This window comes from Pseudomonas sp. ICMP 8385, from assembly GCF_002699915.1.
Lineage (GTDB): Bacteria > Pseudomonadota > Gammaproteobacteria > Pseudomonadales > Pseudomonadaceae > Aquipseudomonas > Aquipseudomonas gessardii.
The window spans coordinates 57672-115342 of the sequence record NZ_LKBY01000146.1 but is presented as its reverse complement, the minus strand read 5'-3'; the positions used below and the strand labels follow the sequence as shown (position 1 = coordinate 115342).

The window sequence follows — 57671 nt, the reverse complement described above, 5'->3', positions numbered from 1 at the left end:
AGCCATATCAACGCCTGATCATGCGTTTTAATGCAACAATCACCTGCCAAATCAAAACCGCGAAAACCACATAAAATATCAGGCTAATAAACTCCATTCCTGTTCGCAAAAACTGTTTGAACGGAATCACGCTAGAAGCGATTTCATTCAAAACCTCTGTAAATGCAGCAATAAATTCGTTAGCTGGCGGGTATATCTTATAAAGCATATTGCTTTGCTGGCCTTTACACAGGGCATAGAACGATAATGCAAAAACAAAAATCCACATTACCGGCAACAAATAGCTTTGCCCAAAATCGGAGGCCCGATGATTTATGGCATAAATCAATCTATCTGCCGTAAACCGACTGCGTAAAAATTCATGCTTACGACGCTTCATTTCCAATGCAAAGAATTTATTTGCTTCAATGTGTGCCCCATGACTGTCCAAGGCATGTTTTATCATCCTGAAAGTCTCTCTTGGAGTCTCCGCAAAGCTAACAAAAACGCGATGAAAATTCGGCTGCTCAATTGTATTTATTTTTTCAAGGTCCAGTCCTTCGTTAAACCTTGCACCTCTAAAGCTCGCAAACTCCAAAAAAGTCACATAAATGAAACACGCCAATCCAATGCCTATTTCAGGCGTTATGCTGCGCCGCCGAGGACCAGGCAACACACCGAAATGACACTCTTCAAAACCGACAAACGTATCAAATATACTTTTCCTTAATGTAAACCTACGAATGGACGAAGCATAAAAATCAGAGATTTTCTTAAAATTGCAGTTATCAAATATTAGTCGATCTACAGAATTCTGTTTAAATTCAAACTTTCCTTGAAATACACATGACGTCAAGTACGCGTACGCCATTTTTTGACTATTTATATAAAAACCATTCTGAAAAATGCAGTTTTCGACCTTTAGCCTGGAAAGACTTGATGGGTATCTAGGGTCACCATCAACAAAGTAGCCTTGCAGCTCAGCGTTCTCAAACCTCACCCTCCCGAAGAACTTACAATCTGAAAAAAGCGAATGCCGGATGATCAGCCTTTCCTTCCTTTCATCACTACCACAGCTGACATTCCCACGAAAAACACATCTTTGATAAAGACAATCGTCATAGGCCTTATCCTTTCTCAAATTCATATCCAATACATCATAATTGCTAATAAATTCGCAATCAAAAAAGGATACCTTGGGTTTTTTTAACTCAATGCGCCCAACCAGAAATGAGCATTGGGTAAAGCGTAAACGCCCTACACACTCAAGGATAGAGAATATTTTTTCGCCCTCCTCACCCGGAGGAAAGACAATGTAAAACAGATGAAGCTCTTTTTTGCTCAATAGACGCAACACTTCAATACTGGCTTTTACTTTTCCTCGTACATCCAGTGCGAGCGAGTCAGGCTCCAGATTAAAAAAATCTTCAATATATAAAAGCAGCAGCTTGGCAAAATCATTATGCCGAGAGAACTCGGTATTTTTTACCTCAGATAAAACCCTTTCAGAATCAAAAAGATGATACATAATTCAACATCCTGTAACGTTCAAAATAACGCTCCATATTTCAAGTTTAAAAAGGTGCTCATAGCGCACCGGTGCAGGTGCAGTTGAACAGCTTGCTCTATCATTAAGGCAAAATGCTATTAGACCGCCACCACCAACCCCGCTGCAACCCCGCCGCGGCCAGCAGAATCGCCGCAACCCCCAGCCACTGTACCCAGCCCAAGCGATGCCCGTAGGCCATCCAGTCAACCAGGATCGCCGCAATCGGGTAGATAAAGGACAGCGCCCCGGTCAAGGCCGTCGGCAGCTTTTGAATCGCGCCATAGAGCAGCACATACATCAATCCCGTATGCACCACGCCCAGTGTCAACAGCACCGCCCAGGCATCGACGGGCGCCGACAGGCTGTGCCATGACACCAACGGCACCAGCAGCACCGCACCGGTACTTACTTGGATCAGCGCCAGCAGATGGGGCGGCACGGCCTTCAGGCGCTTGATAATCAACGCAGCGACGGCATACAACAAGGCTGCGCCTGATGCCTGCGCCACACCCCATAGGTACTGAGCCCCGCCGGCCTGCTGCTCGCCATGGGCGGTGACAATCGCGAGCATGCCGACGAAGGCCACGCTCAACCAGGCCAGCTTCTGCACGGTGATTTTCTCGCCCAGAAACAGCGCCGCGAGCAGCACCAGCATAAAGGGTTGAACGTTATAGACGGCGGTGCTGATCGCAATCGACGCCTTGGCATAGGAGGCAAACAGCAACAGCCAGTTACCGACGATCGCCACGCCACTCAACATGGCCCAGCCAAGTGTCGAGCCGTTCAACCAAGTGCTACGCAAATACCCTAGCCACCAGCACACTAGCAACAGGGTCAAGGCGCCGATGACGCAACGCCAGAACACCACTTCGATGACCGGCACGCCAGACACCAGTACAAACCAGCCAATGGTGCCGGAGATCAGCATGGCGCCGACCATTTCCCACGACCCGCGACGTATGGATGTGTCCATGATTAAGCTCCTCGAATGAGGCTAAATTATGGCAATCTGCATCAATCCGCCTCCAGCGCCTGAAAAAGGCCGAAGGTGGTTACTGCCTATTCTTTTTAGGCAAAACAGCAGGTTTCCCTAAGGAGCCAAGGATGATTGACATTATCGACCAACAACTGATCGCCGCCCTGATGGACGACTCGCGCTGCTCGCTCAAGACCCTGGCGGGTATTACTGGTCTGTCCTCGCCCAGCGTTGGCGAACGCTTGAGGCGCCTGGAGGAGCGCGGGGTGCTCAAGGGCTATACCGTGGACATCGACCCGAAACACTTTGGCTATTTGCTGCAAGCCATCGTGCGCATCCGCCCCCTGCCCGGCCAATTGCAGGAAGTGGAGCGGCAGATCCAGGCGATCCCGGAGTTTACCGAGTGCGACAAGGTCACCGGCGACGACTGCTTTATCGCACGGCTGCACGTACGCACCATGGACCAGCTGGACACCTTGCTTGACCGTCTCAACGCCTATGCCGAGACCAACACCGCCATCGTCAAGAAAACCCCGCTCAAGCGTCGGTTACCGCCATTGGATGGCGCTTAGATCCGGGGGGCTTCGTTGCCCGAAGTCTCTGCTGATCAAGGCTCACGCCCCGGGGTTGTCCACCTGGATATAAAATGCAAACACCGCCAGCAGCATCCAGAACACCGTGAACAACCACGGTGTGCGCACCGAGAACAGCAATGACTTGCGATAGCCCTTGTGCGACGACTCGGTCTCGCAGAACAGCGGCGATTCATCGTAGGCCAGGCCCATCACCGGCTCACTGCGCAACAATTCGCTCTGCTTGAAGTGCCAGTGATCAATGATGTCGTAGGCCGCCCGGATGCCCGGCCAGGCATTGAGCGAACTGAACACGCCCAGCATCGCCAGCAGCAGTGGCACCACCAGGGTAAACAGCTTGCCCCACTCGGGGTTGAGGTTGCCCATACACGACACAAAGGCGATCACCAAAAACGACTGCGCCGTCAGGTAGGCATCGGTGCGGTTGGCGAGGATGGTGGTTTCGTACTGGATTTCCCGGCGGTAGAAATCCAGCCGGTCCTTGGGTGAGCCGAAGATCTTGGCATTGTGTTCGCTGTGGTCGGTCAGCGCCGACTCCGGGCTTTGCGGGGAGATGATCCTGGGCACAATCGGTGATCCTTACGGTGCGTAATCCCGTTAGAAGAGCCGGTGGTGCGCGAAGTTCAGGCCAATCACCCGCACCGTTATGGCGCCAATACTGCACCGTTCGCGCACCGCACTTGTGCAGGCCGGCCCAGTAACAGGCTGACATACCGTGTAACCCCTATAAACGCGGTTCCGGCACAGCCATTGCTTTACTCCTGTAACCGCCTGCCTGCCCAGGTGAACACAGGAGCAACTGTTACCCCCCGACTCAGAGCCGACTCCAAAAGAAAGTAAGGACCCGGTCCGTTGGCGCCAAAAGCCACGGGCTTATAACAATGCGTTTTCTAAAGCGGCAGTGCCTGTCGCGTTTGCCCAGGCATTGACAAGGTAATTGGAATGGCTCGATCTTTCTTTGATGAAATGCATGACGCACAGGGTGTATGCCGTGCGCACTACCAGGAATTTTCCCGCTGGCTGGCCAACACCCCGCCGGAGCTGCTGGCCCAGCGCCGCCGTGAGGCCGACCTGCTGTTCCATCGCGCCGGGATCACCTTCACCCTGTACGGTGACGAGCAAGACACCGAGCGCCTGATCCCTTTCGATATCATCCCGCGCAGCATCCCCGCCAGTGAGTGGAGCCTGATCGAACGCGGCTGTATCCAGCGGGTCAATGCGCTGAACATGTTCCTCGCCGATATCTACCACGACCAGCGCATTATCAAGGCCGGGATCATTCCCGCCGATCAAGTCCTCGGCAATGAAGGCTATCAGAAGGCCATGGTCGGCCTGGACCTGCACCGCCACATCTACTCCCACATTTCCGGCGTCGACCTGGTGCGCGATGGCGATGGCACCTACTACGTCCTCGAAGACAACCTACGCACACCCAGCGGCGTGAGCTACATGCTCGAAGACCGCAAGATGATGATGCGCCTGTTCCCGGAGGTGTTTGCCAAGCAGCGCATCGCGCCGGTGGATCACTACCCCAACCTGCTGCTCAAGACCCTGAAAAGCGCCAGCCGCCTGGACAACCCCAATGTGGTGGTGCTGACCCCGGGGCGTTTTAACAGCGCGTTTTTCGAGCACGCGTTCCTGGCCCGGGAAATGGGGGTGGAACTGGTCGAAGGGGCCGACCTGTTCGTGCACGACCTCAAGGTGTTCATGCGCACCACCGATGGCCCGAAAGCCGTGGATGTGATCTACCGGCGCATCGACGACGCCTTTCTCGACCCCCAGGCCTTCAACCCCGAATCCATGCTCGGCGTACCGGGCCTGGTGGCCGCCTACTGCGCCGGCAACGTGGTACTGGCCAATGCCATCGGCACCGGCGTGGCCGACGACAAATCCATCTACCCCTATGTGCCGCAGATGATCCGTTTCTACCTGGATGAAGAACCGGTGTTGCAAAACGTGCCGACATTCCAGTGCCGCAAGCCGGACGAACTGTCCCACGTACTGGCGCACTTGCCCGAGCTGGTGGTCAAGGAAACCCAGGGCTCTGGCGGCTACGGCATGCTGGTAGGCCCGGCCGCTTCGGCGGCGCAGATCGAGGACTTCCGCCAACGCATCAAGGCCCGGCCCCATGCCTATATCGCCCAGCCGACCCTGAGCCTGTCCACCTGCCCGACCTTTGTCGAAAACGGCATTGCCCCACGGCATATCGACCTGCGCCCGTTCGTGCTGTCGGGCAAGGAGACGCGCCTGGTGCCGGGTGGCCTGACCCGGGTGGCGCTGCGTGAAGGCTCATTGATCGTCAACTCGTCGCAAGGCGGCGGAACCAAGGACACCTGGGTGGTGGAGGGCTGAGTATGTTGAGTAGAACCGCCGCAGATCTGTATTGGATGTCGCGCTACCTGGAGCGCGCGGAAAACCTGGCGCGCATGCTGGAGGTCAGCTATTCGCTGTCGCTGATGCCACACGCTGGGCGCAGCGATGGCCTGGACGAACTGGCGATGTCGCTGCTCAGCAGTGGCACCCTGGACAGCTATCTGGAGCGCCATCAACAACTGGACGCCGAGCGCATGCTGCACTTCTTTGCCCTCGACGAAGAAAACCCCGCCAGTATCTACAACTGCCTGCGCGCCGCCCGGGGCAATGCCCATGCCGTGCGTGGGCGGATCACCGCCGACATGTGGGAAAACCTCAACGCCACCTGGCTGGAAATGCGCAGCATCGCCGCCGGCGGCCTGGCGCGCCATGGCATCAGCCACTTCTGTGACTGGGTCAAGCAGCGCTCCCACCTGTTCCGTGGCGCCACGTCCGGCACCATCATGCGCAACGATGCCTATCGTTTTATCCGCCTGGGCACCTTTGTCGAGCGTGCCGACAACACCTTGCGCCTGCTGGATGCGCGTTATGAAATGTTTGGTGAAGAGTCCGAAGAAGTCAGCGACCTGTCCGCCCGTGGCTACTACCAGTGGAGCGCCCTGCTGCGGGCCTTGTCGTCATTCGAGGCCTACACCGAGCTGTACCCCAATGCGCTGAATGCACGTTCGGTGTCGGAGCTGCTGCTGTTGCGCAGCGATGTGCCGCGTTCGTTGCATGCGTGTGTCGAGGAGTTGAGCCATATTCTCGCCGACCTGCCGGGCAGCTACGGCCGCACGGCCCAGCGCCTGGCGGCGGAGTTTGAAGCGCGGCTGCGCTACACCGGTATCGACGAGATCCTCGAAGAAGGCCTGCACAGCCGGCTGACCGAGTTTATCGACACCGTGCGCGAACTGGCGCGGGCGATCCACAGCTCGTACCTGGAGGTGGTGTAAGCCCCCGTCTCCCCTGTGGGAGCGGGCAAGGAGCAAATATCTCAGGTCACCGACCACCAGCGCGGCAGCAACGGCCGCACGTTGGGTTCGGCAAAGCGGTCATCGATCAGCATCACCACCCCCTGGTCCTGCTGGGTGCGAATCACCCGGCCGGCCGCCTGCACCACTTTCTGGATCCCGGGATACAGGTAGGTGTAGTCATACCCCGCACCGAAGATCGCGCCCATGCGCAGCTTCATCTGCTCGTTGACCGGATTGAGCTGCGCCAGGCCCAGGGTGGCGATAAAGGCCCCGATCAGGCGCGCGCCGGGCAAATCGATACCCTCGCCGAACGCCCCGCCCAGCACCGCAAACCCCACGCCCTGGCTGTGCTGGGTGAACTGCTCAAGGAAGGCCTGGCGCTCGGCCTCGGTCATGCCCCGTGATTGATGCCAGGTGGGAATCGACGGATGTCGTTCGGCCAGCAGTTGGGCCACTTGCTGCTGGTAATCGAAGCTGCTGAAAAACGCCAGGTAGTTGCCCGGCGCACGCTCAAACTGCTCGGCGATCAACGCGACAATAGGCGCCAGGGACGCCTGGCGATGCACAAAGCGCGTGGAGATGCGGTCGATGATGCGCACCTGCAACTGCGCGGCCTCAAAGGGCGATTCTACGTCGACCCACGCGGTGTCCGCCGGCAGGCCCAGCAGGTCGGCATAGTAGTGCCGGGGGCTCAGGGTCGCGGAAAACAGCACGCTGCTGCGGGCCGCCGTCAAGCGGGGGCGGATAAATTCGGCCGGCACCACATTGCGCAGGCTCAAACGCGAGAAGCGGCGCTTGGCCAGCGGGGCGCGCTGGCTGATATCAAAAATAAACTGTTCGTTGAACAGCTCCGCCACCTTGGCAAACTGCAAGGCCTCGAAGTAAAAGCCTTGCAGCTCGCCCGTAAGTGCCTGCGGGTGATCGTTGAAATACTCGCCCATGGCGCGGGTGCACAGGGCCAGGGCCTGCAACAGCTTGTCCGGTTTGCTGGCATAGGCCTGGTATGCCGTGACCTGCTCCTTGTGCAGCGCATTCCACTCGCGGTTGAGCCGCTGCAACGGCTTTTGCAACGGTTCGGGGGCGGTGTCGCGCAAGGTCTTCAGGGCAAATTGATCAAGGTCAGCGCTGTACATTGCCCGGCCCCGCTCCACCAGGTTATGGGCTTCGTCCACCAGCACCGCGACCCGCCACTGGTTAAGTTGGGCCAGGCCAAACAGCAGCGCGCCAAAGTCGAAGTAATAGTTGTAGTCGGCGACCACCATGTCGCACCAGCGCGCCATTTCCTGGCTCAGGTAATAGGGGCACACCCCATGGGCCAGCGCCACTTCGCGCAGGTTGCGCTGGTCCAGCAGGCGGACCTTGGCCGCCGCTTCGCGCGCAGCCGGCAGGCGATCATAAAAGCCTTTGGCCAATGGGCACGAATCACCGTGACAGGCTTTGTCCAGGTGCTCGCAGGCCTTGTCCCGCGCCACCAGCTCCAGCACGCGCAATGGCAGGTCGGCGCTGGCGTGCAGCACCTGCACCGCATCCAGCGCCAGTTGGCGGCCAGGGGTCTTGGCCGTCAGAAAGTACAGCTTGTCCAACTGCTGCGGCGCCAGGGCCTTGAGCATCGGGAACACCGTGCCAATGGTTTTACCGATCCCCGTGGGCGCCTGCGCCATCAGGCAGCGCCCGGTACTGACGGCCTTGTACACCGATTCGGCGAGGCTGCGCTGGCCCAGGCGAAAGCCCGCGTGGGGAAAGGCCAGGGCCGTGGCGGCGGCATCGCGGGCCTGGCGCTGTTGCGCCTGCTGCTCGGCCCAGCCGAGAAACAACGCACATTGCCGCTTGAAGAACCGCTCCAGCTCATCTGCGGGGCACACCTGGCTGATCACGGTTTCGCGTTCGCTGACAATATCGAAATACACCAGCGCCAGGCCTATTTGCGACAGGCCCAGCTGGCTGCACATCAGCCAGCCGTAGACCTTGGCCTGGGCCCAGTGCAGTTGCCGGTGGTTGGCCGGTTGGGCATCCAGGTCGCCACGGTAGGTCTTGACCTCTTCCAGCACCGTGCGATCCGGGTCATAACCATCGGCACGGCCGCGCACGGTCAGTTGTTGGTAGTGCCCTTCCAGGGCTACTTCGCTCTGGTAGTTCGTGCTGCGGCGGGAGGCCACGGTACGATGGCCGAGCATGCCTTCCTGGGCACTGGGCGACGGCGTAAACCGCAGGTCGAGGTCACCGACCTTGGCCGTGAACTCGCACAAGGCCCGTACGGCGACGGTGTAGCTCAAGCGCCCTGCTCCGCCCAGCGCACATAACAGACGGTGACCGGCATCTGGTGCTCCGCACAGAACGCCAGCCAGCGCAGTTGGTTGTCCTGCAGGCGATCACCGGGGCCTTTGACTTCGATCATGCGGTAGGTTTTTTGCGCCGGCCAGAACTGGATCAGGTCCGGCATCCCGGCACGATTGGCGCGGATATCCAGCAACAGCCGGTCGAACCAGTGCCGCAGGTGCGCGGCGGGCAGGCAATCGAGGGCCTGGTCCAGCAGTGCTTCGCTCAACCCATTCCAGAACACAAAGGGCGACTGGATCCCCCATTTTTCGGCGTAGCGCTGGCGGATCGTGGTTTTGTAGCGCTGGTCGTGCAATTGCTCCAGGCAGGCGGCAAACAACTCGGCACGGCGCTGCGGGAAGTCCTCGCTGTGCAAATCCACCGGCCCGCGCTGGAACGGGTGGAAGAACGAACCGGGCAACGGCGCGAAGATCGCCGGCCAGCACAGCAGCCCGAACAGCGAGTTGATCAGGGTGTTCTCGACGTAGTGCACCGGCCCAGCGTCATCCCCCAGGTGCGCCTGCACGCACAGCTCCACAGCGGTCACGGGCTGTGGGAATGGCAGTTCCAGGTCCAGGCGCTGGATCAGCGGGGGCTTGGCCTTGGGCTGCACCGGCTCGCCCAGCTTGCGCCGCAACCGGGGCAAAACCCGCAACAGGTGCTGCTGCTCGGCCGCGCTTTGCGGGGCGGCCTGGGCCTCCAGGGCCAGGCCCAGCGCCTGGGCGAAATCCTCCTGGCGTTCCAGCACCCGAATCAGCCGTGCGCGAGCGCCGGGGTAGGCGCAATCGCGGTAGATCACCTCGGCCAGGTCCAGTTCGGCAAGCCGTTCACAGTGCAGGCCGACCTGGAGCAGCAGCTTGGCCCGGCGCTTTTCCAGCCAGGGGTTATCGGTGTTCAACGTGGCAATCTGCGCCAGCACCTCCTCCAGCGGTTCACCGGCCTCGAAGGCCTGCTGGCATTGGTGCAGGAACAGCAGGCCATGCACATCGTCACGATGGCGCAGGCCACGGGACTCGGCGCAAAACTCGACCTTCTCGTAGGTGTAGATCCCCAGGTCCGCCAACACAAACTCCGACCAGTCCTGGTGCAGATTGCCGAAGAACATCAGGCGCAGGCGATCACACAGGTCCATTACCGTGAGGCTGTACAGCCGGTCCTCCAGGTGCGGGCACCACTGGGCAAATGTCTGCGGCTCGGTAAATTGGCTCGATAAGCCGGGCAGCCAATCGGATTTCTTGCCCCTGGGCTGCTCGATCCAGGGCTTGAACGCCTGCAGCACCTCGCCTTTTTGCAACTGCCCCCACACCTCGTCCAGCGACAACAGGCCCTGCTCGCTGACCCAACCCTGTTCCAGCAGTGGCCGCACGGCAGCCTCGGCCGCGCCGATCTCGACGTAGTTGAGCTTGCTGGCCCGAAAATGTACGCCCTTGCGCATGACCATGCGCACCAGCAGCGCCTGGGCCGGCTGCGGCACCTGGGCGAACTGCGTCATAAAGCGCTGCTCTTGCGCATCGAGCACATCGGCATAGCGCTGCCCCAGCCAGTCGAGCACTTGCTGGAAGTTATGCAGGTAGTAAAACGGGTCTTCGAGGGGATTGGACATGACAGGCACTTGGATAACTACTGGTTATGCATACAGATTGCCGTTGCCAGGCCCGCGTTGCAATCGCTAATAGATCAGTGGCGCACGCAACTTTTTGCATAAAAATGATCAGATGGGGGTGGATCCGCGTAACATTTGATGCCCCCAGCCGTTGAGCACGGGGTTTTCGCAGAATGAGAGTAAGGGTTATGAACATGAAGAACTGGGGCCTGCCGCTGGCTGTATTGACGTTTCTGGCATTGGCCGGCTGCTCGACGCCGACCGTCGTGACCTTGCAGAACGGTACTCAGTACCTGACCACTGACACGCCGAATGCCAAGACGCCGGATGGTTTCTACGAATTCACCGATATCGCCGGCAAGCGCGTGCGGGTCAAGGCGGCGGATGTCGCGACCGTACGCAAGGAAGATTGAGCGATGACCTGCAGGAGCCGGCCTGGCGGCTCCTGCAGATTATTTCAGGCGATAACCAGCGCCTCCGCCGACAGGCTGCCAAGCCCTACCCCCACCAACGTCACCGAATTATCGCCGAACGTCAGCAGCGTATCGCTGCCCACCGCCTTGGCATGGTCGAGGTAGTTGTACTGCCCGTTCACCCCCGCTACCCCCATGAACACCAGCTTGTCCGTCGACTGGAAGCCCAGGATCCGGTCCTGGCCAAAGTCGCCGTCGAACAGGAAGGTATTGCGCCCGCCGCCCGCTTCCAGCAGATCATTGCCGGCCCCGCCCACCAGGACATCATTGCCTTTGCCGCCGATCAGGTGGTCATTGCCGTCCAGGCCAAACAACCACTGCCCGCCATCGCCGGCCTTGAGCGCATTGGCGCCGGCATCGCCCTTGAGCGACGCGGCGTAGGCCGTCAGGTCGCGGCCCGCCAGCAGGCCCTGGTCGGTCACGCTGTGGGTCACGTCCTTGCTGAACAGCAACAGATAGCTTTCCTTGCTCACTATCGCGCCCATATCGCGAGTCATGCTGATGCCACCTTGGCCGTCGCGGATGTACAGGGTGCCTGCGCCATCGTTGGCCACCTCAACGTTTTTCAGCGACTGCTGCAAGTCCAGGGTATTGAACCCCTTGCCGCCCAGCAGGATGTTGTAGCCACCGCCATCACGGAAGGTATCGTTGCCGGCCCGGCCTTCCAGGTAGTCATTGCCCCGGCCGCCCTGGATCAGGTCATTGCCGTCGCTGCCGATAATAAACGTACTGCCCTTGTGGGCTTCGGCGTTGCGGTTGAGGTCCTGGACCCAGGTAGTGGCGCGAGCCGGGTCGGACAGGTTGGCGACGATGATCGTCGAATCACGGCTGGTCAGGTCATAGAACGACGATTCAAGGATACGGCCCATGCCATCGCCATAGCCCGTGGGTAAATGGGAGATCCACGTCGGCAGGTTGAGGATGGAAAACGGCAGGATGTTCCACAGCGTCGAGGCGTAGTGGTCGTTGAAGCTGACGATATTATCGGCGCTGGAGGCATGGGGTTGGTCGTGCACCCCAAGGGACGACAGGTTGAACGAGGAGCCATCGAGGGCTCGATAAACCGGGTCGTTTTCATAGCCGATGTTCAGCACCTTGTCGCCGCTGCTCTGGGTCGGCGAGGCATAGGCCACGTAGTTGGCGTCCTGGTAGAACCCTGCCCAGGTGGTGTTGCTCAAGTCCGCCATGCTGTTGACTGCCAGGCCACCGAGGCTATGGCCGCTGACCAGCACATCCTGGCCGCTCAGCCCCTGTGCGCTGGCATACGCGGCGACTTTGCCCAGCAGGGTGCCAAACGCTTGGCCCGCGTAGTTTTTTGCATAGTCCGCAGGGCCGAAAGCAGCCAGCAGGTCGTTGACCACATCGCCAATGGAGTCGAGGATCAGATTCTCCCTGGGCCCTGAAGTGCCACGGAAGGCGATGCCGATTTCCTGCAGTTTGCCGGCGTCGTCATATTTACCCAGGACTTCCACCTGGGCACTGGTATAGCCAGCCTTCTCACCAAAAAATGTACCCCGCGCATCGACCTTGCCACCGTAGTCGAGGGTGCTGGCGCTGATGGGGGTCCAGCCGGCCTTTTGCACGGCGTCGAGGGCGGCCTTTTCCGAGTCGGGGTTCCACGGGATGCCGGGAATCACGCCTTGGGCGTCGGTGCTGCCAATCAATGCCTGTACCAGGGTGGCCGGCAAGCCCAGGCCGAAGCCGTTTTGCTGATAACCCACGGCAAAGCCGTTATCCAGGTTGTGGTAGGAATACAACGTGATCGCCATGGCATCGGCGAACAGTGCCTTGGAGTCCTCGGTGGTGAGGTTTTTGTAGTCATAGACACCCATGGTATTGCCTCTCTTTTGTTGGAATTGTCGAGAAAGCCAAAACAGTTGGAATGCTGTTGCTGTGGGAGCGACCCGACAGGCCCGCTCCCACACATTTGGAGCTTCAGCGTTTAAAAGGCCCAGTCGAGGCTCAAGCCCACGCCGTGGATTTTCTCCTTGCTGGCCAGCAGGCCGTTGTAGTCAAAGTTCACCCGCGCGTCCTTGGTCAGCGCCAGGCTGGCCCGTGCGCCCACCAGGGCGGCATCGCGCACCATCGGCGAGCTTTCCACGGCAAACGCGGTGCCGCCCGAGGCAAACGCCAGGTGGCGCTCGGAATCGGTGGCGCTGAGGTTGTGCTGCCAGCCCAGGGTGCCGGAAACGTCCAGGGCTTGATGGTCGGTGAGGTTGAAGGTCTTCAAGGCGCGCACGCCGAGGGTGCTGAGCACCAGGTCGCGGGTGTCATCGCCGCCCTTGAGCGCTGCGGCGTCGCCTTTCTCGCTGAACCCATCGCTGTCCAGGTGCACATAGGCCAGGTTGGCGAACGGCTCCAGCGCCAGCGCTTGCAGGTTCAGGCGGTAAGCCGCTTCGCTGAAGAGCTGGGTGCTGCGGGCATCGATCTTGGCTTTCTGCTTGCCGGCGACTTCGCCGTATTGCAGATCGCGCTTCACATCGGCGCGATGCCAGCTGTAGGTCGCGCCGCCGCTCAAGCGCCAGGCGCCGATTTCGTGGCCGGCATAGGCGCCAAAGTGGTAGCTGTCCACCGAGGCCCGCGAATGGGTGCCATCGCCCATGTTCAGCGAGGTATCGCTGTAGCCGGCGACCAGGCCCAGGCGCGTGTCTTCGTCCAGCGCACCGTCCACACCCGCCAGCAGGCCGCCGATGGAGGTGGTGTAGCCAGCCGTATCGCTGGCGCTGTCGGTTTTACCCCAGGCGCCAAGGGCCTTGACCCAGACGTTGCCGCGCGTGTCGATGGTTTGTGGCGAGGTGCCCATTTCCCCCTGTTGCAGGCGCTCGCCCACCGCTTCACGCAGGTAGCGATTGTCGTTGACTAGCGCAGTTTCCAGGGCCGGGTAGATTTCCCCCGACAACTGTTGGAACGCCCCTTGCGCCGAGGCCGCACTCGGTGCCAGCAGCAGGCTTTCATACACCCCGTTACCCGCGCCCAATTGCTCGGTGGCGGCCGCCACGGCGCGCTGGTTATCGGTCGCGGCGACGCTGGCGAAGCTGTTGGCCGTGCGCGCCACATCCAGCTGCACACCGTTGGCGCCATAGTTCAGGTTGCCACCGACAAACAGGTAATTGGGCAGGACCGAGGCGAAACTGCCGGTAATGCCCCCGGCCGCCTGCAGGATGTTGTACTGGCGCCCGATCAGGCTTTGCGCTTCAGGCTGGCTGAGCAAGGTCGGGCTGTTTTCCAGGGCCAGGGTCACGGTGCCGCCGTTGAGGGTCGCCTTGCCACCGGCGACGATGCGGTCGCTGCTGGTGTTGGACAGCTCTACCGCATAGGTGGAACCGGCGTCGAAGTTGACATCCCCGGCCACATTCAAGGTGCCGATGGAGTTGCCTGGCGCCACCGTACCGCCGCTTTGTGCGGTCAGCGCACCGATGCTGCCGGAACCGCCCAATACCCCGCGATTACTTACCGTGACCGCCGAGGTCAATGAACCATTGACCGCCAACAGGCCTTGATTGACCAGGGTTGGCCCGCTGTAGGTGTTATTGCCGGTGAGCACCAGCGTCCCGATGCCCTGCTTGGTCAGGCCGCCGTGACCGGCGATATCGTTGCTCCACACATCCCGCCCGCAGTGCACATCGGTGCACAGGCGCTGGGTGGGTTTGCCCGCGTCGACCACCGCCCCAACCCCCGGCAAGTCTGCGACAAACTGGCCGCTGCCATAGCCGCCGTCGATGCGAAACTCGGCCGGGATATCCTCGGCGGTGATAAACATCCCAGGCCCGTTGACGGCCTTGCCCAGGTTGATCATGCCCCAGCCGTACAGCGAGTCGATACCCGCAGCGCCCAGGTCGGTGGCGGTGGTCTTGAGCAGTGTGGAGATCTGCTCGCCGTTCATATACGCGAAACGCTCCATCAACACAGCAGCGGCGCCTGCCACATGGGGCGCGGCCATGGACGTGCCGTTCTTGTTGTTCCAGCCCAGGGTCATGTCTTCGACGGTGGTGCCGACCATCACCGCACTGTAAATCGCCGTGCCCGGTGCCGACACGCAGAGGCTCGCGGCATAACCGCAGCGTGAGGAAAAGGTACTGATCACATAGGGGTTGGGGCTATTGGCGTCCGGGTTGCGCTGCAACGCCGCCACCGACAGCCAATTGGGCGCGATCTCGGGCACAAAGTACGCCAGGCCGGAAATCGCATCGGGGTTGTTCAGGTTGTAGTCGTTGCCAGCGGCAAAGATCGTCAGCACCCCGCTGCGCGCTGCATTGATCGCGCCCGAATAGGCACCGCCTGCGGCCGTGCCCAACAACGGTTTGATCTGGTCGAACTGGGCTTGGGCTTGGCTGAGGCCAAAATGCGGGAACGCCGGATCCTTGCCGCCCTTGGCATACTGGTCGCCAATGCCAATGCCCCAGCTGTTGTTGATGATGCGCGCACCATTGGCCACCAGGCTGTCCCAGCCGGCCTGGTACACCGCGCCGTCGTTACCGAGGATGATCCCGTCTTCGGGGCCTGGGTCGCCGTTCTCGGCGCTGAGGATCTGGGCATCATAGGCCACGCCATGCATCGGCCCGCCGTTGCGATCGCCTGCGGCAGTGCCGCCGACATGGGTGCCGTGATCGCCGATTTTGCCGTTGGAGCCCTTGGACGGTGTACCGTCATAGCGAAACGCATCGCCGGCCTTCACCGGGATATACGGGTCGGTGTATTGGCGGATCCCTTCGGTGACCAGAGTCTGCACCTTGCCGGGGCTGGAGAACTCCGGGTGCAGGGCGTACACCGGCTGGTCGAAGATCCCCAGCTTCACCCCCTTGCCGCTGTAGCCGGCGGCATAGGCCACATCGGCGTTGATCGCCCCCAGGCCCCAGTCGGCCTTGAATTCAGTGCTGCGCCAACTGGCAACATCCCCCAGCTTGCCGGTTTCCACGTAGGGTGCGGCCTGGGCGGTTCCCAGGCTGGCCAGGCAACACAGCAACGCGCCATATGGCACGCGGCTCAGGGCCTTGAGCGGGTAGCCCGGGCCTGTTGGGATGGCGGAGTGAAACCCTCGTTGTTTTACGTTCACGGTGACCTTCCTTAGTTTTGTTGCGTTTGTTGTTCTTTTTGTTGGCGTCGACTCAGAACTGCCAGTCGAGGCTCAGGCCCACGCCTTGGTTCTTTTCCTTTGAACCCAGTTGCCCGTTGTAATCGAGGTTGACCCGTGTGGCCTGGCTCAGCGCCAGGCTGGCCTTCAAGCCCACCAACGCCGCATCGCGCTGCAACGGGGTGCTGCGCACGGCAAACGACGGGCCGCCCGCAACAAAGGCCAGGTGTTCCTCGGACTCCACTGGCGACAGGCTGTGCTGCCAGCCCAGGGAACCGGAAAGCTCCAGTTGCTGGTGCTCATTGAGGGGCAGGTTTTTCAGGGCGCGCAGGCCCAGGGTGCTGAGGGTGGCGTCACGGCGGTCGCTGCCACGCTGCAACGCCGCGCCATCGCCTGTTTCGTGGAAGCGTTCGCTGTCCAGGTGCACATAGGCCAGGTTGGCGAAAGGCTCCAGGGCCACGGCTTGCAGGTTCAGGCGGTAGGCGGCCTCGGTGAACACCTGCATGCTGCGGGCATCCAGCTTGGCTTTTTGCTTGGCGCTGACTTGGCCGTATTGCAGGTCGCGCTGCACATCGCCGCGATGCCAGCTGTAGGCGCCGCCCGCGCTGATGCGCCAGTGACCCAATTCACGCCCGGCATAAGTGCCCAGGTGGTAGCTGTCGACATCCGCCGATGAGTGCGTGCCATCGCCCATGTTCAGCGAGCTGTTGCTGTAGCCCGCCAGCACGCCGACGCGGGTCTGGTCGTCCCACTGGCCATCGACACCGGCCAGCATGCCGCCGACGGAACGGGTGGAACCGGCATATTCGCTGCGGCTGTCGGCCTTGCCCCAGGCACCGAGGGCCTTGACCCAGAGGTTGCTTTCGCCCGTGGCGGGCACATGGCGCAGGCGCTCACCGACGGCATCGCGCACATGCCGGCTGTCATTGATCAACAGCGCGCCAACCGCCGGGTAGATCTCGCCAGACAGCTGCTGGAAGGCCTGGCGGGCCACCCCTGCAGAGTCGCTACCCAGCACGCTTTCATACACCGGGTTGCCGGCGCCCAGTTGCTCGGCCGCGGCGGCCACGGCGCGCTGGTTGCGCGTTGCCGCGACGCTGGCAAAGCTCGCGTCATTGCGCGCGATAGCCAGTTGCACGCCGTTGGCCGCGTAGTCGAGGTTGCCGCCAAGGAACAGGTAGTTGGGCAGTACCGCGCCAAAGCTGCCGGTGATCCCGCCCGCCGCTTGCAGGATGTTGTACTGGCGGCCAAGCAGGCTTTGCGCCTGGGGCTGGCTGAGCAGGCTCGGGCTGTTTTCCAGGGCCAGGGTCACCGTGCCGCCGTTGAGGGTGGCCTTGCCGCCCGCGACGATACGGTCGCTGCTGGCGTTCGACAGCTCCACCGCATAGGTGGAACCGGCGTCAAAGCGCACATCCCCGGCCACGTTCAAGGTGCCGATGGAATTGCCCGGCGCGACCAGGCTGCCGCTATTGGCCTGCAATGCGCCGATGCGCCCGGAGCCGCCCAAGGTGCCACCGGCATTCACCGTGACCGCCGAGGTCAGCGAGCCATCGACCTTCAACACGCCGCCATTGACTGTGGTCGGGCCGCGATAAGTGCTGTCGCCGCTGAGCACCAGGCTGCCGGCGCCGGACTTGATCAGGCTGCCCTGGTAAATACGCTGGGCCGCCGCCGCATCCCGGGCCATGCCCACCGCATAGTCGGTCTGCTCCTGCTGGCTGGCACCGGCGCCGAGCCCCTGTTCCCAGCCCTTGTCCTTGAGGGTCTGCTGCCAGGCCAGGTGCTCGGCAGTGTCTTCGGCCTGGCGCTGCAGCAGCGCCTGGTCGGAGATGCCATTGCTCCACACATCGCCCTGCCCGGCCGCCAGGTTGACGTCCATGGCCCCCAGCAACTGCCCCGGGCCATGCATCGCCCGGCCGAGATCCGGCACGCCCCAGCCAACCTTGGCGGTCGGCGCGACGGTCAGTGAACCGTCCAGCTGCGTGGCCGTCGTCAGCAACACCTGCAAGGCCTGCTCGTTGTTCAAGTATGGATAGCGCTCCATCACCAGCGCCAGGGCGCCCGTGGCATGGGGCGCCGACATCGAGGTGCCGGACTTCACGGCATAGCCGCCGCCGGGAATGGTGCTGTCAATCAGCGCACCAGGGGTGGAAATGCACCAGTACTTGGCGATGCCGCACTGGTTGTATCTCTGGTTATTGGCCTTGTCCAGGCCCGACACCGCCAGCCAATGGCCCTCCAGCTCCGGCTCGAAATACGGCAAGGCCGAACGGACGCTGGCATTGGCATAGCCGCTGTTGCCGGCGCTGAACACATTGATCACCCCGGCCCGGGCCACATCGGCGGCCGCGTCCAGCCAGGTGCCCTGGTTGAAGTGTTGCGCGTAGGCCGCGTGCAGGCCGGCCAGGGTCTGGTAGCTGACATCCTTGGGCTGGCTGCCCCAACTGTTATTGATCGCACGCACCCCGGAATCGACCATGGCGGTGTACACCGCCTTGAAATACCTGGGGTCGGGCGTCGGGCCAAACAGGAAGCTGTCATTGGCGTTGGTGTTGCCCACATACAGTTGCGCGTTATACGCCACGCCATGCATCCCCGCGCCGTCACGCGCAGCGGCCATGGTGCCGGTGACGTGGGTGCCGTGGGAATCGTTGTTAGGGTTCAGCGCGCCAGTGGTGGAAAACGGGCTGCCATCCCCATAAGTGCCGCTGGCGGTCACCGGGTGGAAGCGCTGCGGGGAGGCCTCCGGGTGGCTGGTATCGAAGCCCGAGTCCAGCGCGCCGATCTTCACCCCGGCCCCGCTGATCCCCGCGGCATAGGCCTGATCGGCTTGCATGCGCCCCAGGCCCCAATCCCTTTGATACTCCGCCGAGCGCCAACTGGCGGGGTCGCCCAGCTTGCCGGTTTCCACATAGGGCGCAGCCTGGACGGTGCCCAGGCTGGCCAGCCCACACAACATGGCGCAGTGATAGCCTCGGTGTTTTGCGTTCACGGATCCTTCCTCTTTTTATTGTGTTTGTTACCCCCCTGTAGGTGCTGGCGCCTACAGGGTCAGCGTTGGGCCGGGCCGAAGGCTTCATCGACCTTGGCCAGGTCGGTGTCACGCAAGTTGCCCGCGTAGTAATGCAATTTGGTCCAGGCCATCAGGTAGTCGTAACGGGCCTGGGCCAGGTCGCGACGGGTGCTGTACAGCTGCTGTTCGGCGTTGAGAGCGTCGAGGTTGACGCGCTCGCCGCCGAGGATGCTTTGCTTGGTCGACACCACCAGCGCTTCGGCAGAGGCCAGGGCCTTTTGATAGGCGCGCAGCTTGCTCACCCCCGACAGGCAGGCGCTGAACTGGCGCCGCAGTTCGATCAGGGTCTCGCGGGTCTTGCCCTCCAGTTCATACTCGGCCTGTTCCATGGAACGACTGGCCTGGCGGGTAGAGGCCGATACGCCGCCCCCGGCATACAGCGGCACACTGACTTCAATGCCGATGGTGTTGGTGTCGTAGCGCTGGTTGTAGGTGTTGCCGCTCTCAGATTCCTGCTTGCGCGAACTGGCGTACGCGCTGATGCGCGGCAAGTGCCCGGCACGGTTGCGCTCCACCTCGTAGCGCGCCACTTCCACGGCCTGGCGCTGGGAGGCCAGGCTCGGGTTGTTGGTCAACGCCAGTTCATGCCAGCTGTCGTAGTTGGCCGGTGTCAGGGTGAAGGCGGCAAAGTCCTGGTTCAGGGGGACCAGGTCAGCGATATTGACGCTCTGCACACCGAGCAACGCCCCCAGTTCGCGCAGGGACGCATCCTGCTCGTCGAGGGCCTGGATCTCTTCGGCGGTGGCCAGCTCATAGCGGGATTCGGCCTCCAGAATGTCGGTGCGGGTGCCCTCGCCTCGCTGGAACAAATGCTGGTTCTGCTGGAACTGTTGCTCGAAGGCCTTCTTCTTCGCCCGGGCGATATCGATCTGGTCCTGGGCGAACAGGGCCTGGGTGTAATAGGTCAGCACCCGGACCAACAGCGCCTGGCTCTTGTCGCGAAAGTTCTCGTCGGCAAACAGCGCCTGGGCCACGCCCTTGCGGTAGTTGGCATAGGCTTCGTAGTCGAACAGCGGCTGTTGCAGGGTGAAGGTCGAGCCGTAGCTGTTGTAGTTGCGGTCGTCGCGGTAGGTCCCGCCACGGTTGTCGGGCAAGGTGGCCTGGGAGTTGTTGCGGCCCTTGTTGTAGTTGTAGGACAGCCGGGGCAACAGGCCGGCGCGGCCGATGGTACGGTTTTCCAGGCCGGCGTCACGTTCCTTGATCGCGCCAAGGAACACCGGATCGTTACGCAGGGCCTGTTCATACACATCGAACGGGCCCATGGCAGCCTGGGCACTGCTGCAGGCGAGGAACAAGGCGATGAACACAGGCTTCATGCTCATTCCTCGGTCAACGCCGAGCCGGCACGGTCGAGCAGCGGCTTGAACAGGTAGTTGAGCAACGAGCGCTCGCCGGTACGCACAAACATCTCGGCGGGCATGCCCGGCTTGATCACCAGGCCCTGGAGTTGCTCCAGGGCGGCGTCGCTGACCGTGGTGCGCAGCACGTAGTACGGTGCCCCGGTTTTTTCATCGAGCAACTGGTCGGCAGAGATCAGGCTCACCTCCCCCGGCACCCGAGGCGTACGGCTCTGGTTGAAGGCGGTGAACAGAATATCGACCGGCAGATGGCTGCCCACCTTGTCCACCAGGTTGACCGGCAGGCGCCCTTCGACTTCCAGGCGCGTGTCCTGGGGCACGATTTCCAACAGGGTTTCCCCGGCCCGCACCACGGCACCCTCGGTATGCACCCCGAGGTTGACCGCGATGCCATCGGCTGGCGCATTGATTTCACTGTGTTGCAGGTCGAAGCCGGCGGAAGTCAGTTGCTGCTCCAGGGTCAGGCTGCGCAGTTGTGCGTCGGCCAACTGGCTGCGCACTTCCTTCTGGTATTCCTCGCTGTGCTGCTGCAACTTGAGGCGCGATTCGAGAATACCTTGCTCGATCCGCCCGCTTTCGCCGCTGTTCTGCGCCAGGTCCTGTTGCACCTGGGACAACTGGCGCTGGTACTCCAGCAGGCGGTTGCGCGGGATATAGCCGTTGTCGGCCAAGGGTTGCAGGTTGCTCAACTGGTCACGCAGGGATTGGGCCTGGGCGCTGAGGTCGGTGCGGGCGCGGCGCATGCCGTTGAGCTGGGCGCTGGCGCCTTCGATACTGGCGCGGATCCCGGATTGCTCGCGGGCAAAGGCATCGCGCCGGCTGCTGAACAGCTGGCGCTGGCCTTCAAGCACCAGGGCCAGGGCCGGATCGGGGGAGGTACTCAGCTCGGCGGGAAAGATCACCGCGGGCAAGCTGTCGCGCTCGCTCTGCCAGCGGGCGACGCTGGCCCAGGCCATGCGGTACTGGGCTTGCAGGGAGTGCACGTCGGCCTGGCTTTGGGTCTGGTCGAGGCGAAACAACGGCTGGCCCTGTTTCACCACCTCGCCTTCGCGCACCAGAATCCGGCTGACCACGCCAGGGCTTAAGGTTTGCACGGCCTTGCGCTTGCCAGACACCACCACCGTCCCCTGCACCGCAATGCCCTGGTCCAGCGGCGCCAGGCTGGCCCACAGGAAAAAGCCACCGGCACCGAGCACGGTCATCAACCAGCCCAGACGGGCAAAAAAGCGCGCATCGCGCTCGGGAAAGGTCTGCTCAAGAGGCAGGCTGTCATCGGTACTCATTGGCCTGGATTCCTTGCCGCAGGATATTGACGGTTCAAACTGACGCCGGCCTTTTCACGGGGTGGCTCCTGCGGGCCGGACAGTGCCCGCAGTACCTCCTGGCTGGGGCCAAACGCTTGCAGGCGGCCTTCGTTGAGCACCAGCAGCTTGTCGGCCTGGGCCAGGGCGGAAGAACGGTGGGTCACCAGGATCACGCTGGCGCCCTGGGCTTTCATCTGCATGATGGCGCTGGCCAGGGCGGCCTCGCCCACGGTGTCGAGGTTGGAATTGGGTTCGTCGAGCACAATCAGGCGCGGCCCGCCATACAGGGCCCGGGCCAGGGCCACCCGTTGCTTCTGCCCGCCGGACAGGCCGCTGCCGTCATCGCCCAGGACCGTGTCGTAGCCGTGGGGCAAGCGCAGGATCAGGTCATGTACGCCGGCTTGCTGGGCGGCCTGCACGACCTGCTCGGGATCCGCCTGGCGAAAACGCGCAATGTTGTCGGCGATGCTGCCGCTGAACAGTTCGATGTCCTGGGGCAAGTAGCCGATATGGGGGCCGAGGTCGTCACGGTCCCAGCGATGGATATCGGCACCGTCCAGGCGCACCGTGCCGGCCAGGGTTGGCCAGACGCCCACCAGTACCCGCGCCAGGGTCGACTTGCCGGAGCCGGAGGCCCCCAATACCCCCAGCACTTCGCCGGCCGCCAGGTTGAAGCTGACCTGATGCAAGGTCGCCACCCGCCGCCCCGGTGGGCCGGCACTGACCTGCTCGAAACTCACCTGGCCCTTGGGCGCCGGCAATGCCATGGCCTGGGCCCCGGGCGGGAATTCCTGCAACAGCTCATCCAGGCGTTGATAGGCCAGCTTGGCCGAGCTCCATTGTTTCCACACCGCGATCAACTGGTCGATCGGGCTCAACACCCGGCCCATCAGGATGGTGCCGGCGATCATCATCCCGGCCGTCATCTGGCCCTTGATCACCAGCAAGGCGCCCAGCCCCAGCACCAGGGACTGCAGGAGCAGGCGCAGGGATTTGCTCAGGGAGCTGATCACCGAGCCGGTGTCACTGGCCTGGTTCTGCAAGCCGAGAAAGCGCGAATGTACCTGGAACCAGCGACTGCGCAGCGCCCCCAACATGCCCATGGCCTGGATGGTCTCGGCATTGTGCAAGTGGCTGGTGGCCAATTGGGTGGACTGCTGGGAATAGCCACTGGCTTCGCGCAGCGGTTTTTTGGTCAGGTATTCGTTGAGGCATGCCAGGGCGATCAACAGCACCGCACCGGCCGTGGCCAACACCCCCAGCCACACGTTGAACAGGAAGATCACCAGCAGGTAGATCGGAAACCACGGCGCATCGAAGAACGCAAACAGCGCCGGCCCCGTGAGGAACTGGCGGATATGGGTCAAATCCCCCAGGGATTGCCCGGCGTGGCCCTCGCCCCGTTGCAGGTTGCGCTCGAAGGCGGCCTTGTACACCTGTAGGTTGAAGCGCCGCTCCAACTGGCTGCCGATGCGGATCACAATAAAACTGCGCACCACTTCCAGGGTGCCGATAAAGGCAAAGAACCCCACCACCATCAGGGTTAGCATCACCAGGGTGGTTTCGTTCTGCGATGACAGGACCCGGTCATAGACTTGCAGCATATAAATGGATGGCACCAGCATCAGCAGGTTGATCAGCGCGGTGAAAAAACCGACGCTGATCAAGATACTTTTATAATCGCCAAGGGCTTTAAACAGCGGTGCAGCGGGAGTGGTCTTCGCCATGTTTCTTGATCTTCCCAGGGTTGGAATACGCACAACAGTCTGCCCGGCGCTCCATAATGGGGCAGGCAACTATCTCAATCGTGATAAGTGCACCCAAAGTGACAGGCAAATAACTGTCACTTTCAACAAATAACGCCAGGCGCAACGGTTATAACGATATAGCCGTTATATTCAGTTACTGCGTACGTTGCAATACCAGGGTTAATCCAGACTTGGAAGTGGCAGTATACTCGCCATCTTTCTGCCGGTTTAAATGGGTAATCCCTGTGCCCTCGGCATTCATCAACCATATGCCATCCGGGGTGGGCAGCCAGGTCACGGGGGTTTGCTCCAGCCACTGTTGCGCACAGCCAATGTCACCGGCCACCGCGTTGGGTTGGGCGATCAGATCCAGCTTGCAGACCTGCCCTTGCTGGCGTAATTGCCAGTGCCCGGCCAATTGCGCGGTGCTGGGTAAAACAAGACTGCTTGCCATTGCGTTGGCTCCTGCCGACACGAGCAATGCCGGGATCAACCAGGCCATTGCGTTGCGAAAAATAGTCATCACCATTACCTGTTTACGGGGCTTTCGCAAGGAAAGAGCAGCGCCAGGGCGCCGCCCTTCGTTACGCCTTGATCACGCCACGATGTCGCTGTACGCCGCCTGGCCCACAGTGGTGACGAGGAAATCCGCCACACCGTGCCCGGAGAAGTCCACCGCCAACGTGCCCAGGTTGGTGCCCGAGGCATACGTCAGCACCGCATCGCCGGCAGCGCCCGTGAAGGCGTTGACGAAATGCAGGCCGCTGCCATTGGTGATGCCGGTCAGGTCGATCTTGTCCGAACCCGAGGTAAAGTCGAGGATCTGATCGGCCGCGCCCGGCTTGGAGTCGGAGCTGGCCCCGAACACAAAGGTGTCCGAACCCGCGCCGCCCCACAGTTTGTCGGCCCCGCCACCGCCGTAGATCAGGTCATTGCCGGCCCCACCCTTGAGGGTGTTGGCCACCGCATTGCCGATCAGCAGATCGTTGCCCGAACCACCCAAGGCGTTTTCCACGGTCACGCCCTGGGCGATCGACACGTTACCCACCAGGCCACCCACATCAGAGAACGAGGTCTCGTTGAGGTTGATTTTCTGGTTCTGGGTAAAGCCGGAGAAGTCCAGGGTGTCGTTGCCGCCGCCGTCCCACACCGAGAACACCAGCTTGTCGGCATTGGAGGTGGCGCTGAGGTGGTCGCGCCCGGTGTTGGAGTTAAAGCCGTAGGTGGTGTCACCGGCACGGGTGTTGTAGTTGGCGCCGTAGAGCTTCTGGATCGCCGCGATATCGTCGATCAGCGGGCCGGATGCATAAGCCTCTACCCCGCCCTTGGTGAAGTTCTGGTTGGTGTTGAACTCACTCCAGTAGCTCATGACGCTGTAGCCACGGGTGTCCTGGCCGTAATCCGCGTCTCGGTAAGACGGGTTGCCGGTCCCGGCGTTGTAGTCGCCAGGGTGGTCCAGGCCCAGGGTATGGCCGATCTCGTGGGTCAGGGTCTGGCGTCCGTAGTTGTTCAGGCCCGGGTTGATGTTGGCGGTGTAGCTGTTGTTGATCAGGTACCACGAGGTGCCATCCGTGCCACTCGTGTGGTACTTGTCATTGGTGCCGGGCAGGTAGGCAAAGGCTGCGGCGCCATCCTGGCCCCCGCTGTAGTTGCCGAAGGTCATGTGGAAGTCACCGCCCGAGGCTTTCTCGGTGAAAGTAACCTTGGCCACATCGGCCCAGGATTGCATGGCCAGTACGGCCTGGCCTTTTTGCAGGTTGCTGAACTGGCTGAACCCGGTGATGCCATGCTTGTTCATGGTCGCCTGGGAGGCCGACGTCAGGAAGGTGTAGGTCAGATCGATGATGCCGTTACCGTCAACGTCCCGGTAGGCTGCGTTTTCGCGCAGCAAATGGTCGGCTGCCTGGTCGACAGAGAATGAAGGTTTGCCATTGACCGTGAGATTGCCGCCACGGTCATACAAGTGGCTAAAGCTATCGATTTGCGAATAGGCACTACTTGTTTGAGCTGCCGAGACAATAGCTTTCTCTTTTACTTTCGACATAAACGTACTTCCTTGTTTGCAAGTGGAACAGTTTTGTCCGATATGACGCTCTCTGGCGAGATCGTCCTATCACTCGCCTCTTATGAAGGCGAAAGAAAACTGACACAATTTTAAATCACACGTCCAGTATTTTTTTTGTTGGAAAAGTACGTGCAAGGAATAACGCCTGCAAACATTGGGAATTAAGTGTTTATATTCTTTTTTATGGGCTGGGTGACGGGAATCCGGCTATTTAAATATTAAATAGTGCTAAACACTTAAATGCCAGACAGGTCACACTTTAATGCGGAATGGATCCAATACATTGATAGGGACGCACTTATAAAGTGCCACCGTGTCATTGGGATATATTAAATAGCAGCTGCTTTATTATCGGCCGCTATCACCGGCAAGCCGGCGATAGCGATCTCAAGACTAGCCACGCCACCCCGTCTGGCGCAGGGCCTCTAGCAGCGTCTGCCCCTCCAGCCCCGGCACCCGTACGCCATCGGCGGTGGTCATGTCCTCCCCGGCGAGGATTGCATTGATAATGGCCTCTTCCACCGCCTCTGCTGCCGCACTGAACAAGGGCGAAATATGATCGTTATTGACCATGCTCAGCGCCGTACTGAGGGGCAGGTCCTTGCGCCCATAATCTGCCGGTGGCAAATCATGGTTGCCGGTGGCAAACGCCAGGAACAGATCGCCACTGGAATCCTCGGTCCCGCCGCCGGTGCGGGCGATGCCGATGGAGGCACGTTGCGCCAGGCGCTGGCACTGGTGCGGCAGTAACGGTGCGTCGGTGGCGATAATCACCACGATGGAGCCCATGCCCGGCGTGCCCCGCTCGGCAAACGGCGAGGCAATGTCCATCAAGTGGCGCCCCACCGGATAGCCATCCACCCGCAGTTCCTGGCGCTTGCCGTGGTTGGCCTGCACCAGTACGCCAACGGTCCAACCGCCCTGCTCCGCCGGTAACTGGCGCGAGGCGCTGCCGATGCCGCCCTTGAACTCATGGCAGATCATCCCGGTGCCGCCGCCCACGGCGCCCTCCTGCACCGGGCCGGATTCAGCGCTGGCCATGGCCTGGAGCACATGCTCCGGGCCAACGTGCTGGCCCCAGATATCGTTGAGCAGGCCGTCATAGGTCTCCATCACCACCGGCATGCACCAATACACCGCAGGATCGGCCAGGCTGTCGCGCTCCAGGGCAATCAGGGTGTCGCGCACAATCCCGATACTGTGGGTATTGGTGATCGCCAGGGGCGTGGTCAGCAACCCGGCTTCGCCGATCCATTCCAGGCCGGTGGCGTCGCCGTTGCCATTGAGCACGTGATACCCGGCAAAACACGGCTGTAGCCGCGCCGCGCCGGCCCGCGGCTGGATCAGCGTGACCCCGGTACGCACTTGCTTGCCGTCGATCTGCGCCTTGAGCGTGCTGTGGCCGACCCGAACCCCGGGGACGTCGGTAATCGCATTCAATTCGCCGGGCGTGCCCAGCCCCAACGTAATGCCCAATTGACGTGCGCGCATAACCACTCCTTACAGTTTCTGAAACGCCGGACTCGACCGGCCGCTGATGCAATACAGGATCACCGACATTGCCAGCAGGCCGATGATAATCATGATGTCGCGCAGGGAGGCTGCGATAAACAAGGTGAACAATAGATAACCCGCGCCCGCCACGGCCAGCAACGCCGGCACCGGCCACAGGGGCATGCGGTACGGGTGCTCGCGGTCGCGCAACAGCACCCGGCTCATCAGCGCGCTCAGGGCGACGATCAGGTACACCAGCATGATCAACAGCACACTGAAGGACGTCAGGTCCGCCAGGTTAGAGCTGAAGCTGAGCAGCGCCGAAGGGATCGCCAGGAACAGCGTGGCCAGCCAGGGCGAATCCCAGCGCGGGTGGATACGGGTGAAGAGCTTGTTGATGGTCGGCGTCCACAGGGCATCGCGGCCGCTGCTGAACACCACCCGGCCGATCTGGATCACGATGGCGACAATGGCGTTGAACACCGAGAGGAAGATCCCGGCGCTGACCAGGCGTGACAGGGTTTCATTGCCATGGCTGGTCAGCAGGTAGCCGATGGGGTCCGGGCTGCTGATCATCGCACTCAGGGACGGGGCGCCGATCAACAGCGCAGTGATCGGCACCAGCTCGATCACCACCACCAGGCCCAGGGACCACAGCACCGCCTTGTGCACGCCCTTGCCGCCGCATTTCATGTCTTCGGCCAGCAACACTGCCGGGCCGTAGCCGTTGAACGAGAACAGGCCGATGCCCACCGCACCGATCACCAGGGACCAGGGCGCCAGGTGTAGCACGCCGTTTTCGACGATCTGCGGTTGGAACAGCACACTGGCGGGCTGCACCGGGTTGCCGAAGCCGATAAACACGATCACCAGCAACGCCGCCACTTCCAACAGCAGGCAAGTGCCGGTGATCCAGGCATTGAGCTTGATATTGAGGATGCCCAGGGCGTAACTGCACACCACGATCACCAGGGCCACGGTTTGTGAATCGAATGTCGTGCCCAGGGCATTGTTGAGGTAGGTTGCCGCGCCGGTGGCCAGTACCGGCGGGATAAACAGCAGCATCACCAGCACGGTGAGGAAGGTCGCGTAGCCGGCCATGCCACCAAACACGCGCTTGGCGTACACATACTCCCCGCCGGCACTGTTATGGGCGCGCCCCAGTTCCGCGTAGCAAAAGGCGAACATCAGCGCGAGCAACCCGGCCATGACAAACGCCAGGAACACCCCGCTGCCGGCTTGCTGGATCGCAAACGGTGCAATGACAAAGACGGAACTGGCCGGGGTCACCGCCGAAACGGTAATGGCCACCACATCGAACACACTCAAGGTAGGTTTCAGCACACCGTCAGGCGTGGGGGTTGCGCTCATATCGTTATCCTCTTGTTTATTCTTTTTATTGGAAAGCTGGTTTGAGGCAGAAACGAAAGAAAAAGCCGGCCCGGGATATGTTTCCCGTTGAATGCCAGGGAATCTAGGCGCTGTGCCGGCGCCCGCCAATTCCCCTATTGGAGTACTCCCCTTGACGGGCTCGTGCAAAAGCCGAACCCTTGGCCGATCTTTCAGCCATCGGAACCCATCACATGAGCCTGTTCAGGGAAATCGGCATGCATGCGGGCCTGGGGCGTACCGTGTCGCAAATTGGCACCGAGCGTTTCTGGAAGCAACTGGTGTTGCTGCTGCACCAGAACCTGGCCTTCGACAACGCCCTGGCGATCTTCTACCCCATGGACGGCCCGCCCCAGGCGCTGGAGGAGTACGACGCGCAGCCCACCAGCAAACCGGCGTCGATGCTGGTGTACCTCAATGGCTTGTACCTGCTCGATCCGTTCTTCCAGGCGTGCCGCGAAGGCTACGCCAGTGGCGTGTACCGCCTGGAAGAGGTGGCGCCGGATCATTTCCGCCAGAGTGAGTACTTCCTCAATTACTTTCACGACAATGTGCTGGAGGATGAAGTGCAATTCATCCTCCAGCTACCCGGGGTCGGTACTTTGTCGTTGTCTTTGGGGATGCAGCGCGTGTTCACCGCCACTGAAACCGGGCTGCTGACGCTGTTGGCGGCGTGGGTGCTGCCCTTGATGCAGCAGCATTGGCAGCAGAGCACCCGGCGCGCACCGGCTGGCGAGGCCATGGCCAGCCAGATTCGCGATGCGTTGAGCCATTTTGGCAGTGGGGTGCTGTCCGAACGCGAACTGGAAATCGCCCGCCTGGTACTGCGCGGGTTCTCATCCAAGGCCATGGCCGAACGCCTGAGCATCTCGCCGGACACCGTCAAGGTGCATCGGCGCCACCTGTACGCCAAGCTGGATATCTCGTCGCAGCCGGAGTTGTTTTCGTTGTTTATCCAGTCGTTGGGGCATGACCTGGATAACCCATAGGGAGGTCGAGGGTGACTGGCCTACCGCCATCGCAGGCAAGCCAGCTCCCACATTTTTGCTCTGTCTAGTCGAGATCCCCTGTGGGAGCGGGCTTGTCGGGTCGCCGCATCGCGGCGATGGCGGTAGATCAGTCACACGTATCTAACGCCCGGTACGGATGGTGTTCCAGATCCGCGTGCGAATGCGGTCGATCTTCATCGGCATGGCTTCAAGGGCGAACAGCTTGCCCATCATTTCCTCGCTCGGGTACACCTTGGTGTCACCCTTGATCTGCGGGTCCACCAGGCTGTCGGCGGCGCTGTTGCCGTTGGCGTAGTGCACGAAGTTGGTGATGCCGGCCATCACGTCCGGGCGCAGCAGGTAGTTCATAAAGGCATAGCCGGCCTTCTCATCCGGGGCGTCGGCGGGCATGGCGACCATGTCGAACCAGATGGCGGCACCTTCCTTGGGGATGTTGTAGCCGATCTTCACGCCATTCTTGGCTTCCTTGGCGCGGCTTTCGGCCTGTAGCACGTCACCGGAGAAGCCCACTGCCACGCAGATATCGCCGTTGGCCAGGTCGCCGGTGTATTTCGAGGAGTGGAAGTAGGCGATATACGGCCGCACCTTGATCAGCAGCGCCTCGGCCTTTTTATAGTCCTCGGGGTTCTTGCTGTGGTGCGGCAAGCCCAGATAATTCAGGGCAATGGGCAGCAGTTCCGGGCCGTTGTCGAGGATCGCCACCCCGCATTTGCTGAGTTTTTCCATGTACTCGGGCTTGAAGATCAAGTCCCAGGAATCGACCGGCGCATCCTCGCCCAACACTGCCTTGACCTTGTCGATGTTGTAGCCGATACCGGTACTGCCCCACAGGTACGGGAAGCCGTGCTCATTCCCCGGATCGTTGGTTTGCAGGGCCTTGAGCAGCACCGGGTTGAGGTTTTTCCAGTTCGGCAACTGGCGCTTGTCGAGCTTTTTCAGGGCCCCGCCCTGGATCTGTCGGGCCATGAAGTGGTTGGACGGAAAGACCACATCATAGCCCGAGTTACCGGTCATCAACTTGCCGTCCAGGGTCTCGTTGCTGTCGTATACGTCATAGCTGAAACCGATCCCGGTTTCCTTCTGGAAGTTCTTGGTGGTGTCCGGCGCGATGTAGCTCGACCAGTTGTAGATTTTCACCGTTTCGGCGGCCTGGGTCAGGGACGCCACCAACATCAAGGGCAACAGGGCAATGGGTCTCATGGTTCGATTTCCTGGCGGTTATAGGGCTGTTTTTATGGCAGGCGATCAAGGATCAAAAGATTAGAGGATCAACACATAGGTCTTGCGCACGGTCTCCTGGATATCCCAGATACCTGTGCTATTGGCCGGCAACATCAGTGCATCGCCGGCTTCGATATGCAGGGTTTCGCCGTCATCGGGGGTGAAGGTGCAGCGGCCCTGGATAAAGTGGCAGAACTCCTGCGCCACGATCTGGCGCCGCCAACGGCCCGGGGTGCATGCCCAGATGCCGGTTTCGACGCCATCGTTGCGCATCACACTGAGGGTGGACGCCACCGCGACCGGAGTGCCCAGGGGCACGGCAACCGGGCTTGAGTCTGGCAAGTGGCAGTCAAGGGTGTCTTTGAACTGGGTAATACTCATGGTCATACCTGTGGTGATTGAAACGACTCAGTGCATGAACCCTTCCATGAAGCCGGCCATCCCGCTGGCCAGCTTGCGCCGCCAGGGCGCGGTGTTCGGGTCGGCCAGGGTCTGGTCCTCATGGACGAAACTGCGGATGATCGCGTTGTAGCCCAGCCAGCGGCACGGCTCCGGCTCCCAGCCCCGGAGGGCATTCAGGCCGCCATCACGCAGGACCCACGGTTGCTGGACCAGCGGCGTGTCACGCCCCAGGATCAGGTCGGCCAGGGTCCGGCCACCCAGGTTGCTGGCGCCCACGCCCTCCCCGCCATACCCGCCGGACAAGGCGATGCCGCTCTGTTGGTCGCACAGCATGTGCGGCCGAAAGCGCCGCGACATACCGAGGTTGCCGCCCCAGGAGTGAGTCACGCGCACCTGCTTGAGTTGCGGAAACAGCTCGCAGAACAGGTAGCGGCGCAATTGCACTTCGCTGTCGGTGAGGTCGAAGTTGTGGCGCAGCTTGCCGGCAAACTGATAGCCGCCACGGGCGCCAAATACCAGGCGGTTGTCGGCAGTACGCTGGCCGTAGGTGACCTGGCGGCTGCTTTCCCCGAAGGCCTGGCCCTGGTTCAGGCCGATTTCTTCCCAGGTACTGGCCGGCAGCGGTTCGGTGGCGACGATCAGGCTCTGCACCGGCAGTTGATAGCGGCCCAGGGGCTTGAGTGTCGGCGCATAGCCCTCTACCGCCGGCACCACCCATGAGGCGCGGACCTGGGCCTGGTCGGTGCGCAGGCTGCCGGATTGCCAGTGGGTGACCGGGCTGTTTTCGTAGATCGCCACACCCATGGCTTCGACCACCCGCGCCAACCCGCGCACCAGCTTGGCCGGGTGGATCGTCGCCACATGCGGGGTGTAGACCGCGCCATAGGCCGAGGCGATACGGACCTGCCCGGCCAGTTGCTCGGGGCTGAGCCAGCGGTAGTCATCGTCGGTCAGGCCCTGGCCGTGGAGCTTGGCCAGGTATGCGCGCAGGCTGGCTTCCTGCTCGGGGTAACGGGCGGCGCAGTGCAGCGCCCCGCCCTTGCGGTAGTCACAGTCGATACCTTCGCGCTGCAGGACCTGCCCGACTTCATCGGGGATGCCGTGCAGCAGGTCAAACGAGGCCCGGCGCTGCTCGGCGGGCAGCCCGGCAAGCAAACGATCTTCGCCCAGCAGATTGCCCATCAACCAGCCACCGTTGCGCCCGGAAGCGCCAAAGCCGGTGGTCTGCGCCTCGATGATCACCACCTTGAGCTGCGGCGCGTGGCGCTTGAGGTAATAGGCGGTCCACAACCCGGTGTAGCCGGCGCCAATAATGGCCACGTCGACATCCAGGTCGTGCCCCAGGGCCGCACGCGCCTTGAGCGGCTCTTGCAACTGATCCATCCATAAACTGATCTTGCGCCATGCCGGCATACCAGAACTCCACCACCCAACGTCGATGGCGTGATCCTAGTGCCTGGCTTCAGTCGTCGTCTTGCGCGCGTGCACGCAGGGAAATTTGTTTGACGTAGGCCTTGGGCGACAGGCCGGTATGTTGGCGGAAACAGCTGTAGAACGCCGACAACGAATTGAAACCGGCGGCAAACGCCCGTTCATCGATACGGATCGGCGGCGTGGCGCCCTCCAGTGCCGCCAGCAAATGCTGCAGGCGGGCCTGGTTGACGTAGCGATAGAAACTCTGCCCCAGCACCTGGTTGAGCAGGTAGGAAATCTGGTTGCGGCTGTAGCCACACGCCTTGGCCACCTGTTGCAGGTCCAATTCCGGGTCGAGATAGGGTTGCTGACGCTGGAAGTACTGCTGCAAATCGTTGGCCAGGTAGCTCAGTTGCTGGGGCGACAAGCCCAGGCGGCTGACGGTCGGGCGCGTGGCCAGGGACTGCAAGCGGCTGGTGGCGGGCTCGTGCACCAGGGACGCGTACTCGTTGACGCGCCAGATCAGCCCGTCACGCACGGTGATCGCCTCGCTGGTGCGAAACGACACCAGGCCCTGGCCGCCGCGCAACGTCACGCGGTACTGGATAAAGGCGGTATCGCCGTCGGTGCGGATGCGATCGGTGTGTTCAATGGCCTCGTCGGGGTCCCGGGGCATGCTGGCTTGCAGGTACTCGCGCAACTGGTCAAAGCACACCACGCGGTTCTGGAAGAAGTCGTGGTACTGGATATCCGGGTGGTAGTGCGCCATCACCCCGTCCAGGTCGCGGAGTTTCCAGCACAGGTGATGGCGCAATACCACCTCGGCAGTCGCTGGCGTCTGTTGCGGGCTGTCGGCCGGGACGGTCTGTGGCATACAACACTCGAAAACGGCTAAAGCGCGGAGCTTGCACAACTTTACCGAGCGCTTCAATGGCCAAGTGAGGCTTTTAGGTAATGGCCTTTTGCCTAAGCATTTGTAAGACATGACCCACGTCATACTTCTTGCAAGCAACTGCCGAACGGACAGAAAAAACCCCGGTGCCCATGGCGAGTGAGTGCTATTTTTTAAGCTTCACGGTCAGGACCATTGATGGGCCTGGCGCCCTTGCCGCGAGCTAAAGGAAGCGCTCAATGAACAAGGTGGGCCACATGAACAAAGTGACATTTCCCAATGCATGCCAACTGATGCGCTGGCATTTTCACCCGATGGGCTTTGAAGGCAGCATGGACGCGCCTGGCAGCATGATTGCGCGATTGTTTGACCGCGCAAGTGGCGAAACCCTGATTGCCATCGCCGGCCTTCCCTGTGCCACGGTGATGAATGCCACGGATGTGGAGCGGATTATCGAGGCGATTGAGGCTGAGCTGGAATCGTTTGTGCGACCGCAGCTGCTGCAGGCCTGAAGGGTGGGAGCGGTCTCGCCCCGCGAGGCAGCTCCCACATTTGATCTATCGCGCCTTGGTAGCGCGGCGATCATCAAAGAACGATTTGCCCCCCGCCACCCGATCCGACGCCCTGGGTGCATTCGCCCCCTGGCCTTCCTGCCCTTCGACATACCAATAGCAATAGCTAACCGCCCGGGTAATCCCGACATAGGCCAGGCGCAGCACCTCGTCTCTTTGCGCATTGTCGTAGGGCTCGGCATCCCCGTCCTTGCCTAGCCCAGCCATGCGGTACACCTGGTTCTTGTAGGGCGAGCGGGTCAGGTGCTGGCAATCGCCGAGCAAAAACACCGCATCGGCCTGCAGCCCCTTGGCGCTGTGGTAGGTCAGTTGCTTGAGGCGGCGTATGGCCGGCGGCAAGCTAGAATCAAGATTAACTAAAGATTGAATATGCTCTTGAATCAATAGCTTATCGCTACTTTTTCGATACAACATTAACACCGATTCGCCGCGCTGATAGTGCGCCAGCAATTGCTGCGCCAGGGCCGCCTCGTCCCGATCCAGCACCTGTACCGGCACCAGTGCCTTGGCCGTACCGCTGGCCTTGGCCTTTTTGCCGCTGATCGCGGGGGCGGCCTTAACGATATGCTCGGCCGCATCGATGATGTGCTGGTGGCTACGAAAGTTCTCCCCCAGCATCACCCGAGTGGTGCTGGGGGACGGGAACTCCTTGTTGAACTCCATAAAGTACTTGGGCGAACTGCCGCGCCAGCCATAGATCGACTGCCAGTCATCCCCGACACATAACAGCGAGGAATGCTGGGCCCCGCGCCCCACGTGCATGGCCGGCCCGCGTCGGCGGATCTCGTGCAGGCTGGCGCGGATCCACGCCACGATCTGTGGCGAGACATCCTGGAACTCATCGATCATCAAGTGCGACAACGGGCGCAACAGCCCATCGCTGAGCAACCTGAGGTTTTCCGGGGTGTTCTCGCCAAACAGCGAGAACATGCGGTTGTAGGTCATGATCGGCGGCGACTGGTCGAGCAGGTGATCTTCCAGGGCTTTCCAGAAAAGACTCAGGGCCTCGAAGAAACCACGGTCCGGGTCATCCTTGGCAAAGCTCATCTGGCCTACCGCCGTGGGCACATCCAGGCCAAGGTTCTCGATAAACCCGGCCGCGGTGACAAAGCAGTCGAGCAGCGGTGCCGAAGCCAGCTCACCCTTGACCTTGTAATCAAACCCCGGACCGGAGGTGGTCTCGCCCGCCAGGCTGCTCAACAGACGCTTGGATGACTCATAGTTATCCAGCCATATCAATGGTTTGCGACAGAAAGCTTGAAACAGTGTGCGTTTGACCGCCCATTCGGCCCGCACCGACAGCTTGGCCCCGGGCCGGGCGAGCTGTGGGCTTTCCCGGGCGTCGAAGCCCAGCACCACCCAGGCCTCCAGTTCGGCGCTATAGCCATGGCAGTGGAACGACGCGCCATTGATTTCAACGCGCTGGCGGCTGGGCTCGATCCCCTTGATCGGCCACGCGCCGGCGCGCAACCACAGGTCCTCGATCACATCGCACAGCTCTTCATCACGCTTGGCCGCCAACTCGGTGACCGCCACGCGTTTTTGCACATCCGGGTGGTCGCGCTCCAACTCCTTGAGCTGCAGGGCGTGGCGTGCCATCGGCGCGATCAATTCGCGAAAGCGCGCATGCCGGCCATAGAGCCCGTGATAACAGGCATTGAGCTGCTGGCGTTGGGCCTCGTTGATGCGCAGGTCAAACGGGTTGCTATCGGCCTCGTCATCATAGGTGCCGTGGTGCAGGTTCTCGAAGGCCTGCAACCGCTCGAAACCCGGCAGGCTGCGGACCATGGGCAAGATGCGTGAGTGGAAGGTGCGCACCACGGCCTGGGCCTCTTTCAAACCAAGGGGTTGGCCCCACAGGCTGAGGATCTCCATGAGCTTGCTGATAAAGTCCTTGCGCGACTCGCGGGTGAAGGTCACCACGGTCATGGAACTCAGCTCGAAGCCCAGGTAATGGCTCAACAGCAGGATGCGCAGGACCAGCGACGTGGATTTGCCAGCCCCGGCCCCGGCAACCACCGAGGTCGACGGGGTGTCGCTGAAGATCATCTTCCACTGCGCCGCACTGGGCTGCGCATGGGCCGGTAGCAGGCGTGCCACATCGGCCTTGATGCGTTTTTTCAGTTCGGGTGTCAGTGGCAGGCGCCAATCGTCGAACAGGCGGTCGTCTACCCCAGGGGCGCGGTGCTCATCACTACGCAAATCGCGAATCAACAGGACCTGACGGCCCTCCTCGATACCATCGCGCTTGCCTTCGCGGTAGCCATACTCCACCCCCGCCTCATGCCCGCTGCGAAAGCCATCGGCCTGGCCATGCAGCCACGAAAAACGATGCTGGGCCCGCAGACGTGTCAAACCGTGGCCAAACAGCCGGGCAACCAGGCGCTTGAACAGCGGCATTTGCGCCAGGGGACGCAGTTCGGGGGGCAGATCAGGGGTGTGTTGCGGCACGCGGACTCCTGCGGGGGCTTGGGCGAACAGAAGCCCTATGGTCGCCGGAATCCCCTGACAGTTCCAGCCAATTGCTTTGGCTTCATGCAGTTAGGCGATGAACTGAAGCTGGGGTCTAGTTATGGAACACGGGAAGCAATCGAATTACCTGATGGGAATCAGGCATTTTTTACGCTTTTTATCGATTATGTGCTGCTGGATGATAGGCCCATCAACAGGAGACGATCATGCTTGAACTTCGACCTTTCACTTCCCTGGGCGGTGCCAATCACGGTTGGCTGGATGCCCATCACCACTTTTCGTTTGCCGAGTACCATGACCCTAAGCGTATGCACTGGGGCAACCTGCGGGTGTGGAACGACGATATCATCGCGCCGGGCACCGGCTTCCCACAGCACCCGCACCGCGACATGGAAATCATCACCTATGTGCGCGAAGGCGCCATCAGCCATGCCGACAACCTGGGCAACAAGGGCCGCACCGAGGCCGGCGACGTGCAGGTGATGAGCGCGGGCACCGGGATTGCCCACAGCGAATACAACCTGGAAGCCACGGCGACCAAGATTTTCCAGATCTGGATCATTCCCAATGAAGCGGGCCTGCCCCCTTCCTGGGGCGCCAAGCCCTTTCCCAAGGGCGAGCGCGAAGGCTTCGTGACCCTGGCCAGCGGCAAACACGGCGACCATGAAAGCCTGCGTATTCGTGCCGATGCACGCTTGGTAGCGGCCAACCTGAAGGCCGGGGAAAGTACCGAGTACCACCTGGATGCAGGGCGCCGGGCGTATCTGGTGCCGGCGACCGGGGTGATCGAAGTCAATGGCCTGCGAGCGCAGGCGCGGGATGGCGTTGCGGTGCAAGATGAGCGGGTGTTACGGGTGACGGCAGTCGAAGACAGCGAAGTGGTGCTGGTGGACCTGGCCTGATCTCAAGCCTGGCACCAAACCAACTGGGGCAGCGGGTTTGTGTAGGAGCTGGCTTGTGTGGGAGCTGGCTTGCCTGCGATGCAGACACCTCGGTGTATCAGTTAGACCGAGGCGAGGCGATCGCAGGCAAGCCAGCTCCCACACAAGCCAGCCCCCACACGTTAGGAAATGGCGCCATCCACCAACACCTGCGCCTCCTCCACCAGGCGCTTGAGGTGATCTTCGCCAATAAAGCTCTCGGCATAGATCTTGTAGATATCCTCGGTGCCTGACGGTCGTGCGGCAAACCAGCCGTTTTCGGTCATGACTTTCAGCCCGCCAATCGGCTGGTCGTTCCCCGGTGCATGGCTGAGGATTTGCTGGATGCTTTCCCCGGCCAATTGCGTGGAGGTGACCTGCTGCGGCGCCAACTTGCCCAGCAGTGCCTTCTGTGCCGGCGTGGCCTTGGCATCCACACGGATGGCGAACGGTTCACCCAGGGCGTCGGTCAGGCCGCGGTAGATCTGGCTTGGGTCCTGGCCTTTGCGCGAGGTCATTTCGGCGGCCAGCAAGGCCGGGATCAGGCCGTCCTTGTCTGTGCTCCACACGCGGCCATCCTTGCGCAGGAAGGACGCGCCTGCGCTTTCTTCGCCGCCAAAGCCCAAGGAACCCTCGAACAAGCCGTCGGCAAACCACTTGAAGCCCACCGGCACTTCGTACAGGCGTCGGCCGATGCGTGCGGCGACGCGGTCGATCAGGCCACTGCTGACCACGGTTTTACCCACGCCAGCATCCGCACGCCACTGGGGACGGTTCTGGAACAGGTAGTCGATGGACACTGCCAGGTAGTTGTTCGGCGCCAACAACCCGCCAGACGGGGTGACGATGCCGTGCCGGTCGTGGTCGGGGTCGCAGGCAAATGCCACGTCGAAGCGTTCCTTGAGGCCGATCAGGCCTTGCATCGCATAGCTGGAGGATGGGTCCATGCGAATCTGCCCGTCCCAATCCACGCTCATAAAGCGGAAGGTCGGGTCGACCTCGGTATTCACCACCTCCAGGTTCAAGCGATAATGTTCGGCAATGGCCGACCAGTAGCGCACCCCGGCGCCCCCCAGCGGGTCCACGCCCAGGCGCAGATCGGCGCTGCGAATGGCGTCCATGTCGATGACATTGATCAGGTCGGCCACGTAGGTGTTGAGGTAGTCATGGCGATGGGTGGTGTCGGCTTTCAAGGCCTGGGCATGGGAGATGCGCTTGACCCCGGCCAGCTTGGCGGCCAGCAGTTCGTTGGCCTTGGCTTCGATCCATTTGGTGACATGGGTATCGGCCGGGCCGCCGTTGGGCGGGTTGTATTTATACCCGCCGCTCTGGGGCGGGTTATGGGACGGGGTGATGACAATGCCATCCGCCAGCCCACGGGTGCGGCCACGGTTGTAGCAGATGATGGCATGGGAAATCGCCGGGGTCGGCGTGTATTCATCGCCTTCGGCGAGCATCACCTGCACGCCATTAGCCGCCAGCACTTCCAGGGCGCTGGCGCCGGCCGGCGTGGACAGCGCGTGGGTGTCGAGGCCGACAAACAGTGGGCCATCAATGCCTTGCGCCTCGCGGTACAGGCAAATGGCCTGGCTGATGGCCAGTACGTGCCATTCATTGAAACTCAAGTCAAAAGAGCTGCCACGGTGCCCGGAGGTACCAAAAGCGACACGTTGCGTGGAGATTGCTGCATCGGGCTGGCCGGTGTAATAGGCCGTTACCAGTCGCGGGATGTCCACCAGCAATTGAGCTGGCGCCGGTTTGCCCGCAAAAGGACTGAGAGTCATGCAAAAACCTCTGAAAAAGAAGGATTCGGAAAAGGAATGCAGTTTACTGGGTGTTCGACCGCCATGCGACGGTATCTATCCCACAATAATCAGTGATATTTCCGACAGAACCCACTCATCTGTTCTGCCCCTGCTTAAGCGCCTGTGCCAACGCCTCCAACACCAGGTCCAGGCGGTGATGTGTGCTGAGCACATGGCTCAGGCGAAAGTGCTGCTGGTACAGGCCACTCACGCTGAACAACTCGCCGGGGGCAATCACCACCTGGCGCGCCAGCATGTCCTGGAATACCCGACGCATGTCCACGGCCTCGGTCGAGCGCAACCAGTAGGTGGCACCCGCCTGCGGCACCCGGTATGTCACCCGCTCGCCCAGATGCTGCGCCAGGTGCACCTGCATCGCGCAGGCGTGTGCCTTGAGCTGTGCGCGCAAGTCCTGCAGGTGCAGGTCAAGGCGGCCCGTGTAGTACAGCCGGGCTATTGCCCGCTGGCGAAGGGACGACAAACAAAATGCGCGCAACAGGAACTGGCGCTGCAATTGCGCGCTCAAGTGCCGCGAAAGCAGAAAACCATAGGGCGCTTCCGGCCCCATGACTTTCTCAAACGTGGAAAATACGATCAGCCGTGCGGGGTTCACCACATCCCGCAGGTAGCGGGTAGATGCCTCGAACTCCAGCCCACCGTGGACATCATTCTCCAACAGCCAGCAGCCATAGAGTTCCAGCAACCTTGCCACTTGCGTCTGCTCCGCCAGGCTCAAGGCTTTGCCCGTGGCAAGGCCGGGGGTCGAGGATAACAAGGCCAGTTGCACCCCCTCGGCCCGCAGTTGCTGCTCCAGATAGGCCAGGTCGAGCCGGCCCTGCTCGTTGCACGGCCATTCAATCACGCGCACCCCGGCGTCTTGCAGCAGGCGCAGGATGAGCCAGTCACACGGCGACTCCACCAGCACCGCCGCCCCGTTGAGCGCCAGCACTTCGATCAGTATCGCCAGCACACCCCGTAGGTCAGCGCCGATATAGACGTCATCCGCCTGCCAGCAACGTGTGGGCGAACGGGTATAACGCGCCGCCAGTGCCGCCCGCAGTTCCCAGATGCCACACGGCTGGGAATAGGGTTGCAACTGGCGCGGATACTGGCGCACCAGTTCACGCTCCAATTGCAGCAACGGCCCGTCCAGGGACAACAGTTGCGCCGGTTCATCGGCACTGAGCACCAACATCCCCGGCCTGCGCGCGCCGGTATACAGGCGTTCGAGCAAATCACCGGCGCTGCAGCACGGGGTATTGGCGGCAATGGGCAAGGCGTAGTAACCGGACTTGGCCACCGAGTACACCCTGCCCTCCTTTTCCAGCAGTGAGTAAGCGTATTGAATAGTGGAAATCGACACATTCAAACGCTCTGCCAAGTGTCGCAAGGACGGCAGCTTGACCCTGGCCTCGGTGCCCACTTCATTGATCAGGTTGATCATGTAGCGATAGACCGCCTGATAGGCGAAGTCGGCCTGCTTATCCTCCCTCATGACGTTCTCTGCCCGGGCAACGGCTGCCGTAGCGCATCCACCCTCAGCGCCCTGGCACGCCGTGTGGCCCGGTGGTTGGCTCCTCGCTATTGATACAGGCGGCATTGGCCGCGACATGGGTGCGGTACAGATGCTGCAAAAGCGCCAGGGGTAAACCGCTGGTATCGACCACCCAATGCTGGATCAACTCGGCCGACGACTTGCCCTCAAGGGCTTTGTGCAGCTCGGGCAGTGCCACCAGCATGCCGGGATGGCAGCGGCGCAAGAAGGCTTCCAGGCGCTGCCCTTGCTGGATAAACGGTGAGAACAACAGGCACACCAGTTGGCTTTCTTCCAGGCCAAAGAACTCGCGGGCGTAGGTGGCCGCGAGCATGCGCCCGTCCCGGGTGCCAGCCTGGGCAATCAGCAGATCGGGGATTTGTTTACGCCGCATAAAACCGATGGCTTGCTCGATAAACCCCGTGACCCCCTGTTGATAGTCAAGGCCCAGCAGCACTTCCGCTTGCAGGCCGTGCATATGCGCCATCAGCAACGGGTTGGCGTAGTCCGGGTTGCTGAACTGAAAGGCGAACTCATCCTGCTTGTAGCCCATGAAGTCGTTGAGCAATGCCGTGGGGTCCTGCTCCGCGGCACGTAGCAGATCGGCCACGCCGATATAGGCCAGGTGCCTATGCACCTCCTTGTGGGTGGAGGCATCCTGTGTCGCGTAATGTTCCCCATAGACGTCGCGGTAATAGTCGGCGCTGCAATCATCCATACGGGTAAACAGGGCGTTGAGCGCCAGCGGTCGGCCGGCGTGGCCTTTCATGCCGGCAGCGCGGGTGGTTCTGACCAGCCACGCCAGGTATTGATTCTGCTTGCGCGGCGAATCACTGCTGACCAAGGCATGCACCCCGGCGTCCCAGGCGGTAATGCGGCGGTAGAAATCCCCCAGGGACAAGTAACCGTCGTTGCACAAACTGGCACGGATATCTCCCGAACTCATATGCCCAACCATCAACATGTTGCGCCGGCCAATATCCTGGCCCGCCGTGGAAGCCGGACGCAGGTGGTTGAAGGGCAACACTTCCTGGTTTTCCACCATCAATAACTCGACCCGGGGGTCGTCATGGAAAAACAACGCACTGTAGCCACGGTGAATGCTGTCCAGTGCGGCTTGCGTCATCCCCGTATGGCGCAGGGTGGCGACGCGCAACTGAAAACTCCTCGGCGCACGGCCGGCGATGGTCAATTGGGCGGCACGCAGGAAGGCCAATGCATAGCTGCTGCCTTTACCGCCTCCATGGGCGACCAGTACTTTGTAGTCACCGATCTGTTCGATGCCCCCTGCCGCCACAATCAGCCGCTGAATCAATAACTGAAGTGCGGTGCGCTCCGCTCGCGAGAAGTAGCCCTGCAACCGCTGCAACACTTGCTGGTACACATAGTTCATGGCTTGTTCGTGAATAGCGCTCATAGCTTTACTACCTGAGGTTAACTGTCAGTTCCGGGCAAGCAGTTAGGCGTGCCTGTCCGACCTGCTGTTTACTTGGAGTTGACGCCTGTTGCGGCAAGCTGATAGCTAAATGTTAGCACCGCACAACAAAGCGCCTGTTGGAACATCCCGGCGAAGATGCCATCACCTGCTGAAGAAAGCCCCTACGCTGGCCTGCCGGCCAGCCTAGGAAAGGTCTTACAACTTCCTACTAGCCTTTAACTCAAATATTAAAGAGTTATCTGACATATGCAGCGCAGGGCAAAAGCCGGGTTTAGTTCGCGCACAGTTAATCGCTCCCTGTGCAGGCCAATATCCCTGGGCCGACATACAAGACGACTTGTTAGTTACCGCGAACCGGTGTGTTGAGTTGTTTTCTGCAATCATTGCTCAGTCCTTGAGATGAAAGTGACCGGGCAATTATCAGCGCTTGCTTGATGATTAAAAGATACAGACCCGGCGCAAAAACCAGTGCAGTTTGGCGAGCCGGGACTGAGCGCAGCCCCCATGTAAAACGCCGCTGCTCTGGGATTCAGGGCAGCGGCGGGATCAACGGCAGGTTTTGTAGGGAAAGAATCCCGGCGGGCGACTCAGCCAGGACGTAGATCCTGTCCTTCTAAATGGCGTATTTGCCCCATGGCAAGCACGGGCGGAATGTCCGATTACGAACATTCCCACAGATCAAACAGCTTCAACCTGCAACGCCACCCGCTCGCGGCATGGGCATTCGTCCATATAGCGATGGGCATCGACAAACTCGCTGAACGGGAACACCCGGGTCTTGAGCGGCACCAGCACACCGTCTGCGGTCAACTGGTTGATCTCACGCAAGGCCCGCTGCAGTGCCGCCTGATCCTGGATAATGCCCAGCTCCGGCTTACCTGTGAAGTTACCGATACAGTGCACAAAGAACTGGATGTTCTTCTGGAACGCGGCGCAGGCCGGGAACGGTGTCTGGTTGCCGCCCTGCAGGCCATACAACACCAGGCTGCCACGGGGCGCGAGCACATCGCCCAACAGCGACATCTGCGGGCCACCCAGGCCGTCAAATACCACATCCACGCCCCGCCCATCGGTGAACTTGTTGATTTGCATCAGCAAGTCCTGCTCTTCGGTGACGATGACCTTTTCGGCGCCCAGGGACAGCAGGTATTCGCGCTCTTCAGCCTTCTTGGTCGCGGCAATCACCCGCACCCCCAGCGCCTTGCCCAATTGCACAAACGAAGGCCCGGCACAATGGCTGGCATCCGTGACCAGCGCAAACTGCCCGGGCTTGACCCGCGCCAGGTCGATATAGGCAAAGTAGGCAATCAACAACGGTGTGTAATGCACGCTGGCCTGCACCGGGCTCAAGACGTCCGGGTAACGGGTCAGGGCCGAACGCGGCAAAATAATCTGTTCGCCATACACCGGGTAATCATTGGGGCTCTCGGCCGGGAAGCTGGCGACCTTGTCGCCAACGGCCAGGTCATCAACACCCTCGCCCAGCGCCATTACCACACCGGCCATTTCATGGCCCAGACCGGAAGGCAAACGGGCATGGGACGACGCCAGGTTCTGCCGCCAGAGAATGTCGTACCAGCTGATGCCAATCGCTTCGACACGCACCTGCACTTCGCCCGGTGCGGGCAACGTGGCTTCATGCTCTTCGCACTTGAGCACCTCGGCCGGACCAAACTTGTGAAAACGGATCGTGCGGGACATCGCAAACCTCGCCAAAGTGACCTCTAATGCCATGAACTTTATCTGGGCTTTCGGGGCAAGGCCACCGGTCGCCATTAATAGTCGTCATGTCTGTCATTGATTCCACCGCCTAGGAAAATACCCTAGGCGGCGTAGGAAAACTGAATTAGCCGGTGCAGAGTACCAGCCTTTCCCCGTAAGATTCATGCCGGCCATTGTTGTCATGTGGCCGCTCACGTCAAGCTCGCTGAATCTGCCAGGACACAAGATGAACCGTAACGACCTGCGTCGTGTCGACCTGAACCTGTTGATCGTATTCGAAACCTTGATGCATGAGCGCAGTGTGACCCGCGCCGCCGAGAAATTGTTCCTCGGCCAGCCGGCCATCAGCGCCGCCTTGTCGCGCCTGCGCGGGCTGTTCGATGATCCGCTGTTCGTGCGCACCGGGCGCAGCATGGAACCCTCAGCCCGGGCCGTGGAAATTTTCGCCCTGCTCTCGCCGGCCCTGGATTCGATTTCTACCGCCGTCAGCCGCGCCGCCGAATTCGATCCGGCCACCAGTACCGCTGTGTTTCGCATTGGCCTGTCGGACGATGTCGAGTTTGCCTTGCTGCCGCAACTGCTCAAGCGCCTGCGTGCCGAAGCCCCGGGCATTGTGCTGGTGATCCGCCGCGTCAACTACATCCTGATGCCGGGCCTGCTGGCCTCCGGGGAAATCTCCATTGGCGTCAGCTACACCGCCGACCTGCCGGCCAATGCCAAACGCAAACTGTTGCGCCGCAGCCTGCCCAAGCTACTGCGCGCCGACAGCGTGCCCGGCGCCCTGAGCCTGGACGACTTCTGCGCCCGCCCCCACGCCCTGGTCTCGTTTGCCGGCGACCTCAGCGGGTTTATTGATGAAGAATTGGAAAAACTCGGCCGCCAACGCCATGTGGTACTGGCGGTTCCGCAGTTCAACGGCCTGGGCACCCTGCTGGCCGGCACCGATATCCTCGCCACCGTCCCCGACTACACCGCCGAAGCCCTGACCGCCACCGGCGGCCTGCGCGCCGAAGACCCACCGTTGCCGGTGCGCAGTTTTGAACTGCATATGGCCTGGCGCGGCTCACAGGACAACGATCCGGGGGAGCGGTGGTTGCGGTCGCGGATTCAGATGTTTTTTGGGGACCCCGAGAGTTTGTAACAAAATTCTACTATGTTCTATAAATGCTTATAAAACATTAGCTTAAAGCATCTCGAGTCCATGGGCGTCCGTCCAATTCCAAGGAGTTCTGAGGCTTTTGGGGGCATAATTGGGGGCACATTTTTTATTTTTTAAAAAACGATGCCCCCAATTATGCAAGCCCGAGAAGGCGCTCTGTTCAAGCGAAAACTGACCGACGCTTTCGTACGCGCAGTGATTACCCCTGGCAAACATGCCGATGGCGAAGTCCCCGGTCTTTACTTGGAGGTGAGCGCGTCACGCAAAATCGGAAACCCTCCTTCCAAGTTCTGGCGCTTGAAATATCGCCTGCATGGCAAGGAAAACCGGTTTTCGATCGGTACGTACCCTGATATCGGCCTTAAGGAGGCGCGCGACATTGCCCGCAGCGCACGCCGCGACGTGGCGAACAGCATCGCGCCGCTCAAGGCTAAAACCGCCAAGATCGAGGCACAGCGGCTCAATGAGCAGCGCACCTTCGCCTACGTAGCCGAGCAGTGGATGGCTTTCAAATCTGCCCAAATGGTGAGCAAATCCATCGCGGGTTTTCGCGGAGCCTTGAGAAACCACATTCTGCCTGCAGTCGGCAGTAAACCGGTCAGCGAGATCAAGCTTGAGCACATCACCACCATCATCACGGAACTGCGCCAGCAACGTCTCATGGCGATGGCCCGACGTGTACGCACAATCATCCGTTCCATCCTCGGCTTCGCTGAAGGTCGCGGCTGGGTGGAGCGCAACGTGGCGCTCAGTAATGTCGAGGAGTTGAGGATTCGCCACGTCGTAACCAGCAATCCGGCGATTGAAAGGCCAGCCGATCTGGGCAGGTTTCTTTTACGTCTGGATGAGTGCGACGACGGCAGTGTTGCCAACGCGATGCGTCTGCTGGTCATGTTGCCAGTGCGCCCTGGCGAACTCGTGCGGATGCGCTGGGAAGATGTCGACCTGGTCGGCGCCGATTGGCGCTACGTAGTGAGCAAAACCAGGCATCTGGACAAAAGCAAACACATCGTGCCTTTACCTGAACAAGCATTGGCCCTGTTGCGCAAGCTAAGACAAACCCGCGTAGTGGATGACGAAGGTAAAGGTTGGGTGTTCGTCTCGCCGGTCTATCCAGGCCGCCCGATCAACCCGACGTCAATGCTCAAGTCGTTTCAGCATATCTGGCCAGAGTACGGCATCACTGCCCACGGCTTTCGTGCCACCTACCGGACTATTGCCCACGAACACTTGGGAATTGATCCCATCGTGCTCGAATTGTCGCTATCCCACCGGATGCCAGGTGCGCTGGGGGCTGTGTATGCACGTGCGCAACTACTAGCGCAACGCCGGGAAGCGGCTCAACAATGGGCTGACTATCTGGACCTGTTGAGGCAGAACGCCGCGCGAGTGACGACAGATTGACGATGCAGGTTAAAAATCAAGATAGTGGAGCGGGGAACGAGTTTCTTACTAAACGTCTACCCCTTTGAAAACATTGAGCTTTTAAGTTCGGCAACGTTCACGTAGGGCTAATCCTCTTGGATTAGTGATTGCTCACACACCATCAACCCCGGTCCCGTTCTTTTTAAAGAGGGTTGTCAGATCAAGTCGAGACGTTTACAGCTTTACGCCATTGCGTCGTGAAATCCACCACGCTGCCGTCCGCGTAACACACGACAATCACATCGCCACCGGCATGTATGCCCCCTTGAAAACTCCTTTCTCAAGCGATTTATCCACTTGCTTAACAACCTTCCAAAAAATGCTAAATATGTTTCTGACAGAACACCACCGCTGGATAGAACTTATCTAGCCCAGTTCTGCTCTATTCCATTTTACGGCGGAAGAGCCAACAGTAAAAGTAAGCTCCTCTCACGACTTATCGCTCAGGAAACGTCTTTATAGTTTGCTCAACAGCAAAAATCAGATCAGCTATTTCTTTATCATTAACTCTGAAATATAGTGAGCACTCCCTATCAACTAAATAATCATACTCTGCGCCTTTAGGATGAAAGCTAAAGTCAAGCTTGATCCCAAGCAGCATATCGTCCGTATAATCAAACGCTAACTCTCCCTCCATAAAATCCATCCTTGAAGGGGTAGCTTTAACTGTCAAATTTTGCAGCCAGCGCAATAGCTTTACTAACTCACGGGTGCGTAGATAAGGTCCATGCGCTCGCCACCCCACCCCATCTTCTTGCTCTATTTCTATACCAACGACTAACCAATTAGCATCTAGCTCATCGTTCGCCTCGGGAAACTCGTATGCTTGTATACTGAGCGCAAACTTATTCCCTCGATCAAACAAAAAAAATCATATTTAGCCTCTGCTTTTTGTCGACCTAAAGATAATAATCTTGTTAGTTACAGGATTGAAAATCGCCGCAAGCCCTTTGTATCCATACCCAACGGTATCATCACCACAATCGAACTTAGTCCATTTATTGCAATTTTTTTCGATATCACTAGGTGTTTTGAAGCCTATACTTTTCGTTCTTGGATCCTTAAGCCTGGTAATATCATGGTTTGAAAGGCCTATCCAGATTTACCGAAAACCCCAAGCACCTCCTGATGAGTAAGCCCCAGCCGAGGTGCTAAGATCTCGTCATCTTTGAACAGCGATAATGTGATCAATTGAATTTAACCTAACCGTTGCGACCGAAAAATCGGCAACTATCAAATAACGTCCGAGCCTCTAAAAACTGTTAAGTCTAGACTTCGGCTTTGTGCCGAAGCTCTGCCTCAGGAGTGGTAAAACCAGAATCGGGAGGGTAGTCGCTGTTGAACGTCGCTTGGTACTCACCGTCCCACTTACTGATTTTCGCCATCAACTCTTGAGAGAGGGGTAAATCTTCGATATCAACGTGCCCCATTCTATCCGGATCTGGGCAGAATATTGGCCCATCCAAATATTCACTCGTTAGTCTTAACCTAATCATGGCAATGGCTTCCAAGAACTGACCGGATTAGCTCGAACCACGAAGCCGTTTGAGCCAACCCCAACTGTAATATTTTGTTCAACACCATTGTACGTGATGCGGTAAACATTAGCAGAACCGTTGGTCCCGATAACCTGTCCACGTTCAAGAGCGTTCATTACTACAGTGGAAATGTCATTACGTGAGATGTCTTTATTGACAAAGTCGACTTCGTGTCGTTTGTAGATATGTTGCAATCCGGCAGCATCAGTACCCTTTTTCAACCAGACGGTTCGGCCATCTGGCAACCTACGGATATCAACCACATTTCCTGGCGTAATCTTAGTTCCTCCAGGCAAGCCCTAATGCCAGTCAGTTAAGCGGATTCTGCTTTCTGTAGGAGCGAGCTTGCTCGCGAAGGACGTCAACGATAACGCGTGTTTGCTATGTAAACGCGGCGCTCTCAAGTTCTTCGCGAGCAAGCTCGCTCCTACAAAAAGGCTTAACTGACTGGCATTAAGGCAAGCCCGAGATCAATTCGTCCCTCGTCAGAGTCGAACCTGACACTCCTTTTGCACCTTCAATCTGGACGGAGCAATGTAAATAACTACTCCAACACCGACCTATTAATCCTTGTTGAAAACCTCATACACCCATTTGGCCAGCACTTCCGGCGATGTTGTTTCTTTCCTTAGACACTCTTCGCCTCGATCCTTCGCAACAATGGCCAGCTTCCCTGAACCAGAAATTTCAATGTATGGGGCACCAAACTCATCCACCTCCGTCCCCAAGGGGAATTTATCATATGGATTTCCCTGTTCATTTGCGTATTTGAAAAAACATTCAGCTATTTGTTCAATTTTCACTGCTATCCCCCTAGCTTATTTTATTGGCTTGATGAAGCCTTCCTTCAGCAACTCATCAATACTCATAGGTAATTGATACTGCGTTCCCCCGCCTGGCTTTCCAAACCACGGTGCTGCATTTCCGGAGTTTACCTCTGGAATAGGCTTTATAACTTCATATTGTTGATATGGTGATTTCAGGCTCGAGTCAGGCAAAGCGCGCTGATCAAACGGCACATCCTTCGGTGCCACAAATTTACCTTGATCAGTAAAATTACCCTTCTCATCAAATCGGCCACCGTACCTATCAAACGTCTGGCCTGGTTGAAGCTCAGCAACCCTCGGCGGCCCATCGAATCCGCCATCGAAACCATTATTTGCTTTCGTTGGCCAATCGGGACTTCCGTCAGATTTTACCCACCGTGGATCAACACCCAACTTCTCAGCAGTGGCCACTTGCGCTGGTGTCGGATTAACTACGGGAGCACGCACTCCTTTTGCACCCAAGGCCACCTCAGGGGACCTTTCAGTGCCCCCTCCGGTGGGCTTATCCTTGACGGTAACAGATACACGCTCGTTCCTTTTCGCCCCCCCCGGTACCGCACCAATCAATACACTGATCAGCAATTCCCCGCCGCCGATGAGCCTCTGGTCGTCTGGCTTCGCCGCATTAAGCTGATCTTCCGGCTCGGAGACACCAAGCATTTGGTCCGCCAGCGCCTTGCCCATCCTAGTCTGAAGCTCATCCACCTTCTGAGCCAGCTTCTCGCCATAGGACGTATTTTCGATGGCTTTTGACACAACCATCTGCATCATGCCCTTTGGCCCCTGGGCGACTGCGAGGACGTAACCGACCGTTTCAGCCTTGTCCGGATTGGCTTGAATGTACTGATTTATATTGGATACAAAGTCTAAAGTTTCCTGCTGGGCAGTTCTCCTCTCCGTGACGTTTGTAGGTGGTAACTCATTTGCCTGACGGATGTACTTGTCCAACCCTGGCTTGATCTGTGCTTCCACCGCTTTCAGATCAGCATCATTAACATGCATGATTTCATTAAGCTGCTTCAGGACCCCATCTTGAAAGCCAGGGTCTTTCATCATATCCATGGCAGCGTTGCGGCTTTTGCCGGAGAGGATAAGCGCTTCGAGGGTGTTCTCGGCCAAGTCTTTGCCGCCGATAGCAAGCACACCCGCATCCATCTTACGACCGAGCGCGGCCTCAACCTTATTGATGACGGCGCTCATCCCGTTACTCGCCGCATCCCAGTTTTTTTGGGTCTGTTTATCGTAGTTATACAGCTCAACAGCACGTTGCTTGATCGTTTTTATGGGATGGCGCACATCATCGATCGACGAGCTCGTGACATACAGGTCTGTTCGAGACTCATCGTCGCGGGTGATTTCATATCCTTTACTGGTATCACGATTCAGTCCGGCAGTGGCATCCGTACCGGCTTTGGCATCGTCGCGAACGACAACCTCCCCCGGCCCCACCGTGGCACGAACAGTTTGTTCACGATCCTTGTCGTACTCCCAACCGGTAGCACTCCAGCCATTTGCTTGGTCCTTGCCTTTACTGACCTGACTGGAGTCTTGAGTAGCACGACCGCTCTGGCTGTAAGTCCCACCCAGATTCAGATAGTACCCATGCTCTTTATCTTCTCCAGCAATATCGGAGAAGCCGAGGGTTGCCGTATCCAGTTTGAGTTTGCCGGTATCGGCAGCAATCAGGGCACCATCAAGTTGGGTATGTTTCTCCGTACGGATATCCACGGTGTCCTTGGCCGTGATACGCGTCTGATCTTCAATCCAATTCGTTTTACCACTAGTCTGACCGTAGCCCACTGAGCCGCTTACGCTAAAACCAAACCCGACGGTAACCGTCGCACTGACATCAAATTCCTTACCTTTGACCTTACCGGTATCCGCTACAGACGATACATTCAGGTCCCTACCAACCCGGCCTACAACATTGTCGCCCCGCAGTTGAGCACCTGCGATGTTAGTATCTCGGGCACTGTCAAAGCCCAAACGATCACCGGCATACAGATAGGCTTCCTGCTGGCTCACGCCTTCACGTTCAAGGTCGCCCTTGCCCAAACTCACACTGGCATAAACACCGATTGCACCGTCTTGCGCAGCAAATCCGACCTCGCCCCCACCGCTACTCCTGGTGTCCTCTTTCACATAGCTGTTATGAGAGGCACCAATGTTCAAGTCATTGCCGGCCTTCAGATCAATATCGCGACCAGCTTTAACTTGCGTGCCGACCAGACTCAGATCGTTGCTCGCGTTAAGATTGACATTGCGCCCCGCATCCAACGCCGTTGCACCGGAAGACTCGCGATTGTGATCTTGACTGGCTACGCCGTGGCTACCACCGACCCCCACCTTGAATCCACCGCTGACACCGCCATGAAGCCCACTCCAACTCTGACGCTCATTGTTTTCAACAGTTACTCCGCCTTTAGCCACATCGAGGGTGACATCACGTCCTTGAATGTTGATGTCACGCCCTGCGCCTAACTCGCTTCCTTTGATCGTGACATCGTTACCTGCGGACAGATTGATATCATTGCCTGCACTGAGCGTTGAGGAACGGTTGGTTTGTTCGACAACTTGTTGGGTTGTGCCCTGTGAACTATTACCGAACTTACCATCGGGGGTAGCACCGCTCGTAAATTGAGCAACTCCATCGATAGCCTTTAGCGTGCTGGAACCCTTGCTGACACTGTCCTCTCCTTTCCCGGCACCTTGTACTGCATCCTTGGTGTCGCCATAGTTATGGTTGATCGCAAGACTCAACCCATTACGCTCCTTTTCCCGCTGCTGCTCCACCAACAAACGCTCACGCGCCGCATCAATATTGATATCCCGCCCGGCTCTCAGATCAACGTCATTGGCTGCCGATAGATCAGCCCCACGCTGATTGATATCCCGCTTGGCCTTGATCGCCAGGTCCTGCCCGGCACTGATCTGGCTGGCTGCCGCTGTTTGCTGCTCAAGGCGATTTTTCTCTGCGCTTTTATCTGCCCCCACAAACAAGGTCACGCCATTAGCATCGCTCGACACGCCGATACCGGTCTGCTTGGTTTTCTGCCAGTCGCGCTCGCTGGTTCTGTTCTGCGCAGCAAGTACATTGACATCGCGCCCTGCATTGAGGCTAACGTCACGCCCGGCACTGATCCCGCTGCCCACCAGGTTGATATCGCGCTCAGCCTGCAAGTTTGCATCGCGATCCGCCGCGACCTGGCTACCGACACTGGTGCTGCTCTGGGCTTCGCGCCCGGCTTTCTTGGCCGAGGTAATCGCCAGGAACCCTCCAGAAATAGAGCCCGTCTTTTTCTCGTATTTTTCGCTGCGGCTATACGCTGTGTCATTGGCAGAGATCAGGTTGATATCGCCGCTGTTATTCACCAACCCAGCCCTCAACTCGGCATCGTTGTCAGCACTGATCTCACTGGCCCGCACGCGTACATCGTTGCCTGCGGCGACAACCAGATCGTTGCCGGCATCCAGCTCACTGCCCACCTGGCTTGCTGTCGTTTGCAACTGGCTCTTACCGCTCTTGGATAATCCGAGGAATCCGGACTTGGTCTTCTTGCTGTACGAGCCATGCTCCTCTACACCCGACAACACTGCGATATCGCCAGTGGCACCGAGCAACATATCGCCGCCGGCCTTCAACTGACTGCCGATCACAGTCACGTCACGCCCGCCTTCGATGTTCATACCGCCGTCGGTTTTCTTGCTGGCATTGAGCGTCAGGTCCTTACCCGCTTCGACGACAGAGGCCACGTTGGTGCTGTGATAACTCTCTTGTTGTTTACTACTGCTGCGCCCGAATGAGCCTTTGCTTTTCTTCGAGTAGAACGATGCATCCTCGTCCAACGCCGATAGGACACTCAAATCACGCTGAGCTTCCAGTGCGACATTGCCGCCCCCCGTGACCCGACTGGCAGTCAGTTCCAGATCCTTACCCGCACTTAACGACACATCGCGGCCCGCTGTAAGGACACTGGAGACCTGGCTTATATGGTCCTTGGATTGTGTAACTTTCTTGGATTGGCTGGACGAGTGTTGCTCATTCGCCGCAGAGGAAATACTCAGGTCTTCAGTGACCGAAATACTCACATCACGCTTGGCGTCGACCCGACTGGCAATCGCAGTAAAATCGCGCCCGGCCGTCACCTTCAAATCACGTCCGGACTCCAAGGTGGCCCCGGTTTGTGTCACGGTTTCGGTACGTAATTGCCGGCCCAGGTCGAGAGCGTTACGTTGCTCCACTGCATCAATGTGTACATCACGCCCGGCAACAATGGTGGTGTCACGTCCGCTTTGCATCACATTCCCGACGTTGGATACATCGCGCCCGGCTTTGATGGACAGGTCGTTAGCCGCCTCAATCCTTGAGGTGCTATCGAGGTAGTCGCGTCGTCCCGATGGACCGTTGCCACCGACAGTCACCGCACGGTCGTTAATCACGTCACCCTTAACTGCCGTGAGTGTCACGTCACGGCCAGCAATAATGCCGCCGGCCTTGTTGACGATATTGTTGCCTGCCAACAGATCCAGACGATTACCGGCTTCAATCAAACCACTGTTGGTCAGGTCATTCCCCGCCTTGGCTGAAAGATTGTTGCTCGCTCGCAGGGTGCCGGCGTTGCTCAGGTTTTCTCCGGCAATCAGATTCAAGTCGTTACCGGCGATCAATGCACCATTTGGAGCAAGGCGATTGTCAGCTTGAGCCAGGTAGAGCACTGGGACTAGGACTTTTTCGCCATTCACTTCGTGCTGTTCGAGCCAAACGATGTCGTGGGTCAGAGCTGCGACCTGTTGCGATGTCAGCGTAACGCCTACCGCCAGATTCAGTCGCTGCTTGCTACTGATGGCGTTGTCCATCAAGTATTTGAACAGTTTCTCGTCGGTGTTTTGTCCATCGATAAAGCGTTGACCTGTACGGGCTTGTACGGCTTGCTGAATCAGCCGTTGTTCGTAGAGACCATCGCCCAAGCGTTTCCAACTGTCGTCGGGGTTGTAGCCCAGACGTTGCAGCAGATAGTCCGAGCTCATGAACTGCTTGAGGTCGGTAAGTACGGGGTTGGTTTCGATCAGGTACTTATGAGACTGGGACGCCGGCGAGGTCACGGGAACACCTTGTACCCGGTTGATTGTCTGGCTACCGGCCGAGATGGTTTGTTCACCGGCGTCGAGCGGTTGGGCAATTACCGTGGCCACTTGGGTTGGGCGAATCTCCTGATTCTGCGTATTCGTGGAGACTACTGGCTGGACACCTTGGCCCACAGGCGTCACACCAGGAATACTCATAGTCGGCCTGGTAGGATCAAATTGCCCTGTCTGAGTAGGCTGCGGTCCGCTCGGTGTAGCAATGCGAATTTGCGTCTCACGTTCAACTATGGACGAACTCGGCTGGTCGCCAGGCCCAGTGATTACAACCGTTGGCTGACTCAAACCTGTGGACGGATTTAGGGCATTTATTCCATCGCCTTTGGCCATATTGCCCGCAATAATCTGACCAGGCGTCCAGGTACCACCGTTGTTGATATCACTCCCACCTGCGGTGTTTAGCGTTTTACCGCTGACAGATACGCCGCTGACTTGGCGGGCCGTCGGATCCAATTGCTGGGCGCTGGCGCTTTGTGGGGTGACGTCATCTATTGCAAAGCTACGGGCCTGAAGAGCCGGCTGACGATCCTGGCGCTCGGCCAGACCGATACTGGCCCCCCCCATAGTCCAGCTTTGTGGGCCGGTATTAGCGCGTGCAGACTGTGCGTTGTCGCTCGCTTGACCGCTAAGGCGGAACATCCCGTTAGTGCCAGTGGGCAGACTGAAGCCTGGCAGGGCTACCGGATTGACCTGCTGCTGAGCAAGATCCGGTGGCAACTGTGAATTGACATTGATCACCACGCCGGTGCTGGCGACGGGTCGAGAGGCATCAAACCCTCGACCTGAACCGACCGATACGGGTTGCCCTTCTCGAATCACACTGTTGACCAAATTCTTGGTGGCATTGATCTGTACAGTGCCGCCGGCCTGGACTATCGCTTCGGCGACTCCCGAACTACCTGGCTTAGATACGGTTCGCTCATCATAGAAATGGGCGCCACTTACTGCGCCAGGTAACGGCGACCTGGTGCCAGCGTTGTAGCTTGGTGCTGGGAACAAGGCCGGGAAATTAACATTAAACACTTGGTAACTCTTCCAACCGAAAATAAGGTTGGTGTGTCGCTGAGCAGTTCCTCCGGCCCGAGTGTACGGAGCCACCATCGACTCGTTCCAATTCTGATCCCAGAAATGCATGGTTCCGGCACGATTCGGGCCGGCGCCTTGCAACGTATAGGCCGGGTCATTAGCGGCGTTGTACGCCATTATCGAGCGCCAGTAAGGTAATATGTACTTCTCTTGCCTGAGGTCTGGAAGATCAAACGACTTGAGCACTGAGTAATTACCCAGCATCGCCCCGACGTTATTGAAGTTTTCAAGCGTTGCGTTGATATCACCGGATGCGGATATCACAGAGGCAGAATTCTGAAGATTACGCCCCTGAATTTGCAGGTTCCTTCCAGATGCTATGCTTGCGGAAACAGCATCCGAATCCACCTTGGACTCATACTCCTCAAGCAGGACCATGTGGCCGCCCCACCGGGAAGTCCCCCTCATCCCGATTGCACCCGACACCAAGGTCGAGGAGACGTTAAAAAAGTCTTTCTTGTTCTCTATATCTGCAACACTGAGACGCATATCTCCAGCGCTTTCCAGGTTGCCTGAGATGTTGTCCAGGCGATTCGCCCAGTTTCCTGCGTCATCTCGCGCGACCGTCAGCGTCCCCAAGCTGTAAACATCGGCATATTTATTGGTCAGATTATCTGCCAGCAGTGACATGTCCCCACCACTGACGATCAAGCCACGCTCGTTGAGTAATGTTTGTGCATTGATCCGCACCCCATCATTACTACCCAAGGTTCCGTAGTTGTTTAGAGTACCGGCGTTAATCGCTAGATTACCCACCGAGCTGACACGTCCTTGGTTCGTCAAAAGACCCGCAACACGGATACTGCTGTCCTGACCACCGACAATGCTCGAGGTTGCGTCAAGGTTTAGAGCGGCGGCGCTCAAACCCAAAGAGCCCACGCTGCTGACACGACCGCTACCACCGTAAAGACCACTCAACTCCAAGTTGAGACTGCCATCACTGGCAATCAACCCCTTATTTATCCAGGCACCGCCCTTACCTTCCAGATGCTTCGATGCCAGCAACTGTCCGGCTTCAGTCTGGGTAAAGTTATTGACGTTGACGTTCAAACGCCCGGCCTGGATGACGCTGGTATTAGTCCAGGTGTCAGCGTTCAAGGTCAGGCCGCCGCGGGTGACGACGGTGCCTCCAGCCCCAGTAACATTGGGCAGGGAGATATCAAAAGTGCCCTCGCCCACGTGGAGTAGTTGCCCGCCGTTGTTCTGGAAACTGGCAGCCGCAAGGGTCAGGTTCTGGTTGGCGGTTTCTACAATGCCATTGCGGTTATCGAACACGCCACCGATCTGGAAATCTGTCTTATCCGTAAGACCAAGGGCGCGCAGCTTGCCACCCTGGTTATCAAGGGCATCCGCCGCCAGACTCAGGGTGCTTGCACTTTCGATCAGACCACTGCGATTAGTCAGTTGACCATTGAGGCCTAGCTCTATCTGGTTACCGGCAATTTGTCCGGTACTGTTATCGAGACTGCCGCCACGGACTTGCATCAGTTGCTTCGCGTACAGCGTGCCCTGTTGGTTGTTGAGCGCTGTAGCGTTCAGCAGAGCGCTACCTGATAAAGCCGAAATGCGACCGCCCTGATTGTCGAGATGGCCTGCGTTGATCAGCAGGCGTTGGCCTTGGATCACACCGCCCTGATGACTACTGCTCAGGTCATGCCCATTGCGGAGCACACCGACAGCACCAGCTTCAAGATCACCCTTGAGGCTGGCGAGTACACCACCACGGTTGTCAACACTGCTCGCCTTGAGATTCAGGTCGCCGGTCTGACTAATAATTTTGCCGCGCTGGTTATCGAGCCCGCCATTGACCTCGACTCGCAGGCCGTTCTGCCCCTGCAACACACCTTGAGCGTTAGTCAGAGCAAAGGCTTTGACTTGTAGGTCACCCTCTTGGCTGTAAATTAGACCGTCAGCATTGTTTTGCACGATAGCGCTGGCATTGATTGCCAGCGGCCCTTTGGCAGCTACTGTGCCACTCTGGCTGTTATTCAAGCCCCCCATCGTCAGTGAAGTCCGACCCTGGCTGGCCAATTGACCACCGCGGTTATCAATCTCGATAGCCTGTTTGACCACCAGCGACTGAGCGCCAGCGATTTTGCCGTTGACGTTGCCGAGATTACCTCTCAGGTCGAGCACCAGGTGGTCATTGCCCAGCACCGTTCCGTTGGCGTTAATCAGGTTGCCACCCAACAGGTTCAAGTTACGCTGGGCACTGATACTGCCGGCGGTGTTGTCCAGGTCAGCCGCGCTGAGGTCAAGCGTTGACCCGCTGTCGATCAAGCCGCCTTGAGTATTATTCAGCAAGCCAATCACACCCAGGGTTTGCTGTGCCCCACTGGAGATAATGCCTTTATCACTGTTGTCCAGGCTCGCTGCACTAACACCCAAACGCCCTTGACTAACCAGGGCCCCCGCACCACTGTTGAGCAGGCCACCACTGAGGCGAACGTCAAGAGCACCGTTTCGACTCGAGAGCGTGCCGTTGTTACGGTTGTCCAGGCGGGAGCCAACTACGTTCAACCCCTGCCAGCCAGACATCAGACCGTTCTGGTTGACCAGCCCGGAAGTATTGACGGTCAGTACCTGATTAGTGATGAGCTTGCCTGCACTGTTGTCCAAGTTGCGGCCCGTCAGGCTCAGGTTGGACTGGCTGGACAATTCTCCACCCTGATTTTGCACGTCGCGCAGACGGTTCAAGGTCAGCGGTCCCTTGGCATGGATCAACCCGCCTCGGTTGTCTAAATCACCGTCAGCCAGATCCACGGTCAGGCGCTGA

General features: G+C 59.4%; 37 protein-coding genes (1 of these 37 only partly in view). 9 read left to right on the top strand and 28 right to left on the bottom strand.

The features are described from left to right. Window positions 1-7 precede the first annotated feature (7 nt). Window positions 8-1507 carry a hypothetical protein gene (locus AO268_RS29060; RefSeq protein ID WP_076960946.1) on the bottom strand — a complete coding sequence of 500 codons (1500 nt, stop codon included), beginning with the start codon at window positions 1505-1507 and terminating at the stop codon, window positions 8-10. A gap of 103 nt (window positions 1508-1610) precedes the next feature. Then, complete coding sequence (locus AO268_RS29055; RefSeq protein ID WP_076960945.1) at window positions 1611-2501, bottom strand: DMT family transporter; 891 nt, start codon at window positions 2499-2501, stop codon at window positions 1611-1613. A 131-nt stretch (window positions 2502-2632) separates the two neighbouring features. Here AO268_RS29055 and AO268_RS29050 point away from each other — a divergent pair, with 131 nt between their 5' ends. Continuing rightward, window positions 2633-3076, top strand: coding sequence for an Lrp/AsnC family transcriptional regulator (locus AO268_RS29050; protein ID WP_076960944.1), 444 nt, complete (start codon window positions 2633-2635; stop codon window positions 3074-3076). 42 nt (window positions 3077-3118) lie between these two features. Here the strand turns inward: AO268_RS29050 and AO268_RS29045 are convergent, their stop codons facing one another. Further along, window positions 3119-3664, bottom strand: coding sequence for a hypothetical protein (locus AO268_RS29045; protein ID WP_076960943.1), 546 nt, complete (start codon window positions 3662-3664; stop codon window positions 3119-3121). Window positions 3665-4039: 375 nt separating this feature from the next. On the opposite strand from AO268_RS29045, the gene AO268_RS29040 reads away from it, so the two are divergent. After that, on the top strand, window positions 4040-5449 hold the full coding sequence (locus tag AO268_RS29040) for a circularly permuted type 2 ATP-grasp protein (RefSeq protein WP_099170649.1): 1410 nt from the start codon (window positions 4040-4042) through the stop codon (window positions 5447-5449). A 2-nt stretch (window positions 5450-5451) separates the two neighbouring features. Continuing rightward, entirely contained in the window at window positions 5452-6402 is a 951-nt protein-coding gene (locus AO268_RS29035) for an alpha-E domain-containing protein (protein ID WP_076960941.1), read from the top strand. 41 nt (window positions 6403-6443) lie between these two features. Here the strand turns inward: AO268_RS29035 and AO268_RS29030 are convergent, their stop codons facing one another. Further along, entirely contained in the window at window positions 6444-8696 is a 2253-nt protein-coding gene (locus AO268_RS29030; RefSeq protein WP_099170648.1) for an ATP-dependent DNA helicase, read from the bottom strand. Further along, window positions 8693-10342 (bottom strand): VRR-NUC domain-containing protein, encoded by a 1650-nt coding sequence (locus AO268_RS29025; RefSeq protein WP_099170647.1) that lies wholly within the window; start codon window positions 10340-10342, stop codon window positions 8693-8695. The genes AO268_RS29030 and AO268_RS29025 overlap by 4 nt, the downstream gene beginning before the upstream one ends. 188 nt (window positions 10343-10530) lie before the next feature. On the opposite strand from AO268_RS29025, the gene AO268_RS29020 reads away from it, so the two are divergent. Next, on the top strand, window positions 10531-10755 hold the full coding sequence (locus AO268_RS29020) for a YgdI/YgdR family lipoprotein (RefSeq protein WP_076960938.1): 225 nt from the start codon (window positions 10531-10533) through the stop codon (window positions 10753-10755). 44 nt (window positions 10756-10799) lie between these two features. On the opposite strand, the gene AO268_RS29015 is transcribed toward AO268_RS29020, so the two are convergent. The 10 genes from AO268_RS29015 to AO268_RS28970 form a co-directional block, all read right to left on the bottom strand. Further along, window positions 10800-12647: a polyurethane esterase gene (locus AO268_RS29015; RefSeq protein ID WP_076960937.1), complete on the bottom strand. Its 1848-nt coding sequence runs from the start codon at window positions 12645-12647 to the stop codon at window positions 10800-10802. A 110-nt stretch (window positions 12648-12757) separates the two neighbouring features. Beyond that, window positions 12758-15835, bottom strand: coding sequence for an autotransporter outer membrane beta-barrel domain-containing protein (locus AO268_RS29010; protein ID WP_373562159.1), 3078 nt, complete (start codon window positions 15833-15835; stop codon window positions 12758-12760). Window positions 15836-15920: 85 nt separating this feature from the next. Continuing rightward, the gene (gene eprS, locus AO268_RS29005; RefSeq protein ID WP_099170645.1) at window positions 15921-18845 is read right to left on the bottom strand and encodes an autotransporter serine peptidase EprS; all 2925 of its coding nucleotides are present in this window, start codon (window positions 18843-18845) and stop codon (window positions 15921-15923) included. A 92-nt stretch (window positions 18846-18937) separates the two neighbouring features. After that, window positions 18938-20275, bottom strand: coding sequence for a TolC family outer membrane protein (locus AO268_RS29000; RefSeq protein WP_099170644.1), 1338 nt, complete (start codon window positions 20273-20275; stop codon window positions 18938-18940). Window positions 20276-20277: 2 nt separating this feature from the next. After that, a complete protein-coding gene (locus AO268_RS28995; protein WP_076960934.1) occupies window positions 20278-21600 on the bottom strand; it encodes an HlyD family type I secretion periplasmic adaptor subunit in 1323 nt (440 codons plus the stop codon). Beyond that, window positions 21597-23348, bottom strand: a complete 1752-nt coding sequence (locus tag AO268_RS28990; protein WP_076960933.1) for a type I secretion system permease/ATPase — start codon at window positions 23346-23348, stop codon at window positions 21597-21599. The genes AO268_RS28995 and AO268_RS28990 overlap by 4 nt, the downstream gene beginning before the upstream one ends. 175 nt (window positions 23349-23523) lie before the next feature. Then, entirely contained in the window at window positions 23524-23892 is a 369-nt protein-coding gene (locus AO268_RS28985; protein ID WP_169901403.1) for an AprI/Inh family metalloprotease inhibitor, read from the bottom strand. A gap of 72 nt (window positions 23893-23964) precedes the next feature. After that, a complete protein-coding gene (locus AO268_RS28980; protein ID WP_076960931.1) occupies window positions 23965-25413 on the bottom strand; it encodes a serralysin family metalloprotease in 1449 nt (482 codons plus the stop codon). A 414-nt stretch (window positions 25414-25827) separates the two neighbouring features. After that, complete coding sequence (locus tag AO268_RS28975; protein WP_099170642.1) at window positions 25828-26925, bottom strand: DmpA family aminopeptidase; 1098 nt, start codon at window positions 26923-26925, stop codon at window positions 25828-25830. Between the two features lie 9 nt (window positions 26926-26934). Then, window positions 26935-28299: an APC family permease gene (locus tag AO268_RS28970; protein WP_099170641.1), complete on the bottom strand. Its 1365-nt coding sequence runs from the start codon at window positions 28297-28299 to the stop codon at window positions 26935-26937. Between the two features lie 212 nt (window positions 28300-28511). Here AO268_RS28970 and AO268_RS28965 point away from each other — a divergent pair, with 212 nt between their 5' ends. Further along, window positions 28512-29306 carry a helix-turn-helix transcriptional regulator gene (locus tag AO268_RS28965; protein ID WP_099170640.1) on the top strand — a complete coding sequence of 265 codons (795 nt, stop codon included), beginning with the start codon at window positions 28512-28514 and terminating at the stop codon, window positions 29304-29306. A 141-nt stretch (window positions 29307-29447) separates the two neighbouring features. Here AO268_RS28965 and AO268_RS28960 read toward each other — a convergent pair whose 3' ends face one another. Genes AO268_RS28960 through AO268_RS28945 form a run of 4 tightly spaced genes read right to left on the bottom strand, consistent with a single transcriptional unit; the run spans window position 29448 to window position 33237 of the window. Continuing rightward, window positions 29448-30527: a polyamine ABC transporter substrate-binding protein gene (locus tag AO268_RS28960; protein WP_099170639.1), complete on the bottom strand. Its 1080-nt coding sequence runs from the start codon at window positions 30525-30527 to the stop codon at window positions 29448-29450. A gap of 60 nt (window positions 30528-30587) precedes the next feature. After that, window positions 30588-30929: a cupin domain-containing protein gene (locus tag AO268_RS28955; RefSeq protein WP_099170638.1), complete on the bottom strand. Its 342-nt coding sequence runs from the start codon at window positions 30927-30929 to the stop codon at window positions 30588-30590. 27 nt (window positions 30930-30956) lie between these two features. Next, window positions 30957-32363 (bottom strand): NAD(P)/FAD-dependent oxidoreductase, encoded by a 1407-nt coding sequence (locus AO268_RS28950; RefSeq protein WP_099170637.1) that lies wholly within the window; start codon window positions 32361-32363, stop codon window positions 30957-30959. 49 nt (window positions 32364-32412) lie between these two features. Continuing rightward, on the bottom strand, window positions 32413-33237 hold the full coding sequence (locus AO268_RS28945) for a helix-turn-helix domain-containing protein (protein WP_076960924.1): 825 nt from the start codon (window positions 33235-33237) through the stop codon (window positions 32413-32415). Window positions 33238-33494: 257 nt separating this feature from the next. Here AO268_RS28945 and AO268_RS28940 point away from each other — a divergent pair, with 257 nt between their 5' ends. Further along, window positions 33495-33767: a DUF1652 domain-containing protein gene (locus AO268_RS28940; protein ID WP_099170636.1), complete on the top strand. Its 273-nt coding sequence runs from the start codon at window positions 33495-33497 to the stop codon at window positions 33765-33767. 45 nt (window positions 33768-33812) lie between these two features. On the opposite strand, the gene AO268_RS28935 is transcribed toward AO268_RS28940, so the two are convergent. After that, entirely contained in the window at window positions 33813-36278 is a 2466-nt protein-coding gene (locus AO268_RS28935) for a UvrD-helicase domain-containing protein (RefSeq protein WP_099170635.1), read from the bottom strand. A gap of 227 nt (window positions 36279-36505) precedes the next feature. Here AO268_RS28935 and AO268_RS28930 point away from each other — a divergent pair, with 227 nt between their 5' ends. Beyond that, complete coding sequence (locus tag AO268_RS28930) at window positions 36506-37201, top strand: pirin family protein (protein ID WP_076960921.1); 696 nt, start codon at window positions 36506-36508, stop codon at window positions 37199-37201. A gap of 161 nt (window positions 37202-37362) precedes the next feature. Here the strand turns inward: AO268_RS28930 and pgm are convergent, their stop codons facing one another. The 4 genes from pgm to AO268_RS28910 form a co-directional block, all read right to left on the bottom strand. Then, on the bottom strand, window positions 37363-39003 hold the full coding sequence (gene pgm / locus AO268_RS28925; RefSeq protein WP_076960920.1) for a phosphoglucomutase (alpha-D-glucose-1,6-bisphosphate-dependent): 1641 nt from the start codon (window positions 39001-39003) through the stop codon (window positions 37363-37365). A gap of 115 nt (window positions 39004-39118) precedes the next feature. Beyond that, a complete protein-coding gene (locus AO268_RS28920) occupies window positions 39119-40519 on the bottom strand; it encodes an aminotransferase-like domain-containing protein (protein WP_076960919.1) in 1401 nt (466 codons plus the stop codon). Window positions 40520-40562: 43 nt separating this feature from the next. Continuing rightward, window positions 40563-41975, bottom strand: a complete 1413-nt coding sequence (locus AO268_RS28915) for a hypothetical protein (protein ID WP_099170634.1) — start codon at window positions 41973-41975, stop codon at window positions 40563-40565. A gap of 699 nt (window positions 41976-42674) precedes the next feature. Continuing rightward, a complete protein-coding gene (locus AO268_RS28910; protein ID WP_076961139.1) occupies window positions 42675-43697 on the bottom strand; it encodes a zinc-dependent alcohol dehydrogenase family protein in 1023 nt (340 codons plus the stop codon). Window positions 43698-43944: 247 nt separating this feature from the next. Here AO268_RS28910 and AO268_RS28905 point away from each other — a divergent pair, with 247 nt between their 5' ends. Together AO268_RS28905 and AO268_RS28900 are read left to right on the top strand one after the other, a co-directional pair. Further along, the gene (locus AO268_RS28905; protein WP_076960917.1) at window positions 43945-44859 is read left to right on the top strand and encodes a LysR substrate-binding domain-containing protein; all 915 of its coding nucleotides are present in this window, start codon (window positions 43945-43947) and stop codon (window positions 44857-44859) included. Window positions 44860-45012: 153 nt separating this feature from the next. After that, complete coding sequence (locus AO268_RS28900) at window positions 45013-46281, top strand: tyrosine-type recombinase/integrase (RefSeq protein ID WP_099170633.1); 1269 nt, start codon at window positions 45013-45015, stop codon at window positions 46279-46281. Between the two features lie 457 nt (window positions 46282-46738). Here AO268_RS28900 and AO268_RS32545 read toward each other — a convergent pair whose 3' ends face one another. From AO268_RS32545 to AO268_RS28875, 4 genes are all read right to left on the bottom strand, one after another. Continuing rightward, on the bottom strand, window positions 46739-47167 hold the full coding sequence (locus tag AO268_RS32545) for a WapI family immunity protein (RefSeq protein ID WP_141562854.1): 429 nt from the start codon (window positions 47165-47167) through the stop codon (window positions 46739-46741). 627 nt (window positions 47168-47794) lie between these two features. Continuing rightward, complete coding sequence (locus AO268_RS32540; RefSeq protein WP_130898186.1) at window positions 47795-48136, bottom strand: hypothetical protein; 342 nt, start codon at window positions 48134-48136, stop codon at window positions 47795-47797. A 267-nt stretch (window positions 48137-48403) separates the two neighbouring features. Next, window positions 48404-48643, bottom strand: a complete 240-nt coding sequence (locus tag AO268_RS28880; protein WP_076960913.1) for a hypothetical protein — start codon at window positions 48641-48643, stop codon at window positions 48404-48406. A 15-nt stretch (window positions 48644-48658) separates the two neighbouring features. After that, a protein-coding gene (locus AO268_RS28875; protein ID WP_257154482.1) for a hemagglutinin repeat-containing protein crosses the window boundary here: on the bottom strand, window positions 48659-57671 show its 3' portion. 8489 nt of this gene lie beyond the right edge of the window; only the last 9013 of its 17502 coding nucleotides appear in the window; its start codon lies off the right edge, out of view — the gene reads right to left on this strand; the stop codon is at window positions 48659-48661.

Excerpts from the sequence above, each read along its gene's own strand:
- AO268_RS29060 (WP_076960946.1), bottom strand. The coding sequence starts at position 1,507 with ATGTATCATCTTTTTGATTCTGAAAGGGTTTTATCTGAGGTAAAAAAT.
- AO268_RS29055 (WP_076960945.1), bottom strand. The coding sequence starts at position 2,501 with ATGGACACATCCATACGTCGCGGGTCGTGGGAAATGGTCGGCGCCATG.
- AO268_RS29050 (WP_076960944.1), top strand. The coding sequence starts at position 2,633 with ATGATTGACATTATCGACCAACAACTGATCGCCGCCCTGATGGACGAC.
- AO268_RS29040 (WP_099170649.1), top strand. The coding sequence starts at position 4,040 with ATGGCTCGATCTTTCTTTGATGAAATGCATGACGCACAGGGTGTATGC.
- AO268_RS29035 (WP_076960941.1), top strand. The coding sequence starts at position 5,452 with ATGTTGAGTAGAACCGCCGCAGATCTGTATTGGATGTCGCGCTACCTG.
- AO268_RS29025 (WP_099170647.1), bottom strand. The coding sequence starts at position 10,342 with ATGTCCAATCCCCTCGAAGACCCGTTTTACTACCTGCATAACTTCCAG.
- AO268_RS29020 (WP_076960938.1), top strand. The coding sequence starts at position 10,531 with ATGAACATGAAGAACTGGGGCCTGCCGCTGGCTGTATTGACGTTTCTG.
- AO268_RS29015 (WP_076960937.1), bottom strand. The coding sequence starts at position 12,647 with ATGGGTGTCTATGACTACAAAAACCTCACCACCGAGGACTCCAAGGCA.
- eprS (WP_099170645.1), bottom strand. The coding sequence starts at position 18,845 with ATGTTGTGTGGGCTGGCCAGCCTGGGCACCGTCCAGGCTGCGCCCTAT.
- AO268_RS29000 (WP_099170644.1), bottom strand. The coding sequence starts at position 20,275 with ATGAAGCCTGTGTTCATCGCCTTGTTCCTCGCCTGCAGCAGTGCCCAG.
- AO268_RS28995 (WP_076960934.1), bottom strand. The coding sequence starts at position 21,600 with ATGAGTACCGATGACAGCCTGCCTCTTGAGCAGACCTTTCCCGAGCGC.
- AO268_RS28990 (WP_076960933.1), bottom strand. The coding sequence starts at position 23,348 with ATGGCGAAGACCACTCCCGCTGCACCGCTGTTTAAAGCCCTTGGCGAT.
- AO268_RS28985 (WP_169901403.1), bottom strand. The coding sequence starts at position 23,892 with ATGACTATTTTTCGCAACGCAATGGCCTGGTTGATCCCGGCATTGCTC.
- AO268_RS28980 (WP_076960931.1), bottom strand. The coding sequence starts at position 25,413 with ATGTCGAAAGTAAAAGAGAAAGCTATTGTCTCGGCAGCTCAAACAAGT.
- AO268_RS28975 (WP_099170642.1), bottom strand. The coding sequence starts at position 26,925 with ATGCGCGCACGTCAATTGGGCATTACGTTGGGGCTGGGCACGCCCGGC.
- AO268_RS28970 (WP_099170641.1), bottom strand. The coding sequence starts at position 28,299 with ATGAGCGCAACCCCCACGCCTGACGGTGTGCTGAAACCTACCTTGAGT.
- AO268_RS28965 (WP_099170640.1), top strand. The coding sequence starts at position 28,512 with ATGAGCCTGTTCAGGGAAATCGGCATGCATGCGGGCCTGGGGCGTACC.
- AO268_RS28960 (WP_099170639.1), bottom strand. The coding sequence starts at position 30,527 with ATGAGACCCATTGCCCTGTTGCCCTTGATGTTGGTGGCGTCCCTGACC.
- AO268_RS28955 (WP_099170638.1), bottom strand. The coding sequence starts at position 30,929 with ATGAGTATTACCCAGTTCAAAGACACCCTTGACTGCCACTTGCCAGAC.
- AO268_RS28950 (WP_099170637.1), bottom strand. The coding sequence starts at position 32,363 with ATGCCGGCATGGCGCAAGATCAGTTTATGGATGGATCAGTTGCAAGAG.
- AO268_RS28945 (WP_076960924.1), bottom strand. The coding sequence starts at position 33,237 with ATGCCACAGACCGTCCCGGCCGACAGCCCGCAACAGACGCCAGCGACT.
- AO268_RS28940 (WP_099170636.1), top strand. The coding sequence starts at position 33,495 with ATGAACAAGGTGGGCCACATGAACAAAGTGACATTTCCCAATGCATGC.
- AO268_RS28930 (WP_076960921.1), top strand. The coding sequence starts at position 36,506 with ATGCTTGAACTTCGACCTTTCACTTCCCTGGGCGGTGCCAATCACGGT.
- pgm (WP_076960920.1), bottom strand. The coding sequence starts at position 39,003 with ATGACTCTCAGTCCTTTTGCGGGCAAACCGGCGCCAGCTCAATTGCTG.
- AO268_RS28920 (WP_076960919.1), bottom strand. The coding sequence starts at position 40,519 with ATGAGGGAGGATAAGCAGGCCGACTTCGCCTATCAGGCGGTCTATCGC.
- AO268_RS28915 (WP_099170634.1), bottom strand. The coding sequence starts at position 41,975 with ATGAGCGCTATTCACGAACAAGCCATGAACTATGTGTACCAGCAAGTG.
- AO268_RS28910 (WP_076961139.1), bottom strand. The coding sequence starts at position 43,697 with ATGTCCCGCACGATCCGTTTTCACAAGTTTGGTCCGGCCGAGGTGCTC.
- AO268_RS28905 (WP_076960917.1), top strand. The coding sequence starts at position 43,945 with ATGAACCGTAACGACCTGCGTCGTGTCGACCTGAACCTGTTGATCGTA.
- AO268_RS28900 (WP_099170633.1), top strand. The coding sequence starts at position 45,013 with ATGCAAGCCCGAGAAGGCGCTCTGTTCAAGCGAAAACTGACCGACGCT.